At 72.0% G+C, this 55,917-nt stretch carries 56 protein-coding genes (2 of these 56 running past the window's edge); 35 read left to right on the top strand and 21 right to left on the bottom strand.

Translation table 11 applies throughout. The features are described 5' to 3' along the window. Positions 1-1,359 carry the 3' portion of a flavin-containing monooxygenase gene (locus ACFQGL_RS17285; protein WP_377512930.1) on the top strand. Its footprint begins 129 nt before the window's first position, so 1,359 of the gene's 1,488 nt are visible here — the last part of the coding sequence; its start codon lies beyond the left edge, outside the window; its stop codon occupies positions 1,357-1,359. Beyond that, positions 1,346-2,221 (top strand): SDR family NAD(P)-dependent oxidoreductase, encoded by an 876-nt coding sequence (locus tag ACFQGL_RS17280; protein ID WP_377512928.1) that lies wholly within the window; start codon positions 1,346-1,348, stop codon positions 2,219-2,221. Before ACFQGL_RS17285 ends, ACFQGL_RS17280 begins: the two co-directional genes overlap by 14 nt. A 10-nt stretch (positions 2,222-2,231) precedes the next feature. Here the strand turns inward: ACFQGL_RS17280 and ACFQGL_RS17275 are convergent, their stop codons facing one another. Together ACFQGL_RS17275 and ACFQGL_RS17270 are read right to left on the bottom strand one after the other, a co-directional pair. After that, positions 2,232-3,419: a low temperature requirement protein A gene (locus tag ACFQGL_RS17275; protein ID WP_377512926.1), complete on the bottom strand. Its 1,188-nt coding sequence runs from the start codon at positions 3,417-3,419 to the stop codon at positions 2,232-2,234. 71 nt (positions 3,420-3,490) lie between these two features. Then, positions 3,491-3,907, bottom strand: coding sequence for a hypothetical protein (locus ACFQGL_RS17270; RefSeq protein WP_377512924.1), 417 nt, complete (start codon positions 3,905-3,907; stop codon positions 3,491-3,493). Positions 3,908-4,053: 146 nt separating this feature from the next. On the opposite strand from ACFQGL_RS17270, the gene ACFQGL_RS17265 reads away from it, so the two are divergent. The 4 genes from ACFQGL_RS17265 to ACFQGL_RS17250 all read left to right on the top strand — a co-directional run bounded on the left by ACFQGL_RS17265 (position 4,054) and on the right by ACFQGL_RS17250 (position 7,867). Further along, positions 4,054-5,142, top strand: a complete 1,089-nt coding sequence (locus tag ACFQGL_RS17265; RefSeq protein ID WP_377512922.1) for an S-(hydroxymethyl)mycothiol dehydrogenase — start codon at positions 4,054-4,056, stop codon at positions 5,140-5,142. After that, positions 5,139-5,768, top strand: coding sequence for an MBL fold metallo-hydrolase (locus tag ACFQGL_RS17260; protein WP_377512920.1), 630 nt, complete (start codon positions 5,139-5,141; stop codon positions 5,766-5,768). The genes ACFQGL_RS17265 and ACFQGL_RS17260 overlap by 4 nt, the downstream gene beginning before the upstream one ends. Before the next feature lie 50 nt (positions 5,769-5,818). Then, positions 5,819-6,970, top strand: a complete 1,152-nt coding sequence (locus ACFQGL_RS17255; RefSeq protein ID WP_377512918.1) for a DUF3626 domain-containing protein — start codon at positions 5,819-5,821, stop codon at positions 6,968-6,970. A 177-nt stretch (positions 6,971-7,147) separates the two neighbouring features. Next, positions 7,148-7,867: a hypothetical protein gene (locus ACFQGL_RS17250; RefSeq protein ID WP_377512916.1), complete on the top strand. Its 720-nt coding sequence runs from the start codon at positions 7,148-7,150 to the stop codon at positions 7,865-7,867. Positions 7,868-7,927: 60 nt separating this feature from the next. On the opposite strand, the gene ACFQGL_RS17245 is transcribed toward ACFQGL_RS17250, so the two are convergent. Continuing rightward, the gene (locus ACFQGL_RS17245; protein WP_377512914.1) at positions 7,928-9,556 is read right to left on the bottom strand and encodes an alkaline phosphatase D family protein; all 1,629 of its coding nucleotides are present in this window, start codon (positions 9,554-9,556) and stop codon (positions 7,928-7,930) included. A gap of 96 nt (positions 9,557-9,652) precedes the next feature. After that, positions 9,653-11,026 carry a hypothetical protein gene (locus ACFQGL_RS17240; protein WP_377512912.1) on the bottom strand — a complete coding sequence of 458 codons (1,374 nt, stop codon included), beginning with the start codon at positions 11,024-11,026 and terminating at the stop codon, positions 9,653-9,655. Positions 11,027-11,356: 330 nt separating this feature from the next. Between ACFQGL_RS17240 and ACFQGL_RS17235 the strand changes: the two genes are divergently transcribed. The 5 genes from ACFQGL_RS17235 to ACFQGL_RS17215 all read left to right on the top strand — a co-directional run bounded on the left by ACFQGL_RS17235 (position 11,357) and on the right by ACFQGL_RS17215 (position 16,432). Further along, the gene (locus ACFQGL_RS17235; RefSeq protein WP_377512910.1) at positions 11,357-11,668 is read left to right on the top strand and encodes a MazG-like family protein; all 312 of its coding nucleotides are present in this window, start codon (positions 11,357-11,359) and stop codon (positions 11,666-11,668) included. Between the two features lie 837 nt (positions 11,669-12,505). Then, positions 12,506-13,093 carry a hypothetical protein gene (locus ACFQGL_RS17230; protein WP_377512908.1) on the top strand — a complete coding sequence of 196 codons (588 nt, stop codon included), beginning with the start codon at positions 12,506-12,508 and terminating at the stop codon, positions 13,091-13,093. A gap of 438 nt (positions 13,094-13,531) precedes the next feature. Continuing rightward, a complete protein-coding gene (locus ACFQGL_RS17225) occupies positions 13,532-14,353 on the top strand; it encodes a hypothetical protein (protein WP_377512906.1) in 822 nt (273 codons plus the stop codon). Between the two features lie 247 nt (positions 14,354-14,600). Continuing rightward, a complete protein-coding gene (locus ACFQGL_RS17220; RefSeq protein ID WP_377512904.1) occupies positions 14,601-15,572 on the top strand; it encodes a pirin family protein in 972 nt (323 codons plus the stop codon). 203 nt (positions 15,573-15,775) lie between these two features. After that, positions 15,776-16,432, top strand: a complete 657-nt coding sequence (locus ACFQGL_RS17215) for a hypothetical protein (RefSeq protein ID WP_377512902.1) — start codon at positions 15,776-15,778, stop codon at positions 16,430-16,432. 248 nt (positions 16,433-16,680) lie between these two features. On the opposite strand, the gene ACFQGL_RS17210 is transcribed toward ACFQGL_RS17215, so the two are convergent. Next, on the bottom strand, positions 16,681-17,349 hold the full coding sequence (locus tag ACFQGL_RS17210) for a DUF1345 domain-containing protein (protein WP_377512900.1): 669 nt from the start codon (positions 17,347-17,349) through the stop codon (positions 16,681-16,683). A gap of 7 nt (positions 17,350-17,356) precedes the next feature. Beyond that, positions 17,357-17,629, bottom strand: a complete 273-nt coding sequence (locus ACFQGL_RS17205; protein WP_377512898.1) for a DUF2795 domain-containing protein — start codon at positions 17,627-17,629, stop codon at positions 17,357-17,359. Positions 17,630-17,786: 157 nt separating this feature from the next. On the opposite strand from ACFQGL_RS17205, the gene ACFQGL_RS17200 reads away from it, so the two are divergent. From ACFQGL_RS17200 to ACFQGL_RS17160, 9 genes are all read left to right on the top strand, one after another. Beyond that, positions 17,787-18,197, top strand: coding sequence for a DUF2267 domain-containing protein (locus ACFQGL_RS17200; RefSeq protein WP_377512896.1), 411 nt, complete (start codon positions 17,787-17,789; stop codon positions 18,195-18,197). A gap of 220 nt (positions 18,198-18,417) precedes the next feature. Further along, positions 18,418-19,440, top strand: a complete 1,023-nt coding sequence (locus tag ACFQGL_RS17195) for a TerC/Alx family metal homeostasis membrane protein (RefSeq protein ID WP_377512894.1) — start codon at positions 18,418-18,420, stop codon at positions 19,438-19,440. A 76-nt stretch (positions 19,441-19,516) separates the two neighbouring features. Beyond that, a complete protein-coding gene (locus ACFQGL_RS17190) occupies positions 19,517-20,116 on the top strand; it encodes a sulfite oxidase-like oxidoreductase (protein WP_377512892.1) in 600 nt (199 codons plus the stop codon). Between the two features lie 7 nt (positions 20,117-20,123). Continuing rightward, the gene (locus ACFQGL_RS17185; protein ID WP_377513160.1) at positions 20,124-20,888 is read left to right on the top strand and encodes a ferredoxin reductase; all 765 of its coding nucleotides are present in this window, start codon (positions 20,124-20,126) and stop codon (positions 20,886-20,888) included. Positions 20,889-20,951: 63 nt separating this feature from the next. Then, entirely contained in the window at positions 20,952-21,245 is a 294-nt protein-coding gene (locus ACFQGL_RS17180; RefSeq protein WP_377512890.1) for a DUF6510 family protein, read from the top strand. Positions 21,246-21,287: 42 nt separating this feature from the next. Continuing rightward, positions 21,288-21,743 (top strand): hypothetical protein, encoded by a 456-nt coding sequence (locus ACFQGL_RS17175; RefSeq protein WP_377512888.1) that lies wholly within the window; start codon positions 21,288-21,290, stop codon positions 21,741-21,743. A gap of 224 nt (positions 21,744-21,967) precedes the next feature. Further along, complete coding sequence (locus ACFQGL_RS17170; RefSeq protein ID WP_377512886.1) at positions 21,968-23,296, top strand: toll/interleukin-1 receptor domain-containing protein; 1,329 nt, start codon at positions 21,968-21,970, stop codon at positions 23,294-23,296. Beyond that, positions 23,293-24,354, top strand: a complete 1,062-nt coding sequence (locus ACFQGL_RS17165) for a hypothetical protein (RefSeq protein ID WP_377512884.1) — start codon at positions 23,293-23,295, stop codon at positions 24,352-24,354. The genes ACFQGL_RS17170 and ACFQGL_RS17165 overlap by 4 nt, the downstream gene beginning before the upstream one ends. 90 nt (positions 24,355-24,444) lie before the next feature. Next, positions 24,445-25,002 carry a GNAT family N-acetyltransferase gene (locus ACFQGL_RS17160; protein WP_377512882.1) on the top strand — a complete coding sequence of 186 codons (558 nt, stop codon included), beginning with the start codon at positions 24,445-24,447 and terminating at the stop codon, positions 25,000-25,002. A 27-nt stretch (positions 25,003-25,029) separates the two neighbouring features. Here the strand turns inward: ACFQGL_RS17160 and ACFQGL_RS17155 are convergent, their stop codons facing one another. The 3 genes from ACFQGL_RS17155 to ACFQGL_RS17145 form a co-directional block, all read right to left on the bottom strand. After that, positions 25,030-26,115 carry a hypothetical protein gene (locus tag ACFQGL_RS17155; protein WP_377512880.1) on the bottom strand — a complete coding sequence of 362 codons (1,086 nt, stop codon included), beginning with the start codon at positions 26,113-26,115 and terminating at the stop codon, positions 25,030-25,032. Between the two features lie 113 nt (positions 26,116-26,228). After that, positions 26,229-27,695 (bottom strand): M1 family metallopeptidase, encoded by a 1,467-nt coding sequence (locus ACFQGL_RS17150; protein ID WP_377512878.1) that lies wholly within the window; start codon positions 27,693-27,695, stop codon positions 26,229-26,231. Between the two features lie 145 nt (positions 27,696-27,840). Further along, positions 27,841-29,289 carry a M20/M25/M40 family metallo-hydrolase gene (locus tag ACFQGL_RS17145; RefSeq protein ID WP_377512876.1) on the bottom strand — a complete coding sequence of 483 codons (1,449 nt, stop codon included), beginning with the start codon at positions 29,287-29,289 and terminating at the stop codon, positions 27,841-27,843. Positions 29,290-29,448: 159 nt separating this feature from the next. On the opposite strand from ACFQGL_RS17145, the gene ACFQGL_RS17140 reads away from it, so the two are divergent. Then, on the top strand, positions 29,449-30,750 hold the full coding sequence (locus tag ACFQGL_RS17140; RefSeq protein ID WP_377512874.1) for an NAD(P)/FAD-dependent oxidoreductase: 1,302 nt from the start codon (positions 29,449-29,451) through the stop codon (positions 30,748-30,750). Between the two features lie 7 nt (positions 30,751-30,757). Here the strand turns inward: ACFQGL_RS17140 and ACFQGL_RS17135 are convergent, their stop codons facing one another. The 3 genes from ACFQGL_RS17135 to ACFQGL_RS17125 all read right to left on the bottom strand — a co-directional run bounded on the left by ACFQGL_RS17135 (position 30,758) and on the right by ACFQGL_RS17125 (position 33,820). Next, positions 30,758-31,852, bottom strand: coding sequence for an AI-2E family transporter (locus tag ACFQGL_RS17135; RefSeq protein WP_377512872.1), 1,095 nt, complete (start codon positions 31,850-31,852; stop codon positions 30,758-30,760). Positions 31,853-31,870: 18 nt separating this feature from the next. Continuing rightward, positions 31,871-32,656 (bottom strand): spermidine synthase, encoded by a 786-nt coding sequence (locus ACFQGL_RS17130; RefSeq protein WP_377512870.1) that lies wholly within the window; start codon positions 32,654-32,656, stop codon positions 31,871-31,873. A 186-nt stretch (positions 32,657-32,842) separates the two neighbouring features. Then, positions 32,843-33,820: a DUF2267 domain-containing protein gene (locus tag ACFQGL_RS17125; protein ID WP_377512868.1), complete on the bottom strand. Its 978-nt coding sequence runs from the start codon at positions 33,818-33,820 to the stop codon at positions 32,843-32,845. A gap of 198 nt (positions 33,821-34,018) precedes the next feature. On the opposite strand from ACFQGL_RS17125, the gene ACFQGL_RS17120 reads away from it, so the two are divergent. From ACFQGL_RS17120 to ACFQGL_RS17105, 4 genes are all read left to right on the top strand, one after another. Next, the gene (locus ACFQGL_RS17120; protein WP_377512866.1) at positions 34,019-34,333 is read left to right on the top strand and encodes a hypothetical protein; all 315 of its coding nucleotides are present in this window, start codon (positions 34,019-34,021) and stop codon (positions 34,331-34,333) included. A 171-nt stretch (positions 34,334-34,504) separates the two neighbouring features. Then, positions 34,505-34,852 carry an STAS domain-containing protein gene (locus ACFQGL_RS17115; RefSeq protein ID WP_377512864.1) on the top strand — a complete coding sequence of 116 codons (348 nt, stop codon included), beginning with the start codon at positions 34,505-34,507 and terminating at the stop codon, positions 34,850-34,852. A gap of 71 nt (positions 34,853-34,923) precedes the next feature. Further along, positions 34,924-35,370 carry a response regulator gene (locus ACFQGL_RS17110; protein ID WP_377512862.1) on the top strand — a complete coding sequence of 149 codons (447 nt, stop codon included), beginning with the start codon at positions 34,924-34,926 and terminating at the stop codon, positions 35,368-35,370. Between the two features lie 147 nt (positions 35,371-35,517). Then, positions 35,518-36,060: an ATPase gene (locus tag ACFQGL_RS17105; protein ID WP_377512860.1), complete on the top strand. Its 543-nt coding sequence runs from the start codon at positions 35,518-35,520 to the stop codon at positions 36,058-36,060. Between the two features lie 7 nt (positions 36,061-36,067). On the opposite strand, the gene ACFQGL_RS17100 is transcribed toward ACFQGL_RS17105, so the two are convergent. The 3 genes from ACFQGL_RS17100 to ACFQGL_RS17090 form a co-directional block, all read right to left on the bottom strand. Next, positions 36,068-36,913 carry a hypothetical protein gene (locus ACFQGL_RS17100; RefSeq protein ID WP_377512858.1) on the bottom strand — a complete coding sequence of 282 codons (846 nt, stop codon included), beginning with the start codon at positions 36,911-36,913 and terminating at the stop codon, positions 36,068-36,070. Positions 36,914-37,190: 277 nt separating this feature from the next. Next, on the bottom strand, positions 37,191-37,616 hold the full coding sequence (locus ACFQGL_RS17095) for an OsmC family protein (protein ID WP_377512856.1): 426 nt from the start codon (positions 37,614-37,616) through the stop codon (positions 37,191-37,193). A gap of 68 nt (positions 37,617-37,684) precedes the next feature. Further along, complete coding sequence (locus ACFQGL_RS17090) at positions 37,685-38,632, bottom strand: serine/threonine-protein kinase (protein ID WP_377512854.1); 948 nt, start codon at positions 38,630-38,632, stop codon at positions 37,685-37,687. A 198-nt stretch (positions 38,633-38,830) separates the two neighbouring features. Here ACFQGL_RS17090 and ACFQGL_RS17085 point away from each other — a divergent pair, with 198 nt between their 5' ends. The 3 genes from ACFQGL_RS17085 (at position 38,831) to ACFQGL_RS17075 (ending at position 41,407) form a co-directional block, all read left to right on the top strand. Next, positions 38,831-39,061 carry a hypothetical protein gene (locus ACFQGL_RS17085; RefSeq protein ID WP_377512852.1) on the top strand — a complete coding sequence of 77 codons (231 nt, stop codon included), beginning with the start codon at positions 38,831-38,833 and terminating at the stop codon, positions 39,059-39,061. Positions 39,062-39,165: 104 nt separating this feature from the next. After that, positions 39,166-39,912 (top strand): response regulator transcription factor, encoded by a 747-nt coding sequence (locus tag ACFQGL_RS17080; protein ID WP_377513158.1) that lies wholly within the window; start codon positions 39,166-39,168, stop codon positions 39,910-39,912. A 40-nt stretch (positions 39,913-39,952) separates the two neighbouring features. Beyond that, the gene (locus ACFQGL_RS17075) at positions 39,953-41,407 is read left to right on the top strand and encodes a sensor histidine kinase (RefSeq protein WP_377513156.1); all 1,455 of its coding nucleotides are present in this window, start codon (positions 39,953-39,955) and stop codon (positions 41,405-41,407) included. A gap of 196 nt (positions 41,408-41,603) precedes the next feature. Here the strand turns inward: ACFQGL_RS17075 and ACFQGL_RS17070 are convergent, their stop codons facing one another. The 4 genes from ACFQGL_RS17070 to ACFQGL_RS17055 form a co-directional block, all read right to left on the bottom strand. Further along, positions 41,604-42,026, bottom strand: coding sequence for an SHOCT-like domain-containing protein (locus ACFQGL_RS17070; protein WP_377512850.1), 423 nt, complete (start codon positions 42,024-42,026; stop codon positions 41,604-41,606). A gap of 11 nt (positions 42,027-42,037) precedes the next feature. Beyond that, on the bottom strand, positions 42,038-42,295 hold the full coding sequence (locus ACFQGL_RS17065; protein WP_377512848.1) for a hypothetical protein: 258 nt from the start codon (positions 42,293-42,295) through the stop codon (positions 42,038-42,040). After that, a complete protein-coding gene (locus tag ACFQGL_RS17060; protein WP_377512846.1) occupies positions 42,295-42,672 on the bottom strand; it encodes a DUF2089 domain-containing protein in 378 nt (125 codons plus the stop codon). The genes ACFQGL_RS17065 and ACFQGL_RS17060 overlap by 1 nt, the downstream gene beginning before the upstream one ends. 76 nt (positions 42,673-42,748) lie before the next feature. Beyond that, complete coding sequence (locus tag ACFQGL_RS17055; protein ID WP_377512844.1) at positions 42,749-43,615, bottom strand: arginase family protein; 867 nt, start codon at positions 43,613-43,615, stop codon at positions 42,749-42,751. Positions 43,616-43,816: 201 nt separating this feature from the next. Between ACFQGL_RS17055 and ACFQGL_RS17050 the strand changes: the two genes are divergently transcribed. The 4 genes from ACFQGL_RS17050 (at position 43,817) to ACFQGL_RS17035 (ending at position 48,831) form a co-directional block, all read left to right on the top strand. After that, positions 43,817-43,966, top strand: a complete 150-nt coding sequence (locus ACFQGL_RS17050; RefSeq protein WP_167517342.1) for a hypothetical protein — start codon at positions 43,817-43,819, stop codon at positions 43,964-43,966. A gap of 17 nt (positions 43,967-43,983) precedes the next feature. After that, positions 43,984-45,414, top strand: a complete 1,431-nt coding sequence (locus ACFQGL_RS17045; protein WP_377512842.1) for a methyltransferase domain-containing protein — start codon at positions 43,984-43,986, stop codon at positions 45,412-45,414. Further along, entirely contained in the window at positions 45,407-47,419 is a 2,013-nt protein-coding gene (locus tag ACFQGL_RS17040) for a sulfatase-like hydrolase/transferase (protein WP_377512840.1), read from the top strand. Before ACFQGL_RS17045 ends, ACFQGL_RS17040 begins: the two co-directional genes overlap by 8 nt. Before the next feature lie 128 nt (positions 47,420-47,547). Next, positions 47,548-48,831 (top strand): citrate synthase, encoded by a 1,284-nt coding sequence (locus ACFQGL_RS17035; protein WP_377512838.1) that lies wholly within the window; start codon positions 47,548-47,550, stop codon positions 48,829-48,831. Between the two features lie 199 nt (positions 48,832-49,030). Here ACFQGL_RS17035 and ACFQGL_RS17030 read toward each other — a convergent pair whose 3' ends face one another. Together ACFQGL_RS17030 and ACFQGL_RS17025 are read right to left on the bottom strand one after the other, a co-directional pair. Further along, positions 49,031-49,675 carry a maleylpyruvate isomerase N-terminal domain-containing protein gene (locus ACFQGL_RS17030; protein WP_377512836.1) on the bottom strand — a complete coding sequence of 215 codons (645 nt, stop codon included), beginning with the start codon at positions 49,673-49,675 and terminating at the stop codon, positions 49,031-49,033. A 129-nt stretch (positions 49,676-49,804) separates the two neighbouring features. Continuing rightward, a complete protein-coding gene (locus ACFQGL_RS17025; protein WP_377512834.1) occupies positions 49,805-51,208 on the bottom strand; it encodes a glycosyltransferase family 4 protein in 1,404 nt (467 codons plus the stop codon). Positions 51,209-51,498: 290 nt separating this feature from the next. Between ACFQGL_RS17025 and glgX the strand changes: the two genes are divergently transcribed. The 3 genes in view from glgX to treZ are tightly spaced (at most 1 nt apart) and all read left to right on the top strand, a layout consistent with a single transcriptional unit that may run on beyond the window. Next, on the top strand, positions 51,499-53,616 hold the full coding sequence (gene glgX / locus ACFQGL_RS17020; RefSeq protein ID WP_377512832.1) for a glycogen debranching protein GlgX: 2,118 nt from the start codon (positions 51,499-51,501) through the stop codon (positions 53,614-53,616). Position 53,617: 1 nt separating this feature from the next. Continuing rightward, positions 53,618-55,915, top strand: a complete 2,298-nt coding sequence (gene treY, locus ACFQGL_RS17015; RefSeq protein WP_377512830.1) for a malto-oligosyltrehalose synthase — start codon at positions 53,618-53,620, stop codon at positions 55,913-55,915. Then, positions 55,912-55,917 carry the 5' end (the start) of a malto-oligosyltrehalose trehalohydrolase gene (gene treZ, locus ACFQGL_RS17010; protein ID WP_377512828.1) on the top strand. It continues 1,725 nt past the right edge of the window, so 6 of the gene's 1,731 nt are visible here — the first part of the coding sequence; the start codon lies at positions 55,912-55,914; its stop codon lies off the right edge, out of view. Before treY ends, treZ begins: the two co-directional genes overlap by 4 nt.

Genomic DNA, 55,917 nt, shown 5'->3' with positions numbered 1-55,917 from the left:
GGCACCTGGGACCTGTTCCGTTATCCGGGCATTCGGTCCGACTCGGACATGTTCACCCTGGGCTACTCCTTCAAACCGTGGACCGACCCGAGGGCCATCGCCGACGGCACGGCCATCCGGGAGTACGTCCAGCAGACCGCCCGGGAGTACGACGTGCCACGGCACATCCGCTTCGGGCACCGGGTGCTGCGTGCCGAGTGGGACAGCGGCACCGCCCACTGGACGGTGTACGCGCAGCGCGTCGACACCGCCGAGACCGTCGAGCTGACCTGCTCGTTCCTCTTTGTCTGCTCGGGCTACTACCGCTACGACGAGGGCTACACCCCGCCGCTGCCCGGCGTCGAGGCGTACGCCGGGCGGCTGGTGCACCCGCAGCACTGGCCGGACGACCTCGACCACACCGGCAAACGGGTGGTGGTGATCGGCAGCGGTGCCACCGCGGTCACCCTGGTGCCGGCGATGGCTCAGCGCGCCGCGCACGTGACCATGCTGCAGCGCTCACCCACGTACGTCATCGCGCTGCCCTCGCGTGACCGGCTGGCCGGCGCGTTGCGGCGCTGGCTGCCGGCGAAGGCCGCGTATCCGGTGGTGCGCTGGAAGAACGTCCTGCTCTCCACCGTCAACTTCCAGCTCAGCCGGCGCGCGCCCGGGCTGGTGAAACGACTGCTGAGCCGGGCCGCGAAGCGTCAACTGCCGATCGGGTACGACCTCGACCGGCATTTCTCGCCCCGCTACGACCCGTGGGACCAACGGCTCTGCGTGGCGCCCGACGGGGACCTGTTCACCGCCGTGCGGCAGGGCGTCGCGTCGGTGGTCACCGACACCGTCGACACCTTCACCACGCACGGCATCCGGCTGACCACCGGCGACGAACTGCCGGCCGACATCGTGGTCACCGCCACCGGGCTCAACCTGCTCGCCCTCGGTGGCATGACGCTCAGCGTGGACGGCGTCGAGGTCGACCTGGCGAGCACCGTCGCCTACAAGGGCATGATGCTCTCCGGCGTGCCGAACTTCGCGCTGACCATCGGCTACACCAACGCCTCGTGGACGCTCAAGGCCGACCTGGTCGCCGGTTACGTCTGCCGGCTGCTGCGCCACCTCGACCGCACCGGCCAGCAGATCGTCACCCCGCTGTCGCCGCCCGGCGGCGGGCGGGTCCCGCTGATCGACCTGCGCTCGGGGTACGTGCTGCGCAGCGTCGACGCTCTGCCCAAGCAGGGTGCGACCGCGCCGTGGCGGTTGTACCAGAACTACCCCCGCGACGTGCTGCTGATGCGGCACGGCCGGCTCACCGACGAGGGCGTCCGGTTCGCCGTCGCCCGCCAGGAGAGGAGCACCGATCGTGCAGAGGTTTGACTTCGCCGGTGCGACGGCCGTGGTCACCGGCGCGGCCAGCGGCATCGGTGCGGCGCTGGCGCACGCGCTGGCCGGCCGCGGCAGCGACCTGGTGCTGCTGGACCGGGACGCCGAGCGGTTGGACGCGGTCGCCGCCGAGATCCGCGCCGAATACCCGGACCGCCACCTGCACACCTACCTGGTGGACCTCGCCGACGCGGCGGCCACCGCCCGGGTGGCCGCCGAGATCGGCCAGCGGCACCCGCGCATCCGCCTGCTGGTGAACAACGCCGGCGTCGGTCTCGGCGGCCGGTTCGACCAGGTGACGTACGACGAGTTCAGTTGGGTCATCGACATCAACTTCCGGGCCGTGGTGCAGTTGACCCACGCGCTGCTGCCCATGCTCAAGGCGGAGCCGGGCGCGCACCTGGTCAACGTCTCCAGCCTGTTCGGGCTGATCGCGCCGGCCGGGCAGACCGCCTACTCGGCGAGCAAGTTCGCCGTCCGCGGCTTCACCGAGGCGCTGCGCCACGAGCTGGTCGACGACGGCATCGGGGTGACCTCGGTGCATCCCGGCGGGATCCGCACCCGGATCACCGAGAATGCCCGGATCGGCAGCGGCGTCTCGCACGAGGAGTACGCGGCCGGTCGGGCGCAGTTCGAGAAGCTGCTCACCATCGCGCCGGCGCGGGCCGCCGAGGTGATCCTGCGAGGCGTGCAGCGGCGAAGGGGCCGGGTCCTGATCGGCTGGTCGGCGAAGCTGCCCGACCTGCTGGCCCGGGTCCTGCCGGCCTCGTACAACCGGCTGCTGGTCACCGGTCTGAACCGGGGCGTCGCCCGCCCGGCGCCACCCGCCTCGGTGCCGAGCACCACGAGCACCTGAGTCGACCGGGTCAGGTCGGGTCGGGGCCGGACGCCTCCGGGGCCGACCGGAGGTCACGTTGGCGCAGCAGCACGGTCAGCACCACCAGGGCGGTCAGCAGCAGCGCGAGCAGGTGCACCGGCATCGGGCCCAGCGGCGCGAGCAACGCCAGCAGCGCGACGACCGGGAAGGCCACGACCAGTGCGCCGCGCTGCTGCGGGCGGACGTGCAGCACCCAGACGGTGAGCAGGAAGACGGCGACCGGTACGGCCACCGCGTACCCGGCCGTCGTCCCGGAGATGTGCGCGAGGTGCCGCTCGTGGTCGGACGCCGCGACCAGGCCCGCGCCGACCGCGGCGATCGCCGCGAAGATGAAGTAGTGGCCGTAGCCCCAGATCAACGAGTAGGGCAGTCGGTCCGGGGCCTCGACCGGGCGGTCGAAGTAGAGCCACCAGAGCGCGAACACGATCACCGCGCCGGCCGCCGCGAGCGACCAGAGCCCGTGGTCGCCGGCGTCCAGCCCGGTCTGGATCGCCACCGAGATGGACAGCACCGCCTCGCCGAGCACGATGAGGGTGAACAGCGAGTACCGCTCGGTGATGTGTCGGGGGTGCCACGGGGTCATGCCGGGGCGCTCGGCCACCGCCGGCACCAGCAGGTCGGCCAGCCCCAGCACCACGAACGACGCGATGCCCCACTCGGCGGGCAGCGCCAGCCGCAGCAGCCAGCCGATCTGCACCACGGTCACGCCGATCGCGTACCGGCGGGCCGCCGCGCGGTGCGCCGGGTCGCCGGCCGCCGCCCGAACCCACTGCGCGACGGCGGCCAGCCGCATCACCACGTACCCGTAGGTGATGACCGTGAAGTCGCCGTCGGTGAAGGCGCGCGGCACGCCGGCCGCGAGGATCAGCGCACCGGCGATCTGCACCAGTGTGGTGATCCGGTAGACGTCGTCGTCGGTGTCGTACGCCGAGGCGAACCAGGTGAAGTTCATCCACGACCACCAGATCGCGAAGAACACCATCAGGTAACTGACCGCCGCGTGACGCAGGTGGCCCTCGGACACGTCGTGGTGCAGGCTGCCGGCCGCCTGCGCCACCGCCACCACGAAACACAGGTCGAAGAAGAGCTCCAGCGGGGTGGCCGCACGGTTCGGCTCGTCCCGGCGACGGGGCCTCATCGGGCGGTAGAACGGCCGCACCGAACGGGAATGGGTCAACGCAGCTCCTCAGGCCGACCGGGTCGCCCCCAAGATAACGGCCGTCGGGGTGCTCCTCGCCCCGGCGTCGGTCAACCGCGCCGACGGCCGTGGGTCAACCCCTCCAGCACCAGGGTCAGCCCGGCGCCGAGCAGCCAGGAGTCCTTGGCCAGCGGGGTGCCCGCCAGGGTCGGTCGCAGGCTGCCCGCCTCCCGCATCCCCGGCGTCTTCAGGTAGAGCTGCACCAGGCCCGCGCCGAGCGCGGTCAGACCGAGCCCGGCCAGCGTGGCCGGGACGAACGGCGCGAGCAACGCGGCGCCCAGGGAGATTTCGGCGTACGACAGCAGCTTGGCGAACCGCGCCGGCTCCAACTGGCTTAGCTGCGGTACGGCGCCGACCGCCATGGCGTGCATGCCCTCCGCCTCGCCCTCCAGGGTCCGCTTGCTGAGGCCGGAGTTGAGGACGAACGCGCCGATGGTGACCCGCAGTGGCAGGTGCGCGAGCTTCATGATCACTCCTGGTTGGCTGTGGTCCCGAATGCGGCCCGCGTACCCGAAGCGACCGGCGATAACCCGCCGCCCGGCCGACTGGGCCGGCTGCGGTGATCGCGGTAGGTTCGCCAGGTGCCCGCCGCACACCACCAGCAGGAGGCGAAGTGAGCCAGGAAGTCCGGGGAGTCATCTCCCGCAGTAAGGGCGCACCGGTCGAGGTCACCACCATCGTGGTGTCCGACCCCGGCCCCGGTGAGGCGATCGTCCGGATCCAGTCCTGCGGCGTCTGCCACACCGACCTGCACTACCGCGAGGGCGGCATCAACGACGACTACCCGTTCCTGCTCGGCCACGAGGCGGCGGGCATCGTCGAGCAGGTGGGCGACGGCGTCACCGACGTCGCCCCCGGCGACTTCGTGGTGCTCAACTGGCGGGCGGTCTGCGGAGTCTGCCGCGCCTGCCGGCGGGGCCGCCCCTGGTACTGCTTCAACAAGCACAACGCCAAGCAGCGGATGACGCTCACCGACGGCACCGAGCTGGCACCGGCGCTGGGCATCGGCGCGTTCGCCGAGAAGACCCTGGTGCACGCCGGTCAGTGCACCAAGGTGGACCCGGCCGCCCGGCCCGCCGCGGTGGGGTTGCTCGGCTGCGGGGTGATGGCCGGGCTGGGTGCGGCCATGAACACCGGCAACGTCACCCGTGGCGACTCGGTCGCGGTGATCGGCTGCGGTGGTGTCGGGGACGCCGCGGTCGCCGGGGCGACGCTGGCCGGCGCGACGACGATCGTGGCGGTGGACACCGACTCCCGCAAGCTGGAGTGGGCCCGCCGGTTCGGGGCCACGCACACCGTGAACGCGTCCGAGACCGACCCGGTCGAGGCGATCCGGGCCGCCACCGGCGGCTTCGGCGCCGACGTGGTGATCGACGCGGTGGGTCGACCGGAGACGTGGAAGCAGGCGTTCTACGCCCGCGACCTGGCCGGCACCGTGGTGCTGGTGGGCGTACCGACCCCGCAGATGACCGTCGAGCTGCCGCTGCTGGACGTCTTCGGCCGGGGCGGCGCCCTCAAGTCCAGCTGGTACGGCGACTGCCTGCCCAGCCGGGACTTCCCGCTGCTCACCGAGCTGTACCTGCAGGGCCGGCTCGACCTGGACGCGTTCGTGACCGAGGAGATCGCGCTGGACCAGGTCGAGGAGGCGTTCGACCGGATGCACCGTGGCGACGTGCTCCGTTCGGTGGTGGTGTTCCCGTGACCGCCCGGGTCGACCACGTGGTCACCGCCGGCACGTTCTCGCTGGACGGGCAGACGTTCGACGTGGACAACAACGTCTGGGTGCTCGGCGACGACACCGAGTGCGTCGTCCTGGACGCGCCGCACGACGTGGACGCGATCCTCGCGCTGGTGGGAGACCGCCAGGTCCGGGCGATCCTGGCCACCCACGCGCACGACGACCACGTCCGGGTGGCGCCCGAGCTGGCCGAGGCCACCGGCGCTCCGGTGCTCCTGCACGCCGCCGACCGGGTGCTCTGGGATCTGGTGCACCCCCAACTGCCGCCGCACGGCGAGCTGCACGACGGGCAGCTCATCGAGATCGCCGGCGGCACGCTGCGGGTGCTGCACACCCCGGGCCACAGCCCCGGCGCGTGCGGCTTCCACGCGCCGGAGCTGGGTGCGGTGTTCACCGGCGACACGCTCTTCGCCGGCGGGCCCGGTGCCACCGGTCGCTCGTACAGCGATTTCGACACCATCATCCGGTCGATCCGCACCCGTCTGCTCACCCTGCCGGCGGAGACGGTGGTGCACACCGGGCACGGTGACGACACGACCATCGGCGCGGAGGCCCCGCACTTGCAGGAGTGGCTGGCCCGGGGTCACTGAGGACGGTTAACCGGTCGCCGGGCCGGCCGCACGACGCTACGCTCCCGCGCATGCCAGCCGTCGCCGTCCTCACCCCGGCCCAGACGGCGGCGCTGGCGTACGTGCGGTCGGTGGCGCTCGTGGAGCGTCCCGCCGCGGTCGAAACCGTCGCCCGCGTCCTCGTCGAGGCTGACGTCGACAGCCGGCCGGAACAGCTGCTCGCCGCGATCTCCACGCACGGGCGGCTGACCGTCAACTTCCACCCCGACCGGGCGTGCGTCGATGGGCGGGCCGTTGCCGCGGCCCTGGCCGAGGACGGCGTCTACCGCAGCCAGTTCGTCACGGGGATCTCCAACGGTGGGCTCACCGCGTACCCCGGTGGAGACCGGGACCGCTGGGAGAGCCTGATGTTCGGTGACGCGTACCAGCGTGCCGGGGTGGCCCTCGCGGATCGGCCCACGTACGGCGGCTTGAACCTGCTCGACCATCCGGACGGCGCCTGTCCCCGGTTCGGTTCGTGTCACCTGCGGCTGCGCCCGTCGGTGCTGGCTCGTGCGACCTTCCTGCACGGCGACAGCCACCTCAGCCCCCGTGCCACCGCCACCGCCGACGTCTTCGAACCGGTGCTCGCCGAACTCCTGACCAGCACCGTCGCCACCAGCGAGTGCCTGGGACGGGCCGGAACGGACATTCGCACCGTGGTGCGGACGCTGCTGGACGGGCCGGTCGTCCCACCCATGCCACCCGTGGCCGGTCGAGCACTGGACGACTATGTCGAGGCCCAGGTGCACGGCACACTCGACCTCGCTCGGGACGTCGAGGCGTTGGTGGTGGACCCGTCCTTCGCCGGCACCCCGGTCGGCGCGACGCTGGAGCTGATCGCGCGGCGGTACGGCTTCCCGCTGCTCTGGCACCCCGGTTTCGTGCTACCGGTCGACCAGGTAGACCCGGAATTTCGCGGCCCGGCGATCCCGGTGCTGGCGGCCCGGGTGCACCGCGAGTTCGCCCGGCCCGGCGAGCCGGTGGACGCCGCGTTGATCGGTCGCGCCGCTGCCTCCGTGGTCGCCGAGCCGGACCGGTGGGCCGACCGGGGGCCGGTCGCGGTCACCCTGCAGCATCTCAAGCAGCTCTGGCACGTCCTGGTCCGGTACGGCGTACCGCACGCGCCGACGGATGCTCCCGAGCCTGAGGTTTTCGACGTTTCGGCCGGTGCCGTCCGGTGAGTCCGATTCCCGGGGTGACCGGGGCCGCAACCCGACGGCGTACCGGCATTTCCGGAATGACCGACACGTGAACCTGGTTGTGTCCCCCGTACCGCCGGAGCCCAAACCCTTTCCGCGGTTCATCTCCCGAGGAGCGTTCACCCCGGAGCGCTCCGCACGATCGAGAGGGCCACCATCGTGAAGGTTGACTTCACTCGATGGCTCCCCGCCATCGCTAAGGATTCGCACCGCAAGGCCGCGCTGAGTGTGCTGGGTGTTGCCGCCATCGGCGGCCTGGCATTCGGGCCGACCGCGGTCGCCGCCCCGGTCACCTCCGGACCGCACGAGGGCGCCGTCGCCGCCATCGACCTCGCCACCGGCAAGGCCACCGCCGCGCCGCAGAAGCAGGACCACGACCAGCCCGTCGAGTCCGGGCTCACCACCGGCTCGGCCACCGGCAAGCCGCCGGCCGGCAAGCCGGGCCGCGACGAACTCATCCCGCACGGCATCGAGGGCGCCCAGTCGCGCATCCCGCTCGACAACGCGCAACTCGACAACGCGCGGGCGATCGTCGACGCGGCCAAGAAGACCGGCGTCGGCGACCGGGGTGCGGTTATCGGCGTCGCCACCTCGTTGCAGGAGTCGAAGCTGTACAACCTCGGCCACCTCGGCGACGCCAACGACCACGACTCGCAGGGCCTGTTCCAGCAGCGTCCGTCGTCCGGGTGGGGCACCCCCGACGAGATCACCGACCCGGATTACGCCGCCACGGCCTTTTTCAGCGCACTCAAGAACGTGGGCGGTTGGCAGGACCTTCCGCTGACCGCCGCCGCGCAGACCGTTCAGGTCTCCGCCTTCCCGTACGCGTACGCGCAGTGGGAGGAGCAGGCGGCGGACATCGTCCAGCAGCTCTGGTGACATCGCACGCACGCCGGCCGGCTCCCGCTTCGGGGGCCGGCCGGCGTCGTCGTACCGTGGTCAGGTCAGCGGCGCGGACTCCTTGCGCAGCTTCGCCGAGCCGGCACCCACCGACCACCCCGCCACCCAGCGGCTGGCACTGGCCGCGCGGGTCCGGTCGGCCAGGTGGTACCAGTCCATCCGGCAGCGCTGCCGGGTCACCTCCAGCACGCCGTACCCGTGCCCGTCCAGCTCCGTCCAACGCACGTGCGGGTTCGTCGTGCGGAGCAGCCCCGCACCCAAGGCGCTGAGCGGGTTGCCGGCCGGGAGGCCGAGGAAGTCGTTGACGTTGTCGCTGGTCACCGAGGGCACCACGAACTCGGCGGCGGCCGGATTGTTCTGCCCGGTGGAGCGGGTGGTCACCTCGTTGGCCCAGGAGGTGTGGATGTCGCCGGTGAGGAAGACGACATCGGTGGTGCCGGTGGCCCGCAGGTGGTCGACCAACTCGTTGCGGTCGGCGTTGTAGCCGTCCCACTGGTCGGCGTTGAGCACCGCGCCGTTCTGCGGAATGCCCAGCAGGGTGCCCAGCGGGCCGAGCAGCCAGGCGGGCAGCGCCCCCACGTCCACCCGGGCGATCATCACCGGGTTGCCGACCAGCTTCCACCGAGCGTTGGACGAGGCCAGCCCGGCCTTGAGCCAGGACATCTGCGCGTCCCCGGTGATGGTGCGCCCCGGGTCGTCCACGGCCGTGCCGGACGCCTGCTGCGAGCGGTACGTCCGCAGGTCCAGCATGGACAGTTCGGCGAGCCGGCCGAAACGGAGCCGCCGGTAGATCGCGCCGTCCACGCCGGTGCGCACCGGCATCCACTCCAGGTACGCCTGCCGGGCCGCGGCGAGCCGGTCGACGAACGCGCCTTCGGTGCCCGGCGTGTGGTTCTCCGCGCCGCCGGACCACTGGTCGTTGGCCACCTCGTGGTCGTCCCAGGTGATCACCCAGGGCAGCGCGGCGTGCAGCGACTGGAGATCCGGGTCGGTCTTGTAGAGCGCGTGCCGAATCCGGTAGTCGGCGAGGGTGAGCACCTCATGCGAGGGCTGCACCGCGCGGACCACCGTGCCGCCCGCGTCGAACTCCCCGCTGCCGTACTCGTAGAGGTAGTCGCCCAGGTGCACCACCAGGTTGAGGTCACCGCGCTCGGCCAGGTGCCGGTACGCAGCGAAGAACCCAGCCTCCCAGTTCGCGCAGGACACCACACCGAGGCGCAGTCGGTCGATCTCCGCGTCCACCGGCGGCGCGGTCATCGTGCGGCCCGCCGGCGACCAGCCGTCAGCGTGGCCGAGCCGGTACCAGTAGGTGGTCGCCGGCGCCAACCCGCTCACCGCCACCTTCACCGTGTGGTCGCGGTCCGGGCCGGTGTGCTGCGTGCCGGCGGCCAGCACCGTCGTGAAGTCCGGGTCGGCGGCGACCTGCCAGGTCACGTCCACCTCGGGGCCGAGGCCGGAGCCGGGCTGCGCCTCGGCGGTCGGGGTCAGTCGGGTCCAGAGCAGGACGCCGTCCGGCAGCGGATCGCCGGAGGCGACCCCGTGTCGGAAGGCGCCGTCGGCCGCGTGGGCCGGCCCGCCGGCGGCGAGGGTGGCGCCGGCCAGCACGGCGGTGCCGGCCGACGCGCCGGCCATGCGCAGGAGGGTACGACGGTCGAGGGTGTTCGTCATGGTCTATGTGTCTACCGCCGACAGTGGTTCGCGCGCTGCCCCCGTCGACGAGTGTTCGCCGACCCGTCGACGGGGGTTCCGCTTACCCGCCGGCGGTCAGCAGGCGGGGTAGAGGCGACGGGTGCCGACCCCCGCGGCATACGCGGCCGGGTCGCTGAACCGGCAGCCGTAGTCGGGACGCGCCACCACCGCCGGATCGGTCACCGTGTCACCTGCCGGACGCTTGTCGGTGCGTACCCAGGAGACCAGGTCGTCCCACGCGGCGCCGGCCTCGGCCGGGCTGAACTCGCAGTGCTGCGTGGTCCGAATGGCCCGCTGCACCAGCAGCCGGCTGCGACCCTGCCGGGCCACGTCGGTGGCGTACGCCTGCTCCATGCTGAACGGCACGAACAGGTCGCCGAGGCCGTGCAGGCTGAGCACCGGCACGGTGGGCCGGCCGGCGACCCGCGGCACCTGGGTCAGTGTCGGGAGCAGCCGTTGCCAGACGTTCTCCGGTGCGATCCGCGGCACCGAGGCGTTGACGTTGACCGGGCTGTTCGGCGAGTAACGGGTGAGCAGGTTGGTGGCGAGCTGACCAGGCCGCTCGGCAGGGGAGTCGCCGCCGTCGGTGACGCTGATCGAGAAGAGGAAGTCCTTCCAGACCGCGAACGCTGCGTCCGCGCCGGGCCGGGAACCGCCCGAGCGGTTCACCGTGATCGCGCGCAACTGCTTACCCCGGTCCGTGGTGGTGTCCGGGCCGGTCGGGGTCAGCCCGGCCAGGCCGAGGCCCACCTGGATCCGGGGTACCGCGTTGGTCAGGTAGTCGGCCGGCGTGGGGTAGGCGGGCACCCCGGCGAGGGTCTGCGCGACCAGGTTGTAGTCCAGGAAGTAGTCCATCAACGTCTGGTCGCCGAGCACCCCGCACATCGGCAGCGCCCCGTCGTAGAAGCCGGGATACTGCTCCAACGAGCGGCCGATGATGTAGCCGCCCATCGACACGCCGGTCAGGTAGGTGTGCTGCGGTCGGCGGACCGTCCGTCCAAAGTAGTCGGCGAGGTCCTTCGTGCTCAGCACCCCGGAGCGGATGTCGAAGCCGTTCCGGTCGTACGAGGACGACGCCCAGGCATACCCCTGGTCCAGCAGCCGCTGGCGCAGCCCGAGGCCCGGCGGCTCCGGAGAGAGCACGGTGCCCTGGCCACGGTAGCCGTGCGCCCACAGCACCAGGTCGCCGTTCCACCGGGCGGGAACCTCGATGATGTACGCGGCGTGGCGGCGCACTCCCTGGCGTACCGTCGTCGGTTTTCCGGCCACGACCAGCGGCGCAAGCGGTGGATTCTCGATGGTGTAGCCGGGCAGTGGCTGACTGCCGCCCGGATCGCGGTCGGCGGCGGTCGCGGTCGCGGGTGCGGCGCCGGCGAGCCCGACCGCGAGAGTCAGGGTCGCGGTGGCGGCGAGCAGGCGCCGAAGAGTACGGGTGGGTGCGGACAGCATCGTTGCTCCCCATCGGACGGATGTCGCCCGAGGGCGACCAGGCGGGACGGTTGCCTACCGGCCGGTAGCGTCCTGAACCTAGGACTGCCGTCGACCAGTGTCAATGGCCGCGCTGACCGGCAGGTCAGGTCCAACTGGTCGGCCAGTCAGACCGGCCCGGCCCTGTCTCGGCTGCTCTGGTTTGCCGGCCTGGTCCTTCCCGCGCTGCTCTGGTTGGCCGGCCCGGTCCTTCCCGCGCTGCTCTGGTTTGCCGGCCCGGTCCTTCCCGCGCTGCTCTGGTTGGCCGGCCCGGGTGCATGGCGGGGTGGGCCCGTCGGGTTGACTGATCGCGTGGACGAGTCGATCTGGGAGGCGGCCCGGGCGTCGCGCGGCTGGCTGGACGCGGCGAACGGCACCGGGCAGACGGAACTGACCTGTCGCATCCTCAAGCTGACCGAGGAGGCGGGAGAAGCCTCCGCGGCCTGGATCGGCTTGCTGGGGCAGAATCCGCGCAAGGGGGTGACCCACACCCGCGAGGATGTGGCAGCCGAGCTGGCGGACGTCGCCTTCACTGCCCTGGTGGCCATCGAAAGCCTGGGGCTGGACGCGCAGTCGGTGCTGGACGAGTGCGCTGCCAAGGTCCGCTCCCGCCTTGCAGAGTGAGGCGTCTCCCCGCGCGCTGCGTTGCCCTTCTAGGCGTTACACCTGCGAGTCATGGATATACCTGTGCGGTATATCCCCGGCTGCCCGCCAGACGCCGTGCCGCGTCGTCCCCCCGCCCGCCCCGCCGGCGCGCCCGCCCCCCGGCGCGCCCGCGCCCGCCAGTGGCCCCGTCGATCTAGGGCATATCGTCGCTAGTTGATCTACCAAAGCAGCGATATGCCCTAGATCGACGCGGCTGTGGGGGCGGGGAAGGGGCGGGGAAGGGAGGGGTCGCCGGGTCCTGGGGTTTCCGGGGGGCGTTGTGCGTGCTTTGTGCCGATCTTTGCCGGGCGCTTGTCTTCTGCGCGCCGGTCGCGGTCGCATGATCGACACGGGATTGGCGATGTCGGGGGGTGTCCCGCTTGCCCGGGTACAGCGCCGTCAGCGACCTCGTGTGGATCGTCGGCATGCCGTCCGGTCTGGCCCGGAACGGTGGGCGGTCTGGCCGCCGGATGCTCGGTATGGGGTGGTGCGTCCTGTGATCGGGTGCACTCGTGGGCTGGAATCGGGGCTGGCCGGGCGGCGTTACATACCCTGACGATCGCAGCACCACCAGCCGCCCCCGAGCGACCCGCCCCCGGCCTCGACCGACAGGCTGCTAGCGGAGCGGATGGGCCGGCCCCCGGAATGATCCCCGGCCCGCGGTCGTTACACCTGGACCCGGCGCCACGAGCCCCCGCTCGCAGGCCGCCGACCCCAAGACTTCCCCCTTTGATGCGCCGGACGAGGTGCTCACACCCGCAGGTGCCGTCCCCCGGAACGGTTGCGGGTGTCTCTACTCCCGAAGGAGCTACCCCCATGACCACGATCATCCGTAAGAGCATGCTGTCCGTTGCTGGTCTCGCGTTCGCCGGTGGCATCTTCGCCGGTCCGATCGCCGCGCACGCCGCCGCCCCGACGATCGACGCCAAGCCCGTCGCCGTGGTGCAGGCCGACAAGCCCGACATGGCCAAGCTGATCCCGCACGGTACGCAGGGTGAGCAGTCCCGGATCGCCCTGAACGGTGAGCAGACCGATGACGCCAAGGCCATCATCGCGGCCACGAAGAAGGCGGGTCTGCCTGAGCGGGCGGCGGTCATCTCGATCGCCACGAGCCTGCAGGAGTCGAAGTTGGAGAACCTGGGTCACCTGGGCGACGCCAACGATCATGATTCGCTGGGCCTGTTCCAGCAGCGCCCCAGCTCGGGTTGGGGTACGCCGGAGCAGATCACCGACCCCGCGTACGCGACCTCCGCGTTCCTCAAGGGCCTCAAGCAGGTCGACGGCTGGCAGGACATGCCGCTGACCCAGGCCGCGCAGACCGTGCAGGTCTCGGCCTACCCCGACGCCTACGCCCAGTGGGAGCAGCAGGCCGCCGACCTGGTCGCCCAGCACTGGAACAGCTGACCCACCCAGCACCGAACGCTGGCCGGCACCCCCAGGGGTGCCGGCCAGCGGCGTACCCAGGCACCGTACGAGGAGATCTTGGACAGTTACCGTTCCGCGTCAACTCCAGGCGGAACGGTAACTGTCCAAGATCTCTGGTTTGGCGACGCAGGGGAGTGGTGTGGTCGGCACGGAGTGATCCACTCGGCCGGTGGGTACGTACTCCCCGTTGCGGGCCGGCGGAGGGACGAGGGCATGGCGGTAGTGGGACACAGCACGGATCGCGGGCCGGAGCCGGGACCGGGAACCAAGCCGAGCTCGGCCGAGCCTGGACCGGGAGTCGAGTCGGGACCGGGAGCCGGGCCGGGACCCACACCGGGAGTCGGGCCGGGACCGGGAGTCGAGTTGGGATCGGGTGCAGGCGGCGGGCCGGCTGCGGAGTCGGGGCCGACGAGTGCCGTGGACGCGCCCCGGGGCTGGTCCGTCGGGGCTCGACTGCTGCTGGCGGCGGCCGTTGTCGTACTGCTCCTCGGCACCGCCGCGGTCGTCGTGATCGTCGCCGACCCAGACCGCCTGGGTACGGCCTACTCCGGCGCTCCGGCAAACCCGGGCGACCCTGCCGTGAGCGACGTCCGGCCCGGTGACGAGGGTGCGGTGGCCGCCGGGGAGCAGATGTTGACGGCACCGCTGGCCGGTCGGCGGCAGGCTACTTTCGTGCTCGCGGATGGGCTGTCCTCGTTCGAGTTGCGGGTGGCCGATCTGGGGGAGGACCTCTACCGGATCAGCAGCCCGGCCGGTTCGGGCCTGGTCGCTCGGCCGGAGTTGCTGGGCGAGACCGTACGGCTCGGCCTGGCGCCGACCGGGGCATCCGGGGCGCGGGCGGTACGGGTGCTGCTCAGCGAGCGGGTGGGCTGGCGTCTTCAGTTGGCTGGCGGGGTGAGCAGTCAGGTGCTGGACCTGACCCGGGCCCGGCTGCTGGGGGTGGACCTGGCCGGCGGGTCGGCCCGCACCGAGCTTTTGCTGCCGCCGGTGAGCGGCACCATGATCGTGCGGTTGACCGGCGGGGCCAGCCAGCTCGACGTGCGGGTGTCCGGCGAGCCGCCGGTACGGGTACGCGCGGGAGCCGGCGCCGGCTCGGTCATCGTCGGCGACGAGCGCTGGAGCGGGGTGGCCGCTGGCGCACTGCTCGGTACGCCGGGGTGGGACCGCTCGGCGGACCGGCTCTACCTCGACCTGGTCGCGGGTGCCGGCACCGTGACGGTGGCCCCCGGCGCCAGGTAGACCACGACGTAACCACCACGCAAACCGCGACGCAGCCGCCGCGCAAACCGCGACGCAGCCGCCGCGCAAACCGCGACGCAGCCGCCGCGCGAACCGCGACGTAACCACCACGCGAACCGCGACGCAGCCGCCGCGCGAACCGCGACGTAACCACCACGCAAACCGCGACGCAAACCACCAGGTGAAGGACCCTGAGCCGTACGGGAAGCGGCGGAACGCCGGGTGGGCGCGGGCGTACAGTCGGGCGGTGGAGCGTACCGAAGCAATGCTGGCGCAGACCCGACCACCTGGCGTGGCCGACGTCGATCCCGGCAGCGTGCTGCTGCCGGGCCACGACGTGCCGTTGGGGCGATACACGACGGTCCGGCGGCTGCTGCCGCAGCGTCCCCGTCGAATGGTCGGCGCGTGGTGTTTCGTGGACCATTTCGGCCCGGACGACGTGGCGCAACGGCCCGGCATGGAGGTGCCGCCGCACCCGCACACGGGGCTACAGACGGTGACCTGGCTGCTGGACGGTGAGATCCTGCACCGCGACAGCCTGGGCAACGTCCAGCCGATCCGGCCCGGCCAGCTGAACGTGATGACGTCCGGGCAGGGCATCGCCCACTCGGAGCGGTCGCCGGCCATCCACCCGCCGGTGATGCACGGCGTGCAGCTCTGGGTGGCGCTGCCGGACCCGGCGCGGGCCGGAGCGGCGGACTTCGCCCACCACGCCGACCTGCCGCGCTGGCGTGACGGCGAGCTGGACCTGACGTTGCTGGTCGGTGAGTTCGCCGGCCAGCGCTCGCCAGCGGTGGTGCACACCCCGTTGGTGGGCGTGCAGCTGGAGCTGCGCGGTTCGGCGCCGACCACGCTGCCGCTACGACCCGATTTCGAGTACGCCATCCTGGCGATGTCCGGTTCGGCCGAGGCCGCCGAGGTCGGGTTCGAGCCGGGGGCGCTGCTCTATCTGGGCTCGGGCCGCCGCGAGTTGACCGTGCGTGGTGGGGCCGGGGCTCGGCTGTTGCTGCTGGGTGGGACGCCATTCGACGAGCCGCTGGTGATGTGGTGGAACTTCGTCGGCCGCTCCCACGAGGAGGTCGTCGCGGCCCGGGAGGACTGGATGGCCGGACGGCGCTTCGGCGTGGTCACCGACGACCCGGCGCCGCCACTGCCGGCGCCCGCCCTGCCCACCACCCGCCTCAAGGCCCGCGACCGCACCGGCGACCTGCACGGCTGACCGTGCGTCCGCCCGCGACCGCACCGCGACCGGCACGGCTGACCGCGCGACCCGCGAGGACCGCACGGCCGGACGAGAACCGCACGGCCGGACGAGGACCGCACGGCCGCACGGCCGCACGAGGAGCGCACGGCCGGACGAGGAGCGACGACCCGGTGCCGAAAGCCGGCGTATGACCATCGGCGGCATGGGTAGTCGCCGGCATGCCGACCAGTCTGATCACCCCGATCGAGGACCGGAAGCGCCTGGCCCGCCGGCTCGCCGGGAGCGGGCGGGGCTTCGCCGAGCAGTACGGCTTCCGGGTCACCAACAACCCGTCGAGCCTGTTCCAGGTGCTCTACCTCGCGGTGCTGCTGGCCCGCCGTGGCGACTTCCGGCGGGCGCTGGACGGCGCGCGGGCGCTGCGCGACGAGGGGTGGGACAGCCCCGCTCGGCTGGCCCGGTCGCTGGATCAGGACCGGGTACGGGTGTTGCGCGACAGCGGCCAGCGCGGTGACGTGAACGCGTTGGCCGATCTGTTGGGCGATCTGGCCCGCACGATCGTCGAGCGGTACCGGGGTGACCTGCGCCGGTTGCGCGCGGTGGCGCACCGTGACCCGGCCCGGGAACGGGCACTCCTCGATGACCTGCCCGGGGTCGACGATCAGGTCGTCGACCTGTTCCTGCGCGAGACGCAGGCGCTGTGGCGGGAGGTGGCCCCGGTGGCCGACCGGCGGGCGTTGACCGCGGCCCGCCGGCTCGGGCTGGGTCGCTCGGCGGACGATCTGGCCGGCCTGGCCAACGAGTCCGAGCAGCTGGCCTGGCTGGTGGGGGCCCTGGCGCGGGTCGACCTGGAGCACCGGTACGCCGAGCTGAGCTGACGTGCGTTGGCCCACAGTATGACGAAAACTGACCGTACGGAGGATGGCCTGTCATATGATTAGGCCCGGCAGTGCTGGCCGCCCGGTTCGGGCGGACATCCACCGCCTGGTGGCCGCGACCCGGTTCGGGCGCGGCTTACCGCCAGGACAGGTCTGCGTGGCGCCCCGGTCGCGGTTCGTGACCAGGGGCGCCCGCCTGTCCCGGCGGCCGCTCGCAGCCGGCTGTCCCGGTGCCGCGGCACGGGCCCTCAGCGCGCCATGCCAGCCAGCAGGTTCACCGTCACGGCGATGATGAACGCGCCGAACAGGTACGACACCATCGAGTGCCGCAGCACCGTACGGCGCATCTCGTTGCTGGTCAGGTTGGTGTCGGAGATCTGGAACGTGGTCCCGATGGTGAACGCCATGTACGCGAAGTCCGAGTAGCACGGCGGCTCGGTCTGGTTGAAGTTCACTCCGCCGTTCGGGCCGGTGTAGAAGATCCGGGCGTATCGGGCGGCGAACACCGTGTGCACCACCAGCCACGAGAGCACCACGCTGAGCACGCCCAGCCCTCCGTACGCGTCGCGCAGCGCCCCGGGTGGCGCGGCGTGCGCGCTGCCCACCACCAGCCCGACCGCGAGCAGGCTGGCCAGGCACGCGATCAGCAGCACCACGTCGCGGATCGCCCGGTTCGGGTCCTCGTACGAGGCGAGCCGTTCGGTGCCGGCGGCGTCCAGCCGCCACAACTTGTGCCACACGAGCACCAACCAGCTCAGCGCGGCGGCGTCCCAGCCGGCCAGCGGGGCGAGCCGCGGCGACACCAGGAAGCCGAACAGGCCGCCGACGACGGCGCCGACCACTCCCACGATGGCGAGCTGCACCGCCGCCGGGGTGCGCCCGTCCGGCCGTCGGGACAGCCGCTCCGCACCCCGCACCGGCGGGTCAGATGCCGCGTAGGTGCTGCGAGACCCGACTGTGCTGCTTGTCCCGGGCCTGCGCGGCGCGCTGTGCCGGGCCCACCTCGGGTGCCGCCTCGATGCCGGCGGACCGGGCGACCTCGGTGCCGTTGGCGTAGTCCACCGGAGGCAGGGCCCGCAACGCCTTCAGCACGTCCGGCGGCGCACCCTCCCGTTCGGCCTCGCGGACCACGTCGTTCTTCCCGGCCGGGTAGTCCAGGCTCGACAGGTACTGCAGGACTTCGGCGTAGCTCGCCATGGCAGCGGCTCCTCGGGGCATCGATGTGGTCACGACCGGCGGCGGTTACCCGCCCGCCGCCCGGTCACGCCCGGCACGACCGAGGAAATCCGGCGCCGTTTCCACCCGGCCACCGCGGGTACCCGCAGGCCCCGACGCGAGCCCGAGGGAGTACGCGATGAACTACGACACCTTCATCGACCAGGTTGCCCAGCGCACCCGGACTCCGTCCGAACAGGCGGTCGAGTTGACCAGGGCCGTGCTGGAGACGTTCGCCGAGCGGCTGACCGGGGGCGAGGTTCTGGACCTGGCGGCCCAGCTTCCCCGGCCGCTGCAGCTGGTGCTCAAGCCGCATCCGGGCATCGAGCAGGCGGATCGGTTCGGGGCGGCGGAGTTCGTCGCCCGGGTCGCGTTGCGCGCCGATGTGCAGGAGCCCGCGGCGCGGGACGCCGTACGGGCCGTCTTCACCACCCTGCGCGAGGCGATCAGCGGAGGCGAGTTCGACGACGTGGCCACCCAGCTACCGCGCGACTTCCGGGGCCTGGTGGAGCAGTCGATGGCCCCGGGAGCGACGTTGCGCCGCGGCTGATCGAGGCATTTCGGCAGGTCGCACACAGTGGTTGGTCAGGGCAACCATCGATGACCCGCTTGGCGTGGCGAATGGGCCTGGCCTAACCTTGCGGGTACGAGGGGAGTACTTCCCACGAACCATTCCGGTCAGTACGGCACGCCCGGCGTGCCTCGGGTGGTTGCCCATCTTCGATGGGTGAAGGAGACCTCGAACATGACACGGTGTTCGAGGAGGCCCCATGACCGCAGTGTCGTACCTGTCCGCAACCAGTGAGCTGTCGTCGGTCGGCACGCCCACCCTGTGGGCGTTGACCATCGTCGGCGTGATCCTCCTGCTGGTCCTGGACTTCCTGGTGACCCGCCGTCCGCACGAGGTGTCCATGCGGGAGGCGATCGGCTGGTCGGCGTTCTACATCGCCCTGCCGCTGGCGTTCGGCGCCTGGATATGGTCCCGCTACGGCTCCGAGCAGGGCGTGCAGTACCTCACCGGTTACCTGGTGGAAAAGTCGCTCTCGGTCGACAACCTCTTCGTCTTCATGCTGCTGCTGGCCGCGTTCGCGGTGCCGGCCGTACTCGCCCAGCGGGTGCTGCTCTACGGCATCGCCGGCGCGTTGGTGCTGCGCGCGGTCTTCATCGCGCTCGGTGCGGCGGCGTTGCAGACTCTCGACTTCGCGTTCCTGCTCTTTGCGATCATCCTCATCGCCACCGCGGTGAAGCTGCTGCGCGACGCCCTCTCCGGGCACCAGCAGGAAGTCGACATCAACAAGATGCGTTCGGTGCGGCTGCTGCGCAAGGTCATGCCGGTGGTCGACGAGTACCACAGCACCCGGATGACCGTGCGGCAGGGCGCGAAGCGGGCACTCACCCCGTTCGCCCTGGTGGTGGTCGCGGTGCTGGCCACCGATGTGGTCTTCGCCGTCGACTCGGTGCCGGCGGTCTACGGCATCACCGAGGACCCGTACCTGGTTTTCGCCACCAACGCGTTCGCCCTGCTCGGCCTGCGGGCGCTCTACTTCGTCCTGCACGCGGCGCTGAGCCGGCTGGTGCACCTCAGCTACGGCCTGGCCATCATCCTGGCGTTCATCGGGCTCAAGCTGGGCCTGCACTGGGCGCACGGGATCTGGAGCAGCGTGCCGCAGATCCCCACCCTCGCCTCGCTCGGCGTGATCATCGGGGTGCTGGTGGTGGTCACCCTGACCAGCCTGCGCGCCACCCGTGACGATCAGACCGAGCAGCGCGAGGTGGTGACCGAGCGGCACTGACCGCGCCGCGCCGGGGCAACAAGGGGGTACGCCGGAAAGGTCCCGCCCCGGCCGGCGCGGGTGGTACGACTGTGCAATGGGAATCGTGTCACCGGGCTTTCAAGGTCGGCCCCGTTCGCAGGAGACGGCCCTGCCGCCTGGGCAGTACCTGACCGAGGACTTTCCGGTGCTCTCGGCCGGCCCGACGCCCCGGGTGTCGCTGGACACCTGGGAGTTCGTCCTCGCCGCCGAGAACGGCGCCGAGTACCGGTGGTCGTGGCAGGAGCTGATGGCGCTGCCACAGGAGACGCCGACGGTGGACATCCACTGCGTCACCCGCTGGTCCAAGTTCGGCACCACCTGGCAGGGCGTCTCGCTGGACACCCTGCTCGACGGCGTGGACACCGGCGCGCACTTCGCACTCGCGCAGTCCTACGGCGGGTACACCACGAACCTGCCGCTGGACGACCTGCGCGGCGGCCAGGCTTGGGTGGTGCACACCTTCGAGGGGGCGCCGCTGGCCCCCGAGCACGGCGGGCCGGCCCGGCTGCTGGTGCCGCACCTGTACTTCTGGAAGTCCGCCAAGTGGGTGCGCGGCATCCAGCTCAAGACGATGGACGAGCCGGGGTTCTGGGAGACCGCCGGCTACCACGACTACGGCGACCCGTGGCGCGAACAGCGGTACCAGGGTGACTGAGCGCGCGGTGGCGACCGGCACCCCGGCGCGTACGCCGATCCGGTGGCAGGTCGGCCGGCTGGTGCAGCGCCGGGTGGAGACGCCGAGCGCGCAGACCCTGGTGCTGGAGGTGCCGGACTGGTCGGGGCACCTGCCCGGGCAACACGTCGACCTGCGGCTGACCTCGTCGGACGGCTACCAGGCGGCCCGGTCGTACTCGGTGGCCGGGCCGGTGGTCGACGGTCCGGGTGGCCCGCGGATCGAGGTGACCGTGCAGCGGGTGCCCGACGGCGAGGTGTCGCCGTACCTGACCGACACCTACCGCGAGGGTGACCCGGTGGAGGTACGCGGCCCGCTCGGCGGCTGGTTCATCTGGCGGCCGGAGGAGACCGCGCCGGTGCAGTTGCTCGCCGGCGGCTCCGGCATCGTGCCGCTGATGGCGATGATCCGCGCGCGTCGGTTGGTCGGCAACCGGGTGCCGTTCCGGCTGCTCTACTCGGTGCGCACCCCGACCGACGTGATCTACGCCGACGAGCTGCGCCGCCGGGTCCGCGACGACTTCGGGCTGGACGTGGCGTACGTCTACACCCGCGAGGTGCCCGAGGGATGGCGCGGCGAGCCGCACCGGATCGGGCTGGCCGACGTGAACACCCACGGCTGGCCGCCGGACCTGGAACCCCTGACCTACGTCTGCGGCCCGACCGGGTTCGTGGAGACCGTGGCCGACCTGCTGGTGGGGCTGGGCCACCCGTCGCGGCGGGTGAAGACCGAGCGTTTCGGCCCCACCGGCTGACCGCACCCACCCGGACCACACCCACCCGGACCGCACCCGCCCGCGCTACGTCGAGGAGACCCGATGACCGAGATGTCGTACCTGGACGGCAACATGCTCGACGGCCCGCTGCGCGAGCTGTTCGCCGTCGACCTGAGCACCGCGATGGGTCGCTGCGAGAACTGCGGGATGGTCGGCTCGATGGCCAGCCTGCACGTCTTCTCGCACGCCCCGGGCCTGATCGCGCGTTGCCCGTCCTGCGAAGAGGTGATGCTGCGCCTGGTGCGGGGCCCGGACCAGGCCTGGCTGGACCTGCGCGGCACCACCTTCCTCCAGGTCCCGATGCCGATGGAACAGGCACACCCGAGCCCGCTGTAACGGCTCGGGCCGTGCTCGCGCGGCTGGGGCAGACTGGGCCGGGTGAGCACCGGTCGGTGGCGTGGCGTACCACGCGCGGTACGACTCGTCGTGTCGGTCGCCGTGCTGGTCTTCTGCTACGGCACCGTGGTCCACGTACTCCAGTTGCTCGTGCCGGAGCTCGCGCCGCAGCTCACCATGCCGGGGTGGCTCACGTTCTACTTCACGTCCCTGACACTGTGCGATCCACTGGCGGCGCTCCTGCTGGCGGCTCGCCGGGTGCAGGGGCTGACGCTGGGCTGTGTCGTGCTGGCGACCGACGCGGCGGCCAACGGGTACGCCAACTACGTGCTGGACCCGGCGGTCGGCGTCACCCCGGGCCGCGTCGGGCAGGCCGTCATCACCGCCCTCGCCGTAGCCCTCGTCTCGCTCACCCCGTGGCTGGCCCCCTGGCTGTACCGGGGACGTGATCCGCGCCCGCGTCAGTCGGGTGGGTCCGGGCGGCGCTACGCCGCCTGATCGTGCCCGATCATGGATCTGGTGGTATCTGGCGACGTGCGAGGCCACTAGATCCCTGATCGAGCACGAGTGCGACGGGCCGTGGGGCGCGCTGTGCCTGTCCCCGGGGTATCGGCCGACGGGACGGGTACGACTTCCATCGGCGAGCACCACCCTCTGATCGGAGGTGGTCGCTGGGCCGGGTGGTTGTTGACGCCCGTGGGCGCCCTTGCGATGGTCACCGGGTGACCGCTGCCAGCGATCGTCCCAACCTCAAGGTGTTCCTCAGCCACCGATACCGCTCCTCCGCGGTGAACCTGCGGCTCTTCGACCTGATCGACGAGGTCGCCGACGTGCAGTTCGAGGTGGATCGCGGGTTGCGGGCGACCAGCACCACCCGGTTGGAACGCATGATCCGTGACGTGGACATGTTCATCGGGATGTACTCGTTGAGCGACGATCCGTTCGAGCGGCCACCGGCAAAGGACCTGGCGCGAGCCACCCGATACTTCAAACTCGAACTCGACATGGCGGTACGGAGTCGCAAGCCGGCGATCATGTTCGTTGACCGGAGGTTCGGGCAGACGCTGCACGAGCAGTCGGGGGTACTCAGCCGTCGCTACTCGGTGCAGGAGCTGCTCAGCTCGGGGATGGGGACGGCCCGGCGACGCCTCAGTGACGAGTTCGCGGCCTTCTGCCGGTCGACAGGCAACCTCGCCGCCAGCCGGGTGGCGCGTGACGCCGACGCGGTGGGGCTGCTCGGGCCGCCCGGGAGCAAGGTGGCGTCGGCCGCGGAGGCCGCTGCCGAGACGTTCGGCTATGCCGTGGAGCGCCTGCCGTGGCCGGTCGCCATCGGCGGCGCCTTCGTCGAGCAGTTGCGCCGGTGCGACTGGGTGCTCGCCGACATGAGTGACCTGTCGGTGGCGACCGCGGTGGCGTTCCTGCGCGGCCAGGCGATCCCCGTCCTGCGTATCGGGCGGGTGGACGGGCCACCGGACGGCGTGGTCGACGAGATGGTCTACGGCGAACTCGCCGCGCACTACTCCAAGGACGTCGTTCGGTGGAGCGATGCCGACCAACTGCGGATCGACCTGGAGGAGCGCATCGGGCAGGTCCTCAGTGAACCGCAGCTCATCGACGACCGGGCCAACGCCCAGGCCTACTTCCGGTCCGCAGCCAAGCTCAACCACCTGGTGTTCCTCAGCTACGCCCAGGAGGACCATGAGTACGCCGACCAGATCGGCGCCGAGCTCGGCGGCGCGTTCCAGGAGGTGTTCGACTATCGCAAGCCGGCCGCCCTGCCGCACGGGACACAGTGGCTCGAACACATGCTGGCGAGTCTGGCCACCGCGGCGGTCGGGGTGCCGCTGCTGTCCAAGAGCTATGTGGCGAGCTCGTACTGCATGGAGGAGGGACGACGGATGATGGACGCCTCCCTCGCCGGGCGTATGCGGGTGTTCCCGGTGGTGCTGGAAGATCACACGACGGACCTGTTCAGCCAGCTCGAGTACCGCCGCGCCCGTCGCATGTCGCCCGCCGAGATCGTCGCGGGCATCGTGCGGGAGCTGGCGTGAGCGCGCCGACGATCGCCGTGGTCGGCAGCGTGGTGGTGGGGCGGACCTACGATCCGCCGTTGCGCGACGGGACCGTCGGCCTCGCCGCGGCCGAGGAGATCGGGCGCGAGCTGGCCGAGCGCGGATGCCGACTGGTGGTGTTCAGCAGCGACGAGGACTTCATCGAGGCCGCCGCGGTGCGCGGCTACGCCGGCTCGGACCAGGCGCGACCGGGTTCCATCGAGGTCCGTGGTCCGTACCGGACCGACCACGCGGGCTTTCCCGAGGCCCAGCACCGGCCGGAACTCTTCGACGCCCGGCCCGAACCCACGGCCGACTGGGAGGTGTCGTTCTACCGGGCGCTGCTGCACGTCGACGGGATCCTGCTCGTCGGTGGCGGCCGCTCGACGTTCATCGCCGGGCTCATCGCGCTGTCCCGGCGGATAGCGGTGGCACCGGTCGGTACGTTCGGTGGCGCTGCGGAGAAGACCTGGCAACGTCTGCACGGTGAGCCGGACGCGGCGACGGAGGAGGACCTCTCCGCGCTGGTTGGCCCATGGCGTTCCGGCTCGGCCAGGACGGTCGTCGCGTCGTTGCTGCGGCAGCACGAGCGACGGCTGACCGAGCGGGAACGGTTGCGCCGGCAGACGGACACTGAGGCCCGTCGCCGTGCGCGGAGTCTGGTCGCCGCGCTGGTCTTCCTGCTGGCCGGCCTCGCCACGCTCCCCGCGAACGTCGCCTGGCGGCCCGGTACGTGGGCGGCGGTGGCGCTGCTCGTCGCCGGACCGTTGTCCGCGGCGATGTGTGGGGCACTGATCCGCAACGCCTTCGACGAGGCCGGCGAGTGGCTGCGGGCGGCGGTGTTCGGCGCGGCCGCCGGCGCGCTGTCCGCGGTGCTGTTCATCGCGGCGCAGCTCGCCACAAATCCGGACCTGCTCAAGGGGGACAGCGCCGCCCGGCTCGGTTATTTCGTGGTGCCCGTCGGGTTCGCGGCCGGGCTCGCCTTCGACGGCGTACTGGCGAAACTGCGTGGCACCGACGTGGTGCAGACGACGCCGATCGACGCCGGGACGCGGTGACCGGTCCGCGCCCGCAGGATCATGGCGTGCGCACCGCGGCCCGCGAGCCGGTTGGACAGGGGCCGGGTCGGTCGGTCAGAGTGTTCCGCCGTGAGATACCTGCGTACCGGCGGGCCCGCCGCCATCCGTCGACCCCGGCCCAGCGACGCCGAGGAGTTCCTCGCGGCGGCGCGGCGGAGTCGGGACCTGCACCACCCGTGGTTGGCCGCGCCGGAGACCCCGGAGGAGTACGAGCGCTACCTGAGCCGGATCCGCCGCCGGGACAGCGCCGGCTACCTGATCTGCGACCGGGCCAGCGGTGAGATCGCCGGCTACGTGAACATCAGCGGGATCGTGCTGGGCGCGCTGCGCGGGGGCTTCCTGGGGTACGCGGCGTTCCTGCCGTACAGCGGCACCGGGCACGCCTCGGCGGGGGTCGCCCTGGTCATCGACCACGCGTTCAACTCGGCCGGGCTGCACCGGCTGGAGGCGAACATCCAGCCGGGCAACGAGCCGTCCCGGCGGGTGGCCCGCAAGCTGGGCTTCCGTTTGGAGGGCTTCTCCCCGGACTACCTGTTCATCGACGGCGCGTGGCGGGACCACGAGCGCTGGGCCATCACCGCGCCAGCACCCACCGAGACGGCCAACACCGCGACGGCGGCGACCTGAGAAGGCCGCCGCCGGCGCGGCTCGGCGCTACAGCCGGGAGGTGAAGGTGGCCAGGAACCGGTGCGGGGTGACCACCCCGGCGTTGTCGAAGCAGATGACGTCGACGTCCGCGTTGGTGGTGTACGTCCAGGGCTGGGTGAGGTGGCAGTAGTTGCTGCCCGGGCCCTGCGCCACCACCTGGGCGTGCGTCTCCTTGATCCCGATCTGCGGGAAGGTCGCCAGGTAGCGGCCGGCGGGCACCAGCGGCGCCACCGTGTTCGCGCCCACGCCGAGGATCGAGTTGTCGTTGGTCGGCCCGCCGACGGCGGTGCCCAGGTAGCCGAAGTACGACGGCGGGGCGAGCGAGCCGATCACCGGGCGCCGGCGGTGGTACGAGAGGGCGAAGTCGGAGTTGATCAGCGCGCCGGCCTGGTCGTAGCAGAAGACGTACACCTGCACGTCGGTGCCGACGGCGTTCCACGAGTAGACCTTGCACCGGCGCGGTCCGGCGTTCGGCTGCACGGCGGTGACCTGCACGTCACCGGCGAGCAGCCCGGCCAGCCCCACCCCGGGCAGGCGTACCAGGTACTGCCCGACGCCGAGCGGCCCGACCGTGTTCACCACACCCGTGGAGTTGTACGACTGCACCAGGACGCCGCCACCCCACTGCACGTAGGCGTGCGTGCTGGTGGCCGGCACCACCCCTGAGCTGGTCGTCCAGAGGACGGTGAACGGGGTGTCCTCACGCGTACCGCCGGGCTTGTGGCACTGCACGTCGACGATCTCGTCGGTGCCGGACTGGAACCAGCGGACCACCTCGCAGTAGTGCCCGGTCCGGTTCACCGGGGTCACGTGCGGCACGCCGCGCGAACTGGTACCCACCTGCGGGAATCGCACCTGGAACCGGCCGGGCGCGAGCTTCACGCCGTCGGCCCAGGCGGCCGGGAACGCGGTCTTCCAGCTACCCCACTGCCGGGTGGTGTCCAGCACGGTCCAGACCGGCACGGTGGGGTCCTTGACGTACGCGAAACCCCAGCGGTCGGCGGTGGCCGCCGCGGCCGGGGTCGGTGGGGCCAGCGCGCTGGCCGCCAGGACGGCGGCCAGCGCGGCGGTGACGATTGACCGAAGACGCATCTGTTCCTCCACTCGACGGGAGCATGTCGGGGAGGAGTGTGCGGGCGGTCACGCCTTGGTCACAATGATGTATGTCAATATCCGGCTGTCGGGAGTGAGTCAGCGGCCGACCGTCACTGCGGCAGTGGACCGGTCTCCGCCGGCGTGGTCGGCGAGTCCAGCCACGTGTCGATCAGCGCGGTGAAGTCGTGGCCGGTCTTCTGGTTGACGTACGCGGTGAACGACGCCCGGGTCTGCTGGGTGTGCAGGTTCTCCTGGACCCAACCGCGCGCCAGCGCGAAGAACCGGTCGTCGCCGAGGGCCTGGTGCAGTTGCCGGAGCATGGCCGCCGCGCAGACGTAGACGTTGGTCGAGCCGAACTCGGCCGGGTCGGGTTTGGCCGGCGGTCCGTACTCCTTCCGTAGCTCTGCGTCCCTCTGCCGGCTGCTGCGGACGAGTTCGGCCTTGGTGACCTTGTAGGCGTCCCGCGCGTAGAGCTGCTGTGCGTAGAGGGCCCAGCCCTCGTTGAGCCACATGTCGCGCCAGTCGGTGAGCGTGACGGCGTCGCCGAACCAGTGGTGCGCGTACTCGTGCAGGGTGTTCAGGTCGAAGGTCCGATCGCCGCGCAGCGGCTGCGCCTCGCCCAGGGTGACCATCTGCTGGGTCTCCATCGCCGAGGCCGACTCGACCATCACGAGCCCGGCCGACTCGAACGGGTACGGGCCGAAGTGCTCCTCCAGCCAGGTCAGGAACGTCGGCGACCGCTTGAACATCGGCAGGAATCTCGCGTCCTTGTCCCGGTACCAGGTGGTGACCGGGATACCACGCGGGCCGGTGGCCTTGAGCGTGCGGTACCTGCCGACGGCGAGGGTCGTCAGGTAGGACGCCACCGGTACCGTGCTGCGGTACCGGAACGTGGTGCCGTCCTGGCCCACCGGAGTGCCGCTGGCGATCCCCGACCAGCCCTTGGGCGCCGTCACCGCGATGTCGTAGAGCGCCTCGTCGGACGGGTGGTCGTTGACCGGGTACCAGGTGAACGCCCCGAACGGCTCCTGCATCGTCCAGAGGCCGCCGTCGCTGTCGATGGTCAACCCGAGCGGGTGGGCGTCGCCGCGCTTGGTCGGCCACGCGGTGGTCGAGGGCTTGCCGTGATAGCCGACCACCAGCGTGATCGGGACGTCCGCACGGACCGGGGTCTCGACCACGAGCTTCTCGCGGACGACCGCGCCGGTGGCCGCCTTGCCGTCCACGGTCACCGTGTCGTTGGCGTACGGCATGAAGTCCAAGCTCACCGAGGGCGCGTCGCGGGTCGGGCGGATCTGCACGGTGGCAGTGCCGGTGAGCGTGCGCTTGCTGGGGGACCAGCTCAGCTCCAGCCCGTAGTGCAGCACGTCGACGGCGTCGGTGCCGCGCTCCGGGTAGAGCGGGTCGACGACCGGCGTGGAGCGGCCCGCCGCCCACGCCGCGTACGGTCCCGACGTCAGGCCCGGGCTGCTGGCGGACGGGGACGCTCCGGCCGCCGGTGGAGCCGGAGGGTCGGCCGTGCAGCCGCCGAGCAGTGCGATGGTCGCGAGCATGGCGATGGAGGTTCGGTGACGCACGTGTCTGCTCCGAGGGTCGGGGACCGGTACCCGCGTTCAACGCGGTGGGCCCGACCGGACGTTGTCGGCACCAGATTTCGAGCTTGTGAATTCGCTGAACACGCGGCCGGGGCGGTCGGAGGGACCGCCGCCGGCCGCTCGTCGCTCAGCTGCCGGGACGGGGGAACGCGACCGGGCTGCGCAGGCCGTCGCGGCTCACCGCCCGGATGCCGAAGAAGACGTTGTCCTTGGACAGGTCGATGCTGACCTCGGTGACGTCGCCGACCCCGATCACCCGCTGCCACTCGGCGGCCGTGGTCTCCCGCCACACCACCTCGTAGCCGGCCAGGTCCGGTTCGTCGCCGCGCTGCCAGCGCAACGTGGTGTTGTTGGTCAGGTCGGTGGTCACGATGATGGCGGCCTTGGGTGTGCCGGGCGCCTGGGCCAGCGACCAGAGCGCCGCCGCGTTGACCCGCGCCACCCGTGCGATGTACCCGAAGTCGCAGAACTCCGGCAGGTCACCGAACTGCTGCCCGTCCTGCACCCGGACGTCCTGGTGTTGGTGGGCGAAGTCCTCGTTCGGCTCGGTGAACCTCGCCGCCGGCCAGCCCTCGCGCAGGAACGAGATGTGGTCGCTGCCGCGCAGGTAGCGGTCCCGCCGGTAGATCACCCGTACCCGCATCCCGGTGCTGTCGTTCTCCGCCACGTCCCGCACGAATCGGGCGAGCTGTCGCGACGACGAGTCGTTCTCGCCGCCGACGGACTGCCGGGTGCTCGCCTCGGCCGGGGTCTCCGCCGTCGGCACGCCCTCGGCGAACAGCCGCACCGCGTACGGGTCCCGGGTGCCGTCGTCGGCCGTGCTGCTGCCCACGATGTCGTCGCTGAACATGCCCTGCACGTCCGCTCCGGCCGCCTTGAGCTGCTGGGCCAGGTACGCCGAGCCGTACAGCCCCTGCTCCTCGGCGGCGACCGCGGCGAACACGATGGTGGCGGCGGTGGGCCGGCTCGCCATCAACCGGGCCAGCTCCAGGACCACGGCCACCCCGGAGGCGTCGTCGTCGGCGCCGGGCGCGTCGCTGACCGCGTCCATCACGTCGGTGACCCGGGAGTCGTAGTGTCCGGTCACCACGTAGGTGCGGTTCGGCGACGTCTGCCCACGCAGGGTGGCCACCACATTGGTGATCCGGGTCGCGGTGGGGATCCGCGACGCCGGCTCCTGGATGTACGACTGGAGTTCGACCGTCATCCGGCCGCCGGAGGTGGCCGCGTACTCCTGGAGGCGGGCGAAGATCCAGTCCCGGGCGGCGCCGATGCCCCGCTGCGGGTCGTCCTGGCTGGAAAGGGTGTGCCGGGTGCCGAACGCGGCCAGCCGACGCACGATGGCCTCGATCCGCCGGGGGTCGACCTGGCGCAGCAGGTCGCGCAGCTCACGATCGGGTCGCTGGGCTCGGGTCGCGCGGCCGGGGCCGGCGGGCGGTGCGTCGGCGGTGGCCGGCGCGGCGAGCGCGGGCACCGCCACGGTGGCGGCAGTCGCCGCGGTGGCGGCGGCCGAGGCGGACAGGAAGGTGCGGCGAGTGGACCTCGTGGGCCGGTCGCCGATGTCGTCAGATCCCATTCCGGCATCCTGCCCATCGATGGTGGTGGCTGTCCATATCGTCGGGCGTGGATGCTGTGCGCCTCCTGGTGGCGCGTCACGCCGGTCAGGATCGGGCGTCTCGCCTGAAGTGCCGGTTGTTCGACGTTTGTCCGGGGCTTGGGTGGGAAACGGCCGGCAATGACGAAACCTCGTGTGGTGATCGTGGGGGCCGGGTTCGCGGGTTACCACGCGGCGAAGACGTTGAGTCGGATCGCCCGGGACAAGGCCGAGATCGTGGTGCTGAACTCCACCGACTACTTCCTCTATCTGCCGCTGCTGCCCGAGGTGGCGGCCGGGGTGGTCGAGCCCAAACGGATCGCGGTGCCGCTGACCGGGACGCTCAAGGGCGTACGGGTGGTGATCGGCGAGGCGGACCACGTCGACCTGCAGAACCGTTGGGTCGGCTTCACCCAGGCCGAGGGGGACAAGAACCGTCTGGCGTACGACCGGCTGGTGCTCGCCGTGGGCAGCGTCAACAAGCTGCTGCCGATCCCCGGGGTGACCGAGTACGCGCACGGCTTCCGCGGCCTGCCCGAGGCCGTCTACCTGCACGACCACATCGTGCGCCAGATCGAACTGGCCGAGCAGGCCGAGGACCCGGCCGAGCAGCAGGCCCGCGCCACGTTCGTGGTGGTCGGCGCGGGCTACACCGGCACCGAGGTGGCCGCGCACGGGCAGCTCTTCACCGACGCGCTGCACGCCCAACGCCCCCGGCTCACCGTGCGCCCCCGCTGGCTGCTGCTCGACGTCGCCGCCCGGGTGCTGCCCGAGTTGGACAAGCGGATGTCGGACACGTCGCACAAGGTGCTCAACCGGCGTGGGGTGGACGTACGGATGGGCACCTCGGTGGCCGAGGCGACCGCCGACGGGGTGAAGCTCACCGACGGCGAGTACGTGCCGACCTGCACGCTGGTCTGGTGCGTGGGGGTACGCCCCGACCCGTTCGTCAACGAGCTGGGCCTGCGTACCGAGAAGGGCCGGCTGGTGGTCGACGAGTTCCTGAACGTCCCCGGCTACCCCGAGGTGTACGCCTGCGGCGACGCCTCCGCGGTGCCCGACCTGACCCACCCGGGGGAGGTCTGCGCGATGACCGCCCAGCACGCCCAGCGGCAGGGCAAGCTCGCCGCGCACAACATCGCCGCGTCGTACGGCTTCGGACGGCGCAAGCCGTACCGGCACCACGACCTGGGCTGGGTGGTCGATCTGGGTGGCAAGGACGCGGCGGCGAACCCGTTGCACGTCAACCTGGCCGGGCTGCCGGCCAAGGCGGTCACCCGGGCGTACCACCTGATGGCGATGCCGGGCAACCGCACGCGGGTCGGCGCGGACTGGGCGCTGGACGCCGCGCTACGCCGGCCGGCCGTCCAGCTCGGCCTGGTCCCGGCGAACGCGGTCCCGTTGGAGAGCACCTCGCCCGAGGTGGCGTTCCGGGGCCGCTGAGCGCCGGTCAGCGTTGGTCGGCGGGTGGGGTCGGCGAGGTCGGGTGCAGGCGGTTCGGACCGTACTCGCGCAGCAGGGTCTGGATGATGCCGGCGGCGGGGATGGCCAGCAAGGCGCCGAGCAGGCCGGCCAGCTCCGCCGCCAGCAACACGCTGACCAGCACGGTCAGCGGGTTGAGCTGGACCGCGCGGGCCAGGATGACCGGTTGCAGCAGGTGGTTCTCCACCTGCTGGTAGACCACGAAGAAGACCAGCACCACCACCCCGGCGACGGGCGAGTGCAGGAAACCGGCCCCGGCGGCGATCACCGCGCCGAGCGTCGCGCCGACCAGCGGGATCAGGTCGGCCACCGCGACCAGCAGGGCGATCACGGCGGCGAACGGTACTCCGGTCAGGGCCAGCACGAGATAGGTCAACAGCCCACAGATCACGCTGATCAGCAGGTTGCCCGTGAGATAGCCGGTGACGCTGCGGGACACCTCGCGCCCCACCCGGCGCAGCCGCTGGCCGTGCCCGTCCCCGGCCGCCGCGAGCAGGCCGCGGGTGATCCGCGGCGCCTCCAACACCATGAGGTACGCCAGCACGATGACCGTGACCAGCCCGGCGACCGTCTCCAGGACGCCACGCAGTACGCCGACCGCGGGTTGGCGCAGCCGCGTACCGAAGGCGCGGAGCTGGTCGGAGTGTTCGGCGAGGTACCGCCGGGCGCCGGTGCGCTCCAGGGTCTGCCCGATCGGGCCGCGACCGGCGCGCGCGTCGCGGAGCAACTCCGGTGCCCGATCGGCGAACCGGCCCAGCTCGTCGATCAGCGGCACCACGATGAGGGCACCCAGGATCGCCAGCACCGCGAACGTGGCGAGGAACACCAGCAGCGTGGCCAGCGACCGCCGCCGCACGAACCGGCGTTGCAGTCGATCCACCAGCGGCTTGAGCGCGACGGCGAAGAACGCGGCGACCACCACCCAGACCAGTACTCGGCGGGTCGCGTACACGAAGGCCAGCGCGAGTGCGGTCGCCAGCACCAGACCGATCACGATCAGGGTCCGGCGGGCGGTCACCCGATCGTCGGCGGCGCTCACCCGCCGCGCCTTCCCCTTGCTCACCTCGGGAAACCCGAAGAATCAGTGCTGGTCGGCGTCCGTCAGGGGTTGGGCGCCGGCGACGAAGGTGTCGAGTGCGGCGGCGTGCAGCAGCCCGCCCGGCACCGGGTCGCGCAGCGCGGCCACCGCCATCCGGGCCACCGGCAGCCCACCGGGCCGGGACGTCGCGGCGAGCACGACGTTGCCGTACCGCCGGCCGCGCAGCATCCGCCGGTCGCCGAGCACGCACACGTCGGCGAAGACCGCCCGCAGCGTCGCCACCTGCACCCTGGTGCCGACCAGGGGCGGCAGGTCGGTGACGTTGACCAGGTACAGCCCGTCCGGGCGCAGCGTACGGGCCACCTCGGCGGCGAACTCCACGGTGCGTACGTGTCGCGGCATCCTCGCCGCCCGGTAGATATCGGCGATCACCAGGTCGTACCGGTCGGCCGGGGTGGCGGTGACCGCGTCCCGGGCATCGGCGACCTCCACCCGTACCTCCGGCGGCAGCGGCGGCAGCTCGCGGGCCACCAGCTCGACCACCGCCGCGTCCCGCTCGACGACCCGCTGCCGGGAGCCGGGCCGGGTGGCGGCCAGCCAGCGCGGCACCGTCAACGCCCCGCCGCCCAGGTGCAGCACGCTCAGTGGGACGCCTGCCGGTGCCGCCAGGTTCGCCGCCGAGGCGATCCGCCGCACGTACTCGAAGTGCAGGTGTCGGGGATCCTCGACGTCCACGTATGACTGTTCGACGCCGGCGGAGAGCAGTGTGCGCCCGGTCCGGCGGACCGGATCGACGACCAGTTCGAGCCGGTCGGCGGCCTGGTTCATGATCGGCACGCTAGCCGAGCCGCCGGGGCATCCGTGTGGTGGCCCGGCCGGGTACGGCTGGCGGGCGGGGGGGGGGGGGGGGGGCGCCCCCCCCCCCCCCCCGGCCCCCGGCCGGGGCCCGGCGGCCGCCCCGGCGGAGCGGGGAGTGCCCCGCGTCCGCCGGCCCGCGCACGCTGGTGTCGCCGGTCAGCCGCCGGCCATCCCGGCTCCCACCTCGTCGATCGCGTCGTCGATCTGGTGGGCGAGGTCCACGTCGAGCGCGGTCACGCCGTCGGCGTGGTTGGTCCGTACCGACAGCACGGCGGCCGTGTCGCCCGGTCGCCCGATGCTCGGGCCGCGCCCGTTCTCCACACGCAACTGGTCCAGCCGGTCGAGCACCCGGTCCAGGTTGTCCGGCGGCAGCGCGACTACCCGGTACAGGGCCTCGCTGTCACCGGTCCAGTACGGCAGGTCGTCCAGGGCCGCCTGGATCTCGGCGTCGTCCAGGGTGGGTGTGGTGGTGGAGGCGCCGACGATGCCGCCGCCGGCCTCGGGCGGGTTCAGCAGGTCCCGCAGGCCGTCGGGCACGTGCAGCGACTCGACCAGGTCACCGTCGTGGTCGGCGAGCGCGGCGAGCGTCGCCTCCGCCTGGTAGCGGGCCTGCTCCGGCGTACGGCCGCTGATCCGGCCCACCTCGGCCAGGAAGCCGGGCAGGTCCCGGTGCCGCTCGATGCCGTCGACGGGCAGCACGTCGTGCAGTGATGTCGGCACCGCGTTGAGCAGGCGCTGCCGCTCGGCCGCCTCCAGGGCGAAGGCCAGGACCAGCACCGTCGCCTCGGTACCCACCTTGGCGGTCTTGAAGTCGACGCCGGATCGGCGTCGGACGTCGTCGACCAGATCGTGGTAGCCGAGGCCGCTCAGCCCCGCCGCGCCGACGTCCGGCGACGGTTGTGGTCGGGGATTGTCCGCAACCCCGACCGCTGGCGGTGCCGGTCCGCCGCGCGTGCTGTCCGGCTTGTGCCGTCCGGCCGGTGGCGGGCCGGCCCGCTTGCCCTGATCGAGGCTGGTGAGCTGCTTGGAGGCGCTCAGGCTGGCGCCGAACTCGCTGGGCTGGCGGCCCTGTTCGCGGGCCTGCCGGGCGAGCGCCCGACGCCGCTGGTTGTCGCCCTCCATCTGCTTGCGCATGGTGACACCCCTTCCGCTGGGGATCGTTCCTGCGCCCGTCGCGTTCCCGTCGCCCCGGGAGCCGAAACGGACGCCGTCGGCCGGGTCGCCGAGGTGTCGGCGGGCTTCATCCGGGGCGGGTGAGGGGCGCTCACCCGTGTGGCCCGCAGGATGGGTCAGGACCGGAGTTCTTCCGAGGTACGCGGAAGGAAGGTCGTCATGAAACGGATCGTCGAGATCGTCCCCGCCCGACCCGGCTGGTACGCCCGCTGGCAGCTCACGCCCGAGGCCACCCGGTGCTACCCGGTGAGCCTGTGGGCGCTGCTGGAGGAGGCCGACGGCACGGGCCGTGAGGTCATCGGAATGGACTGCATCGGCCAGTGGCCGGGGGCGGACGACAACGAGGCGGGTGGGGAGTTCGTCCGCTATCTGTATCAGACGCCCGATTCGGGGTCGCCCGAGGACATCGACCCCTCGCCGATCGGCGAGCTGCGCGACAGCGGCCCCCGGCTTCAGCCGATGACCGCACCCTAGACATTTCTCCGGCCCCCGACCCCAGGTCCCAGGGTCGGGGGCCACCCCTGCCGACAGCACTCCGGGTAGCCGCAGTCGATCACCGTGCCGTATGGCCGGCGGGGTCCTCCTGCGTATACTTGCCGGACTGCAAACGTCCCACCGTCGGCGGTGGAGCGAGGGGGAGGCACGGTGTCGTTCAGCGTCAGGCACGCCGGGCGCGACGGCGGTGGTGCCTGCCTGCGGCTCGCCGGTGAGCTGGATCTGAGCACCGCCGGGGAGCTGACCGCCGCAATCGACCGGTTGTGGGCCGACGGCGAGCACCGGGTGCTGCTGGACCTCACCGACCTCGCGTTCTGCGACTCCACCGGGATGGCCGTGTTCGTCCGGGGCGACAACCGGGCCTCGGCCAAGGGCGGCTGGTTACGGGTCACCGGCGCCACCGGCCGGGTCGAGCGGGTTCTGCGGGTCACCGGCCTGGCCGAGGTGCTGCGCTACGAACCAGACACGGTCGACCCGGCGTCCCGCAGCGCCCCCTGATGGGCTAGATTTCCCCGCCAAGCCTTCGGTGACCGTCCGGTCCCGTCCCCGCCGACCCGAGGTAGGTAGTGATGGGCGCAGACAGCCCGCATCCGGTACGCATCCTGGTGGTGGATGACGACCCGGGCGACGTGCTCATGATCGAGGAGGCGCTGGCGGACTCCGACGTGGACAAGGTCATCGACGTGGTCAGCGACGGCGAGGAGGCCATGGAGTTCCTCCGCGCCGAGGGCCGCCACCTGGAGGCCCGCCGACCGGACGTCATCCTGCTGGACCTGAACATGCCCCGGATGGACGGGCGGCAGGTGCTCGGCGCGGTGAAGCAGGACGAGGATCTGCGGACCATCCCGATCGTGGTGCTGACCACCTCCAACGCGGACACCGACATCGTCGGCAGCTACACCCTGCAGGCCAACGCGTACGTCACCAAGCCGATCGACCTGGACGACTTCAACGACGTCGTACGCCGGATCGACGAGTTCTTCGGCCGGGTGGTCGTGCTGCCCAAGCGCCCCTGACCCGCCCCTGGCCCGCACCCGACCTGTTCCTCACCCGCTCTCCACGTGCGCGGATGCTGAACATTTTTCCCGAACGCCCTCGGCCGCTCCCGCCGCGACCGAGGATCCAGGAGGGGAAGTAACAGCAGCTGCCTGGGGGGCGACAGTATGAGGTTTTCCGTCGTTGAGACCGGCTACGACCGGCGGCAGGTGGACTCCTGCCTGGATGAGCTGGGGATCCGGTTGTCCCGGCTCGCGGCGCGGGCGCAGGGCGCCGCCGGGTCGGCTCGGGAGTGGGACGAGATCCGCGAGGAGGCGACCTGGCTCAGCGGGCTGCTCCAGCGGCTCGACCTGGGCGACGCCACGGCCACCCGGTACGCCGCCGGCGCGGTCGAGCACGACGCGGCCGAGATCCTGGCCCAGGCCCGAATGGAGCTGGACGAGGCCCGCGAGGAGGCTCGGCAGGTGCGCGAGCGGGCGTACGCGGAGGCCGTGCAGGCTCGACGTGACTTCGAGGCGGCGCTGAACGCCCGCCGGGTACGCGAGGCGCGGGTGGACGAGATCCTGACCGGGGTGACCGTCGAGCCGGTACCCGCCGACACCCCGACCGCGGCGGCCGGCACCGGCGTACCCGCGACCCGGGTTGCCGCCGGCGGTCCGGACGCGGCCGTGGAGCCCCCGACGGGGCGGGACGGCGCGCACAGCCGCTGACGCCGACTCAGGCGAGCAGCGCCGCCACGACGGTGGTCGCGCGGTCCTCGTGCTGGGCGTACGCGTCGGGGAAGGCGGAGACCTGTACGGCCTGGGCGGCGGCGGTGACGCTCATGTCCTGCCAGCCCGGGATCTCGTTGAGCGCCTCGTAGAAGGCGCGGGCGGCGTACGACGGGCGCATCAGCTCCGCCACGGTGCCCCAACCGCTGCTGGGGCGCTGCTGGAACAGCCCGACCGAGTCGTGGTCGAAGCCGCTGCCCTGGTGCGGGTACTCCAGCGACTCCGGCAGCACGTCGCTGGCCAGGTTGTAGAGGTTGCTCTCCTGCATGGCGGTCGACAGCGCCACCACGAGGGCGCGACGCGGCATCTTCATGTCCCGACCGACGTCGACGATGATCTTCGCGTTGTCCATCTGGAGCTGGTCGAGGCCGGCGACCGGCCGGGGCCGGCGAGGCTTGGTCGGCTTCTTGGGCGCCTTGCGCTTGGCGGTGGGGGCGGGCGTGGGCTTCGCCGTGGGGCTGGGGATGACGCGTGGGGGTGCGGCGTCGCGCTCCAGCGACCGGGAGGCGCGTTCGTCGGCGATGGCGGCGCGGTCGGACACCGCCTCGGCGAGCGGCTCCGGGAGGCTCTCGCGGTGCTCGCCCCGGGTGCCGGCGAACGCGACGAGGCCGAGGCAGCAGGTGACGCCGGTGGCCAGGGCGACCCGGACCGGGGTCGAGCCCAGACGGGCGCGGCGGGGCGGTTCGGGGAGCCGGTGACGGCCGATCGTCCGTTCGGTTGAGGCGGCGTTGCCTGAACAGGTGGTCGGGCGAGCGTCGGTCAGGTTCTGGTCAGAGGGGTCGTCGGGATGCACTCGCCGAGGCTAGAGACCCAGCCGACCGATGTCGTTGGCCCGAAGGGTGGCATGCGCCACAATTTGCCCGGATCTTGGGGGCAGCTGAGGGCAAAAGACCGGGAATCTGCCTCAACCTCGCCAATCAGGCCAGACGGTTATTCCCGAATTGCTCGGCCAAACCGGGCGTGGAGACGATCATCGGCGCCGATGTCGCCCGTACGCCGAGGGTCATCCGTTCGTTCGAGACGCGATCCGCCGAACGGCCGACGCCGGGGCGCGGCCGTTCGGCGGATGGTCAGTGCCGGCCGTTCTCCGCCGGGGTGACGGTGAGTCGATGCCGGCTGTTGTCTCCGCTGGAGAACGGCCACAGTCGGTCGGCGTACTCGACCAGGTCGGCCAGTTGCTCTCGGCTCAGCCCGGCGGACGAGATCGAGGCGTGCACGTCGGCCCGGTACAGGCCGTCGTCGTCGCGCCCCAGCTTCGCCTCCGCACGCACCTGGACCGTGTGCGCCTCATCGGTGATCTCCCCGGCCGCCTCCACCGCCGCGTGGTGCAGGCACGACGCGAAGGCGGCGGCCAGCAGCTGCTCGGGCCTCAGCCCGGTGCAGTGCGCCGCCAGCGGTGACGCCAGCGCGGTGGAGAGCCCGCCATCGTCGGTGCGTACGTGGCCGCCCTCGGCGGTCGCGGTGGCCTCGTGCAGCCAGGAACTCGGATCCGGCATCGCGTTCCTCCTGTCGCTCACCCAGGGCTACCCGACCGTAGCCGAGCGAAACGCCGCAGGCCGTACGGTCAGCGCCCGGAGGGTCCGTCCGCCCGGTCGGTCACCGGCACCGCCTCGGTGGCCTCCCGCGCGGCACGTTCGGACCACGGCGACGTGCGGGCCGGCTCGCGCGCCGCGGGCACCCCCATCGGCACGTACACGCGGGCGTCCACGGCCTCGGCCAGCAGCAGCGCGGCGACCAGGCTGGTCGGACGTCGGGTCGGGTCGGTGGCCAGGCAGGAACGGCACAGCTCGACCACCTCCGGCGGAAGCCCGTCGATCTCGGGCAGTGGGTCCGGCGGCCGGCTGCGGCGCGCGCCCAACAGTTCGGCGGTGCTTCCCGCCCGGTACGGCAGTCGGCCGGTGAGGCAGTAGTAGAGCAGCACGCCGAGGGCGTACATGTCGGCCGCCGGGGTGGCCGGGGCGCCGTCCAACTGCTCGGGCGCCAGGTACGCGGGCGTGCCCACCAGCATCCCGTCCGGCATCGGGTCCGTCGCGCCAGAGGGTGTGGCGATGCCGAAGTCGAGCACCTTCACCCCGAGTGGAGTGAGCATGACGTTGGCCGGCTTCACGTCGCGGTGCACGATGTCGTGCGCGTGCGCGGCGGCCAGCGCGGCGCCGACCTCCGCGCACACCCGGACCGCGATCCGCCAGTCCAGCGGCCCGGCCCGCAGGTGCGCGGCGAGCGTCTCGCCCTCGGCCAACTCCATGACGATGTACGGGACCCGGTGGCCGGGCAACGTCGAGGCGGTGCCGAAGTCGTGCACGCTCGCCACGTTCGGGTGCACCAGGCACGCCGCCGAGCGGGCCTCCGCCTGAATCCGTTCCACCGGGCCGTGCTGACCGTCCGGGCCGGGCGAGATGAGCTTCACCGCGACCGGCCGGTCCAGCACCCGATCGTGCGCCCGCCACACCTCGGACATCCCGCCAACGCCGATGCGCTGTTCGAGCCGGTACCGCCCGTCCAGCGTGTGCATCGACCGCTCCTCGCCCTCGCCCCGCCGGCGGCGGGTGATCCGAACGCGGTACCCCGGCTCCGAGCTGGGCAAACCGCGAAGGATCGCGATCCGCCGATGCCGAGCACCGCGCTGCGGCGCGGCGGTGGGGTGCGGTAGCTTGCGAGCCAGAGCCGGTGTCACCGAACGTGCCGGCGTGCTCACTCTGAGAGGGTCGCGATGAGCGAGGTCACCGTACGCTTCGTCGGCGGGCCCGCCAACGGTCTGGTCCGGCAGTTGCCGGCCGGCCCGGACGGCGCCCCGCCACAGCGTTGGATCATGCGGCACCCGGACGGGACCGGGCCGGTGCAGGCCGGCCCCGACCACCTCTACGAGCGCGATCAGCCGGACGACGCGGGCGGGTGGAGCATGCGGTTCGTCCGCACCGACCCGTTCGGGGTGTCCGAGTGATCCCCGGGCGGGGCTGACCGGCGGTGCGCTCGGGGCCCGGCCGCACAGCTGGCGCACAGGTGTCGCAGAGGCGCGGTACAGGTGCCGCGCCCACGATGGGGGACATGGTCATGGACGGGCAGACCGCTCCGGGCCGGATCGAGCTGCGCCGCCCCGACGGCGAGCCGGTCCGGGTGCTGGTGGTCGACGACGAACCGACGCTCACCGACCTGCTGTCGATGGCACTGCGCTACGAGGGCTGGCAGGTCCGCAGCGCCGGCAACGGCATGACGGCCGTGAGCGCCGCGCGACAGTTCCAGCCGGACGCCGTGGTGCTCGACGTGATGCTGCCCGACCTGGACGGCTTCCAGGTGCTGCGCCGGCTCCGCGAGCACGCCCCCACCGTGCCGGTGCTCTTCCTGACCGCCCGGGACGCCGTCGAGGAGCGCATCGCCGGTTTGACCGTCGGCGGCGACGACTACGTCACCAAGCCGTTCAGCCTGGAGGAGGTGATCGCCCGGCTGCGCGCGCTGCTGCGCCGCTCCGGCTTCGCGGTCGCCGCCCGGGAGGACGCGGTGCTGACCGTCGGCGACCTGAGCCTCGACGAGGACAGCCACGAGGTACGCCGCGACGGCCACCTGATCACGCTCACCGCCACCGAGTTCGAGCTGTTGCGCTACCTGATGCGCAACCCGCGCCGGGTGCTCAGCAAGGCGCAGATCCTCGACCGGGTGTGGAACTACGACTTCGGTGGTCAGGCCAACGTGGTGGAGCTCTACATCTCGTACCTGCGCAAGAAGATCGACGCCGGCCGGGCGCCGATGATCCACACGTTGCGCGGCGCGGGTTATGTCCTCAAGCCGGCCGAGTGACCGCACCCGCCGCCGACCGGTCCGTGCCGCACATCGGTGGCTGGCCGGCCGATCGCTGCGTACCCGGCTGGTGTTCGCCCTGGTCGCGCTGCTCGCGCTGGTCAGCATCGCCATCGGCGGGCTCACCACGGTGGCGCTGCGGCAATTCCTGATCGACCGGCTCGACAACCAGCTCGCCCCCGCGGCCGTGCCGTGGGGAGATCGCCCCGGTCGACCGGCCTACTCGAACGCCCGTCCCGGCATCCCGCCCGGCTCGCCCTCGGGCACCGTGGTCGCCGACGTCGTCGACGGCCGGGTGACGGCCGCCTCGACGCTGACCCGCAGCCCGTCCAGTCAGGACCGTTTTCCGGACGAGGAGCCGGTCCCGGTCGGCGAGGTCGCCGCGCTGGCCGACCTGCCGGTCGACGCCGCGCCGCGCACCGTCGACCTCGGCGCCCGCGGTGACTACCGGGCCGTGGCCCGGCAGCAGTTCCGGGACGGCACGGTACGGGTCGTCGCACTGCCGCTGTCCGGGGTGCAGGAGACCGTCTGGTGGATGGTCGCCGCACAGGCCGGGGTGGCCGCCCTCGGGCTGCTCATCGCCGGTGGCGCCGGCGCGCTGATCGTCCGGGCCACGCTGCGACCGCTGAACCGGGTCGCCGCCACCGCCACCCGCGTCACCGAACTGCCGCTGGACCGTGGCGAGGTGGCGCTCGCCGTCCGCGTACCGGCCGCCGACACCGATCCGCGTACCGAGGTCGGTCAGGTCGGCGCGGCGCTGAACCGGATGCTCGGCCACGTCGCCGACGCGCTCGCCGCCCGGCAGGCCAGCGAGACGCGGGTACGCCAGTTCGTCGCCGACGCCAGCCACGAGCTGCGTACGCCGCTGGCCGCGATCCGCGGGTACGCCGAGGTGGCCCGGCGTGGCCGCGACGAGGTCCCCGCCGACGTGGCGCACGCGCTGCGCCGGGTGGAGTCCGAGAGCACCCGGATGACCAGCCTCGTCGACGACCTGCTGCTGCTGGCCCGGCTGGACTCCGGTCGTCCGCTCGCGGTCGAGCCGGTCGACCTGTCCGCCCTCGTGGTGGACGCCGTCAGCGACGCGCACGTGGCCGGCCCCGAACACCGCTGGCACCTCGACCTGCCCGAGGTGGTGATCCGGGTGCCCGGCGACGCCGCCCGACTGCATCAGGTGGTGGCGAACCTGCTGGCCAACGCCCGGGTGCACACCCCGCCCGGCACGGCGGTGACCACCACCCTGACCGTCGACGGCGGCACCGCCCTGCTCACCGTCGCCGACGACGGGCCCGGGGTGCCGGCGGACCTGCAACCCGAGTTGTTCGAGCGGTTCGCTCGCGGCGACAGCTCCCGGTCCCGGGCGCACGGCAGCACCGGCCTGGGCCTGGCCATCGTGGCGGCGGTGGTGGAGGCGCACCACGGCACGGTCACGGTGGACAGCCGGCCGGGCCGAACGGTGTTCTCCGTCCGGCTGCCCAACCCCACAGCTGACGCATAGCCCGCGCTTCGTCCGGAGTACGCGGCAGGGGCAGGCCACGCGTGGCGAGGGGCCACCCGTCCGGGTGGCCCCTCGCTGTGCGCCGAGAAATGGCTAGACTTCAGATTCGCAGTTCAACCGCGCTCTGCGGTTTCGGGCGCGACCTCGGGAGGGTGTTCCAGCACCCTCTCGGGGGTCCGTCCATCTGGACGGCGCCCTACTCGCAGAAGACCCGCACCTTGGCATCGGGTGAGTCGACCTCCACGGTCATCTCGTCGAGGTGCTCCACGAGCGCCTCGAGCTGTTCGGGCTTGAGCTGGGTCAGGTCGAACGGCACGCCCGACTTGTTCATCTCGTCGGTGGCCTTGCCCAGTGCCTGCGGCGGGATCAGGGCGGTGAGCCGCACACCGGCCCGCAGCAGTTGCAGCGGCACCCGTACGTTGACCCGCGACGGCTCGCCGTTGTCGACGGCGTCCACCAGCACCCGCAGGTACTTCACCTTGCCCTTCGGTCGGGCGTCGAGGCTCGACGCCGCCGTCGGCTGGTCCCGTTCGAGCGCGGCGATCAGCTGCTCCGCCTCCTCCGCGGTGATCTTGCCCTCGGCCAGCATGTCGAGGATGTCCTTGCGCTGTTCGGTCATTGCAACCTCTCCTATCGAACACTGACGAGCACGGCCGTGCGGCCCTGCTCGATGTCGAACCGGGCGCCGGGTAGCGCCGAGATGACACGCCAGGTGGTGCCGAGCGCCCGCGCCACTCCGATGTGGAACACGAGGCAGGCCACGATCGCGGCCAGCACGACCAGGACGACGATCGGTGCGAGCAGCAGCACCACGGGCAGGACCGGGACCCAGACCCGGATGGGACGACGGTCTGGGCGCTTGACCCGTACGGTCACCAACTGCGGCATCACCCTCGACCGTCCAATTCGGCCAGCGCCTGCTGCGCGGTGATCTCGCCACGGCGCAACCGACCGATCGTGTCGGCGCGGGGCGGTGCCGGATCGGTCTCGACGAAGTCGAGCATCTGCGTGATCCGGTTGAGCCGTGACTTGATCGTCGGGTAGCTCACCCCGAAGATCCGCTCCATCTCCTTGATGGAGCCGTGGCACCGCACGAACGCCGTGACGAAGACCTGGTCCTCGACGTTGAGCTGAGCCAGTTGCGGTAGCTCGAACTCACCCTCGATCGCGACGCCGCTGCCGGCGAGACGCACCCGCTCGACGACGAACGGCTGGCCCCGGGTCAGGTTCGTGAGTTCCTGCCAGTCCATCGCCTGCTCTGTCATGTCTAAATTTGTACGCGCCGGAACCTTAACTTTCAAGAGGTAGATCTTAACTTTCTTAATTTCACCTCGTGGTGGCCTATCTTCCGGTCGGGTCCAGCACCTCCGCGAGGACCTCGACGACCCGTCGCGCGTGGCGTCCGTCCGGGTCCTCGTCGGCGTTCAGGTCGGTGACGCTCATGCCGAGCAGTCGGTCGGCGCGGGCCAGCGGGCCGATCAGGGCGATCAGGTCGGGCCAGCGCAGACCGTCGGGCTCGGGATAGGTCACCGCCGGCAGGTCGCGGGGGTCCACCGCGTCCAGGTCGAGGTGCAGCCAGGCCGGCCCGTCGCCAGCGGCGGCCAGGCCTGCCCCGACCGTCGCGGCGCCCCGGCGCAGCAACTCGGCGGCGGGCAGTTGCTGGACCGCCGGGTCGATCCGGGCCACCTCGATCCGGCCACTCTCATCGTCCGACGGGCGGTGCCCGAGCAGATGGACCCGGCCGGGGTCGAGCAGTGCGCCGTCCTGCCCGATCGCGGCGGCCGGGCCGTGCCCGGTGACCACCGAGAGGTCCATGTCGGCGGCCTCGCCGGTCGGTGAGGTCGCGCCGTCGAGGAAGTCCGGGTGAGCGTCGACGAACCACAGCTCCGTTGTCGGCGGCAGCGCGCGGCAGATGCCGGGCAGGATGGCGCAGTCCCCGCCGAGCATCAGCGGCCGACGGCCACCGGTGACCAGCGCGGCGGTCCGGGCGGTGATGGCGGCACCGGCCCGGCGCAGGCCGGCGGGGTCGATCACTCCGCTCTGCGCGGCCCGTGCCGGGTCGCGCAACAGTGCCTCGTCCACCCGGCCGCCGTCGTCGGCGGGCAGCGCGGTCAGCAGGCCGGCACGACGCAGCGCGGCGGGCGCCCGCTCCTCGCCGCGGGCCGCCCCGGAGGAGTCCAGCGGTACGTCGACCACCACCCAGCGCACGTGCGCAGCGTACCGACGTGGTGACGCTGGTGGCGGTGCCTTGCGGTTCGTTCCGGTCGCTCGGGCCGATGCGTCGATGTGCCCCGTGCGGGACGGGCGATCGGCGTACGGTGGCAGACAAGTCCGGCTTTCTGGGTCAAAAGCCTCATCGCTACGCACCCGGGACGCCGGCGTCGAGACGGCGAGGGGAAGGAGCGATCGGTGATCCATCTGGCCTACCTGGACGCGGGATCGGGCAGCCTGATCGTGCAGGCGGTCGTCGGCGGGGTGGCCGGCGTCGCGGTCGCCGCCAAGCTCTACTGGCGGCGTCTGGTCGACCGGTTCCGCCGCCAGCCCACCGACCAGCGGTGAACCGGCCGGACCCGGCGATGGCGATCTCACCCCCGGGGGTACGGCCCGAGCCGGCCTCCTTCCGCGACCCCGCCAACCAGGTCTTCCACGTGGGCGACGAGGTGCTGCGCGGGCTGGACGAGCAGGCCGCCGGGCACTGGCGGACGCTGTCGGTCAGCCCGTTCTTCCCGGCGCTGGTCGCCGCGGGCAAGGTCTGCGCCACCGAGGACGCACCGTCGACGCTGGTGCCTGCCGAGGCCGGCGCGCCCTGGGCGGCGGTGCTCCGTCACGAGCGCATCCCCTTCGTGTCCCACCCGTACGAGTGGTCCTTCACCATGCTGCGCGACGCCGCGCTGCTGCACCTGGAGATCCTGCGTACCGCGCTGGCCGACGGCTTCACCACCAAGGACGGCTCGGCCTACAACCTGCAGTGGCGCGGGGCCGACCCGGTCTTCATCGACATCGGGTCGTTCGAGCCGGTACGCGACGGTGAACCGTGGGCCGGCTACCAGCAGTTCTGCCAGACCGTGCTCTACCCGCTGCTGCTCACCGCCCACCTGGGCGTGGACTTCCAGCCCTGGCTGCGCGCCCGGGTGGACGGCATCGAGGCCGACCAGCTCCGCCCGCTCTTCGGCGGCGCCCGCCGGCTGCGCCCCGGCGTCCTCACCCACCTGCACCTGCACGGCGCGATGCAGCAGCGCAACGCTGCCGCCAGCACCACCGACACGCGGGCCCAACTGCGGGCCGCCGGCTTCACCCGGGAGCTGGTGCTGGCCACCGTACGCGGCATCGAGAGGCTGGTCCGCAAGCTGGACCGCCGCCCGCCGGTCAGCCACTGGTCGGACTACCAACGCACCTGCGGCTACTCGGCACAGGACCGGGCGGCCAAGGAGCAGTTCGTCGCCGCCGCACTGACCGCCGGCTCCCGGCCCCGCCTGGTGCTCGACCTCGGCGCCAACGACGGCCGGTACGCGCGGCTGGCCGCCGAGCACGCCGACTACGTGGTGGCCGTCGAGCAGGACCCGGCGGTGGTCGACGAGCTGTACCGGGCGCTCAAGGCTGAGGGGCAACGGCGGATCCTGCCGCTGGTGCTGGACCTGGCCGACCCGTCGCCCGGCGGCGGCTGGCGGGGCGTCGAGCGGGCCAGCTTCGCCGCACGGGCCGACGCCGACGCCGTACTCGCCCTGGCCGTGGTGCACCACCTGGCGATCGGGCGCAACGTACCGCTGCCGGAGGTGATCGACTGGCTGGTCGGGCTGACCGCGCCGGGCGGCACGGTGGTGGTGGAGTTCGTCCACCCCCAGGACCCGATGGCCCGCCGGCTGCTGGCCAACAAGCCGGAGGGCCTCTTTCCGGACTACCGGCGCGACACCTTCGAGCGGCTGCTCGCCGCCCGGGGCCGGATCGCCGAGAGGCTGGAGCTGCCCTCGGGCACCCGCACGCTGTACCGGACGGTCGTGGGTGGCTGAACGGGAGGCCGGTCGGTGGGACCGGGGCTGGCGCGGGGAGGTGGGCCGGCTGCTGGAGGTGGTGGCCCTGATCGGGCTGGTGGTCACCCAGCCGCTGCTGGACGTACTCGGCCGCAGCCCCGACTTCTTCCTCTTCCACCGCGCCGACCCGGGCCAGATTCTGCTGCTGGTCGCCCTGGTGGCGGTGCTGCCCACCGTGCCGGTGGCGCTGCTCGGCCCACTCAGCCGGCTCGCCGGCCGGACCGCCCGCGCGCTCACCCACACCGTGCTGGTCGGGCTGCTGCTGGCCGCGCTGGCCGTGCAGGTGGGCCGGCACGCGACGCCACTTCGGGGCGTACCCCTGCTGGTTGTCGCCCTGCTGGTCGGCGCGGCCGGCGCGGTCGCACACCGGCGGTGGCGGGCGCCGGGCCGCGTGCTGCGGCTGGCCGCCGCCGGGCCGGTGGTCTTCGTCGTGCTCTTCCTGTTCGTCTCGCCCACCTCGGCGGTGGTGCTGCCGCGCGGCGACGGCGGCGCGGCCGGCACCGCGCAGGGTGGGGGCGTGCACCCGCCGGTCGTCATGCTGATCCTCGACGAGCTGCCGCTGGTCAGCCTGCTCGGCACCGACGGCCGGATCGACGCGACCCGGTTCCCGCACTTCGCCGAGCTGGCCGGCGCGTCGACCTGGTACCGCAACGCCACCGGCGTCAGCGGCTGGACCCCCAACGCGCTGCCCGCGATGCTGACCGGCCGCTACCCGGCGCGGTCGGTCGCGCCGCACTACTCGCAGTACCCGGACAACCTGTTCACCGCCTTCGGCGGCCTGTACGAAATCCAGGCCCAGGAGAGCATCACCCGACTCTGCCCGCCCAGCCGCTGCGAGCAGCCGGCCAGCCCGGAACAGGGGCTCGGTGTGCTGGTCCGGGAGACCGGCAAGCTGTTCGGCCAGGTCGCCGGGCCGACACCGACCCGGGTCGACCCGGAGGACTCCTACCGGGAGCAGACCCGGGCCGAGGCCGGCCTGGACGCCGCCGAGCCGGTGCCGGCGGACCCGAAGTTCCGCTGGGACAGCCTGGACGACAACCAGCCGGCCCGGTTCACCAGCTTCCTGGCCGGGCTCAAACCGGCACCCCGGCCCGCCCTGCACTTCCTGCACCTGCTGATGCCGCACTCACCGTGGGCGTACCTGCCGTCCGGCGCCCGCTACGACGCCCCCGAGGACCTGCCCAACGACGGCGCCGGCTGGATCGAGCTGGCCCGCCAGCGGCACCTCGCCCAGCTCGGCTACACCGACCGGCTGATCGGCGAGACGCTGCGCACGCTGCGCGCCAGCGGCCTCTACGACAAGGCGCTCGTGGTGGTGACCGCTGATCACGGGGTGAGCTTCCGAGCGGGCGCCCAGGGCCGGGGGATGGACTCGATCAAGGCAGCCGCCGGTGAGGTGGCGTGGGTGCCGATGTTCGTCAAGGAACCCGGGCAGCAGACCGGCCGGGTGGACGACCGCAACTGGGAGCACGTCGACCTGCTGCCGACGGTCGCCGACGAGGCCGGCGTACGGCTGCCCTGGCGGGTGGACGGCCGCTCGGCGCGGCAGGCCCCGCGTACCGATGGCACCAAGCACTTCTACGACCGGCCCGGCGAACCGGTCACCTTTCCCGGCGGCGTGCCCACGCCGCCACCGCTGCCGTCGCCGCACCCGCTGGTCGGCACCGAGGTCCGCGCCGGCCCGACCGGGGGTACCGTCACCGTGGCGGACCTGGCCGCGTTCCGCTCGATGGATCCGGACACCGGCACCCTTCCGGCCCTCGTCTGGGGTGACGTGCCGTCCCGGATACCGGACGGCACGCTGCTGGCGGTGGCGGTCAACGGACGGATCGGTGCGGTGGTCCCGGTGGTGCCGGCCGACGCCGGTGGGCGTCGCTTCGCCGCCCTGCTCACCGACGACCAACTGTTCCGCGCCGGCAACAACCAGCTGGACGTCTACCAGGTCGCGGCGGACGGTACGCTGCGCCAACTCACGCTCTCCTGAACGTCTGCTTCTCCTCGGCGTGACGCATACCTCACCCCGGAACCACGGCGGGCGGTGTCCCCCGCGCCGCAATTACGGTAGAAGCGAAGGCAATTCAACGTAGATCTGCCGGCGAAGCGAGGAACCACATGACGGAAGTCAAGCTCGATCACCCCGGTGGGCAGCTGTCGATGCCGGTGCACCCCGCGGTCGAGGGCCCCGCCGGTATCGGGGTCAGCAAGCTGCTGAAAGAAACCGGGATGACCACCTACGATCCCGGTTTCGTCAACACCGCTGCGGCGTCGTCCGCGATCACCTACATCGACGGCGACGCGGGGATCCTGCGTTACCGGGGATACCCGATCGAGCAGCTGGCCGAGAAGTCCTCCTTCCTGGAGGTCTCCTACCTGCTCATCTACGGTGAGCTGCCGACCGAGCAGCAGCTGACCGAGTTCACCGAGTGGATCCGGCGGCACTCGCTGCTGCACGAGGAGATGCGCCGCTTCTTCGACGGCTTCCCCCGGGACGCCCACCCGATGGCCGTGCTCTCCTCGGCGGTCAGCGCCCTCTCCACCTTCTACCAGGACAGCCTGGACCCGTTCGACTCCGAGCACGTGGAGATCTCCACGGTCCGGCTGATGGCGAAGGTCCCGACCATCGCGTCGTACGCCTACAAGAAGTCCATCGGGCAGCCGCTGCTGTACCCGGACAACTCGCTGGGGTACGTGGACAACCTGCTGCGGATGACCTTCGGCGTGCCGGCAGAGCCGTACGAGGTCGACCCGGTGATGTCGAAGGTGCTGGACATGCTCTTCGTCCTGCACGCCGACCACGAGCAGAACTGCTCCACCTCGACCGTGCGCCTGGTCGGCTCCAGCAACGCCAACCTGTTCGCCTCGGTCTCCGCCGGTGTGAACGCGCTGTTCGGCCCGCTGCACGGCGGCGCCAACCAGGCGGTGCTGGAGATGCTCCAGCAGATCCACGCCGGTGACGACGACGTCCGCTCCTTCGTCCGCAAGGTCAAGAACAAGGAGGACGGCGTCAAGCTGATGGGCTTCGGCCACCGGGTCTACAAGAACTACGACCCGCGGGCGGCGATCGTCAAGAAGGCCGCGCAGGACGTGCTGGGCCGGATGGCCAAGCCGGACCCGCTGCTGGACATCGCTATGGAGCTGGAGGAGATCGCGCTCGCCGACGACTTCTTCGTCTCCCGTCGGCTCTACCCGAACGTGGACTTCTACACCGGCCTGATCTACAAGGCCATGGGCTTCCCGACGAAGATGTTCACCGTGCTCTTCGCGCTCGGCCGGCTCCCCGGCTGGATCGCCCAGTGGCGCGAGATGATCAGCGACCCGGAGACCAAGATCGGCCGTCCGCGGCAGATCTACGTCGGCTCCGCCGAGCGGGCCTACGTCCCGTTCAACGAGCGCTGAGCCTCCGCTCCCTCGCACCACCCCGCAGGCCGTCGACCCGATCCGGGTCGACGGCCTGCCGGCTTTCCCGCCCGTCCCGTGCGGCGTTTCCCGTCCGTCCGGTGCGGCTTTCCTGCCCGTCCGGTGCGGCGTTTCCTGCCCGTCCGGTGCGGCGTTTCCCGCCCGTCCATGCGGTGGCACCGCGTGCCGGGGTGGTGCCTCAGAAGGCGGAGATGTCCTTCGACCGCTCGCTCCGGCTCAGCACGCTGATCAGCGCGGACTGACCACGGCGGCGGACGGCCAGGCGTACCAGCAGGTCGCGTACGGGGTCGAAGACCTCCGCCGGAAACACCGGAGTGGGTACGCCGAGGCTCACCGCGAGGTCGTCGGTGTGTACGACGATCTCCAGTTGGCGCGTGAGCAGGAAGTCACCGCGTCGCAGCGCCCAGCCCTGCCACGGAATCGGTACGACCTCGCGGGCGGCTCCTCGCGTCAGCAGGTCGGTGACCTGCTGCAGCGCCAGGGCGGAACGGGCGCGCAGGTCCGCTGGTCCGCCTGCCGCGTCGGCCTCGTCCGAGCCCTTGGCGACCTCGTCCTCATCTGGGGTGCCCTCGGTGACCCAGGCGGCCCGCTCGTAGTGGCTGTCCGCCGACTCCAGCGTGGGCAGGTCGGTGGGCGCCGGCAGCAGCTCGGCCGCACGGACCGCCTGGCGTCCGAGGTGGCACGCGAGGCCGCCGATGGACAGGTGCGGCAGGGCGCTCGGGCTCGACCACTGTGCGGCCACCTCGTCGCGCGAGATCAGGTCCAGCGCGATCGAGGCGGCAACCGGAAAGGTGGCGTCCAGGGCGTCGACAGGTTGAGACATCCGCACATTCTGGCAGGGGGTGGGGCAGCGAGACGCGGTCGCGCGGTCGTCAGGTCGCGCGGTCGTTCGGTCGTTAGCAGGGGACCCTTCCTCTACCGCAGGCGTTAACAAGGTGCCCTTCCTTACACCTCAGCGGAGGCCGGCTGCCGCTAGCAGGTTGCCTTCCGGGAGGGCGGGCAGGGTACGGCCCTGGGACATCCGCCGTTCGGCCCGCTCGGCGGTGAACGCGGCGTCGGTGGCGATGGCGGTGGCGTAGCTGGCGGCGGTGCGCTGGGCGATCGCCGACCAGCCGTACTGCTCGTGCACCATCCGGCGGGCCCGACGGGCGAGCGTCCGGGCGCGTGCGGGGTCGGACAGCAGCTCGTGCACGGCCTCGGCCAGCCCGTCCGGGTCGTGCGGGCGGAAGGTCATGCCGGTCACGCCGGGCTCGACGATCTCCGCGAGGCCACCCGTGGCGGCCACCGCGAGGGGTGCGCCCGCCGCGGCACCCTCCAGGGCCACCATGCCGAACGGCTCGTAGATGCTCGGCACCGCGAAGCAGTCCGAGGCGGCCATCAGCGCCGGCAGGTCGTTGCCGCCCAGGAAGCCCGGCATGGTGACCATGCCGCCCAGGCCGCGGCGGTGCACCTCGGCCTCCAACTCGGCGCGGTACGGGCCGTCGCCGGCGATCACCGCGCGCAGCCCGGGGTGCCGCTCCCGCAGCCGGGGGAGCCCGGCGATGAGGTGCTGCACGCCCTTCTCGTACACCAGGCGGCCGGCGAAGGTGACCAGCGGGCCGGTCCCGGCGAACCGGGCCCGGGCGGCGCGCACCGCGCTCGCCGGCACCTGCCAGCGGTGCGGCTCCACGCCGTTGGCCACCACGTCGACGCGGCCGGCCGGTACGTCGAACAGCGCGGTCACCTCGTCACGCATGTAGCCGGAGCAGACGATCACCCGGCCCGACTCGCTGCTGAGCCACTGCTCGACGCCGTGGATGGTGCGGTTCATCTCCTCGGGCAGCCAGCCCTGGTGCCGACCGGCCTCGGTGGCGTGGATGGTGCTCACCAGCGGGATGTCCAGGTGGTCGCGCAACGTCATCGCAGTGTGGGCGACGAGCCAGTCGTGGGCGTGGATGACGTCGTACGAGCCGGCCTGGGTGGCGCGTAGGGCGGTGCGGGTGAGGGTGTGGTTGAAGGCCATGGTCCAGGCCAGCAGGGAGCTGGTGGCCAGGGGGAAGGTGACGGGGTCTTCGGGTGCGCGCAGGATGCGGACGCCGTCGGCGTATTCCTCCAGGGGTGCGCCGTCGGCGTGGCGGGTGACGACGGTGACGTCGTGGCCGGCGGCGGCGAGTGCGACGGAGAGGGCGTGGACGTGTCGGCCGAGGCCGCCGACGAGCACCGGCGGGTACTCCCAGGAGAGCATCAGGATGCGGCGGGTCTGCGGCGGGACGCCCGACCCGGGGTGCGCCGGGAGCTGGGGCCGGGAGGTCAGGGTGGGCCGGTGGGCCCGGTCCGTGGTGGTAGCGATCTGCTCGCCGACCCGCAGGGTCGTCACATCAATCTCCGTCCATGCATGGTGGAACGCGCCGGCGTCAGTGGCGGCAGAACGAGAGTGGAAGGGGTGGCCGAGGGCCGAGTGGAGTCACGCGTGGGCGCGTGTCCCCGAACAAGCAAAAGGCATCGAGCCCGATAACGCATCTCGAAAAGGCGCATCGTGACGGAGGACACCCGATCGGCGTAGCGGGCATCAGACGGGTGGATTCCGGTCACCACCTGAAAGTATGGATTGGCGCGCCGGGGCGGCGGGCACATTCCGGCGCACGTACGGGCGGCTGAAGGAGCGACATGCAGGTCTGGCCGGGTGAGCGGTACCCCCTGGGCGCCACCTACGACGGGATGGGCACCAACTTCGCGATCTTTTCCGAGGTCGCGGAGCGGATCGAGCTGTGCCTCTTCGACGAGTGGGACACCGGCGCCGAGCGGCGGGTCGAGCTGCGCGAGGTGGACGCGTACGTCTGGCACGCGTACCTGCCGGGCATCGAGCCGGGGCAGCGCTACGGCTACCGGGTGTACGGGCCGTACGACCAGGCGAACGGGCTGCGCTGCAACCCGCACAAGCTGCTGATCGACCCGTACGCGAAGGCGATCGACGACGACGTGACGTGGAACCCGGCGGTCTACGACTACGACCTGGAGCACCCGGAGCGGATGTCGGAGACCGACTCGGCGCCGTTCATGCCGAAGTCGGTGGTGGTCAACCCGTACTTCGACTGGGGCAACGACAAGCCACCGCGTACGCCGTACCACCACTCGGTGATCTACGAGGCGCACGTACGCGGGCTGACGATGCGGCACCCGGACATCCCGGAGGAGCTGCGCGGCACGTACGCGGCCATCGCCTCCCCGCCGATGATCGAGTATCTGACCAGGCTCGGGGTGACCGCGATCGAGCTGATGCCGGTGCACCAGTTCATCCACGACAACCGGCTGGTCGATCTGGGGCTGCGCAACTACTGGGGCTACAACACGATCGGCTTCTTCGCACCGCACCACGGCTACTCGGCGCTGGGCCGCCTGGGGCAGCAGGTGCAGGAGTTCCGGGGCATGGTCAAGGCGCTGCACAAGGCCGGCATCGAGGTCATCCTCGACGTGGTCTACAACCACACCGCCGAGGGCAACCACCTCGGCCCGTCGCTGAGCTTCAAGGGCGTGGACGCGCCCAGCTACTACCGGCTCAGCGAGGAGGACCGCCGCTACTTCGTCGACTACACCGGCACCGGTAACAGCCTCAACGTCCGCAGCCCGCACAGCCTGCAACTGATCATGGATTCGCTGCGCTACTGGGTGCAGGAGATGCACGTCGACGGCTTCCGCTTCGACCTGGCCGCCACCCTGGCCCGCGAGTTCTACGAGGTCGACCGGCTCTCCACCTTCTTCGAGGTGGTGCAGCAGGACCCGGTGGTCAGCCAGGTCAAGCTGATCGCCGAGCCGTGGGACGTCGGCCCCGGCGGCTACCAGGTGGGCAACTTCCCGCCGGTGTGGACCGAGTGGAACGGCAAGTACCGGGACACCGTGCGGGACTTCTGGCGCGGCGAGCCGGCCACCCTCGCCGAGTTCGCGTCCCGGATCTCCGGCTCGGCCGACCTCTACCAGGACGACGGCCGCCGGCCGTTCCACAGCATCAACTTCGTCACCTGCCACGACGGGTTCACGCTCAACGACCTGGTGTCGTACAACGACAAGCACAACGAGGCCAACGGCGAGGAGAACCGGGACGGGGAGAGCCACAACCGGTCCTGGAACTCGGGTGTCGAGGGCGACACCACCGACGAGGCGGTGCTCGCCCTGCGCGCCAAGCAGCGGCGTAACTTCCTGGCCACCCTGATGCTGTCGCAGGGCGTACCGATGATCGGCCACGGCGACGAGCTGGGCCGCACCCAGCGGGGCAACAACAACGCCTACTGCCAGGACTCCGAGCTGGCCTGGGTCGACTGGGAGAACGCCGACTCCCAGTTGCTGGAGTTCGTCCGTACGCTGACCGCGTTCCGGGCCCGGCACCAGGTGTTCCGCCGCCGCCGCTTCTTCACCGGCCTGCCGGTCGGCGGGCGCGAGATCGACGCCCCGCTGCCGGACCTGGCCTGGTACACCCCGGACGGGCGGGAGATGACCGGCGACGACTGGGGCAACGACTTCGGCCGCTCGGTGGCGCTCTTCGTCAACGGCGAGGGCATCCCCGAACGCGGCCAGTACGGCCAGCGCCACCACGACGCCTCGTTCCTGCTCTGCTTCAACGCCCACGACGCGCCGCTGGACTTCACCCTGCCCGGCAGCGAGTACGGCCAGAAGTGGGAACGGGTGATCGGCACCGCCGAACCGGAACCGGACGACGTCACGGTGATCAGCGCGGGCGGCACCATCCGGGTGCCGGACCGTTCCCTGGTGGTGTTGGAGAGGACGATCTGACATGGCGGTGCAATCCACCTACCGGGTGCAGGTCCGGCCCGGCTTCGACCTGGACGCCACCGCCGACCTCGCCGACTACCTCGCCGCGCTGGGCGTCAGCCACCTCTACAGCGCCCCGCTGCTGACCGCTACCCCCGGCTCCGCGCACGGCTACGACGTGGTGGACCACCGGAACGTCAACCCGGAGCTGGGCGGCGAGGCGGGCCGGCAACGGCTGCTGCGTGCGCTGCGTACCGCCGGGCTCGGCCTGGTCGTCGACATCGTGCCCAATCACGCCGGAGTCGCCGTGCCGCCGGCCAACCCGGCCTGGTGGGACGTGCTGCGCCGGGGACGCGACTCGTCGTACGCCGACTGGTTCGACATTGACTGGAACCGGGGCCGGTTGCTGCTGCCGGTGCTCTCCGACGCGCCGGACGCCCTCGACGACCTCAAGATCGTCGACGGGGAGTTGCGTTACCACGAGCACCGCTTCCCGATCGCCGACGGCACCGGCGACGGCAACGCACGCGAGGTGCACGACCGGCAGCACTACGAGCTGATCTCCTGGCGGCGCGGCGACGCCGAGCTGACGTACCGCCGGTTCTTCGCGGTCTCCGGCCTGGCCGGGCTGCGGGTGGAGGACCCGGCGGTGTTCGCCGCCACCCATGACCTGATCCTGCGCTGGGCCGCCGCCGGCGAGGTCGACGGCATCCGCGTCGACCACCCCGACGGTCTGCGCGACCCGGCCGGCTACCTGGCCCGGCTGCGGGCCGCCGCGCCGGCGGCCTGGCTCGTGGTGGAGAAGATCCTGGAGTACGGCGAGGAGCTGCCGGACTGGCCGGTCGACGGCACCACCGGCTACGACGCCCTGGCCGCGATCAACGGGCTCTTCGTCAACCCCGACGCCGAGGGCGACTTCACGGCGCTGGACACCCGCCTGGCCGGGCACTTCACCTCGTGGGAGGACCTCACCCACGCCACCAAACTGGCCGCCGCCACGCAGTTGCTCGCCGCCGAGCTGACCCGGCTCGCCGCGCTCGCCCCCGACGTGCCCGCCGAGCAGGCGCGGGCCGCGCTCGCCGAGCTGGCCGCCGCGTTCGCCGTCTATCGCGGCTACCCGCCGCACGGCGCCCGGCACCTCGCCGCCGCCCGCGCCGAGGCCGGCCGCCGCCGCCCCGACCTGGCCACCACCCTGGACGCGGTCACCCGACGACTGCGCGACCCCGAGGACGAGCTGGCCCAACGCTTCCCGCAGCTCACCGGCGCGGTGATGGCCAAGGGCGTCGAGGACACTGCCTTCTACCGCTGGACCCGGTTCGTGGCGCTCAACGAGGTCGGCGGCAGCCCCGCCCACTTCGGGGTGCCGCCCGCGGAGTTCCACCGCTTCGCCACCGCCCGGCAGGTCCGCTGGCCGGCCAGCATGACCACCGTCTCCACCCACGACACCAAACGCGGCGAGGACGTCCGCGCCCGCCTCGCCGTGCTCAGCGAGCTGCCGGGCCGCTGGGGGGAGCAGGTCAAGAGCTGGATGGCGTACGCACCGCTGCCCGACCCGGCGTTCGCCCACCTGCTCTGGCAGACCGCCGTCGGCGCCTGGCCGATCGAACGCGACCGGCTGCACGCGTACGTCGAGAAGGCCGCCCGGGAAGCCGCGGCCTCGACCAGTTGGGCGGACCCCGACCCGGTCTTCGAGCGGGCCATGCACGCCCTCGTCGACGCGATGTACGACGACCCGCGACTGCACGACGAGCTGACCGCCTTCGCCACCGAGATCACCCCCGCCGGCTGGTCCAACTCGCTCGGGCAGAAGCTCGTGCAGCTCGCCATGCCCGGCGTACCGGACACCTACCAGGGCACCGAGCTGTGGGACAACTCCCTCGTCGACCCGGACAATCGCCGCCCGGTCGACTTCGCCGTACGCCGAGAGCTGCTGGCACGCCTCGACGGCGGCTGGCGTCCCTCGGTGGACGCCGACGGCGCCGCGAAGCTGCTCGTGGTCTCGCGGACCCTGCGGCTGCGGCGCGCGCACCCGGAACTGTTCACCGGCTACCGGCCGGTCGCCGCGCACGGGCCGGCCGGACGGCACGCGGTGGCCTTCGACCGGGGCGGCGCGATCGCCGTCGCCACCCGGCTCTCGCTGGCCCTGGCGCGTGCCGGTGGCTGGCGTGACACAGTCCTGTCGCTCCCCGTTCATCAGGTGACGGACCTGTTCACCGGCCGGGTCTACAGTGGCGGGGAGACCTCGTTGGCCGACCTGCTGGCCGACTATCCGGTCGCCCTGCTGGCTCCTCCCACCGATACCGCGGAGGCTGCGTCATGACC

Source organism: Micromonospora vulcania, assembly GCF_042658605.1.
Taxonomy (GTDB): domain Bacteria; phylum Actinomycetota; class Actinomycetes; order Mycobacteriales; family Micromonosporaceae; genus Micromonospora; species Micromonospora vulcania.
This window is presented reverse-complemented; position numbering and strand designations above follow the sequence as displayed.

Bases quoted from the DNA above. Each gene is read 5' to 3' on its own strand.
- ACFQGL_RS17195 (WP_377512894.1), top strand. From the start codon at position 18,418: ATGACCGCAGTGTCGTACCTGTCCGCAACCAGTGAGCTGTCGTCGGTC.
- ACFQGL_RS17035 (WP_377512838.1), top strand. From the start codon at position 47,548: ATGACGGAAGTCAAGCTCGATCACCCCGGTGGGCAGCTGTCGATGCCG.
- ACFQGL_RS17085 (WP_377512852.1), top strand. From the start codon at position 38,831: ATGAGCGAGGTCACCGTACGCTTCGTCGGCGGGCCCGCCAACGGTCTG.
- ACFQGL_RS17120 (WP_377512866.1), top strand. From the start codon at position 34,019: ATGAAACGGATCGTCGAGATCGTCCCCGCCCGACCCGGCTGGTACGCC.
- ACFQGL_RS17270 (WP_377512924.1), bottom strand. From the start codon at position 3,907: ATGAAGCTCGCGCACCTGCCACTGCGGGTCACCATCGGCGCGTTCGTC.
- ACFQGL_RS17045 (WP_377512842.1), top strand. From the start codon at position 43,984: ATGGCGATCTCACCCCCGGGGGTACGGCCCGAGCCGGCCTCCTTCCGC.
- ACFQGL_RS17255 (WP_377512918.1), top strand. From the start codon at position 5,819: ATGCCAGCCGTCGCCGTCCTCACCCCGGCCCAGACGGCGGCGCTGGCG.
- ACFQGL_RS17125 (WP_377512868.1), bottom strand. From the start codon at position 33,820: ATGCGCAAGCAGATGGAGGGCGACAACCAGCGGCGTCGGGCGCTCGCC.
- ACFQGL_RS17205 (WP_377512898.1), bottom strand. From the start codon at position 17,629: ATGGCGAGCTACGCCGAAGTCCTGCAGTACCTGTCGAGCCTGGACTAC.
- ACFQGL_RS17240 (WP_377512912.1), bottom strand. From the start codon at position 11,026: ATGCTGTCCGCACCCACCCGTACTCTTCGGCGCCTGCTCGCCGCCACC.
- ACFQGL_RS17230 (WP_377512908.1), top strand. From the start codon at position 12,506: ATGACCACGATCATCCGTAAGAGCATGCTGTCCGTTGCTGGTCTCGCG.
- ACFQGL_RS17110 (WP_377512862.1), top strand. From the start codon at position 34,924: ATGGGCGCAGACAGCCCGCATCCGGTACGCATCCTGGTGGTGGATGAC.
- ACFQGL_RS17030 (WP_377512836.1), bottom strand. From the start codon at position 49,675: ATGTCTCAACCTGTCGACGCCCTGGACGCCACCTTTCCGGTTGCCGCC.
- ACFQGL_RS17080 (WP_377513158.1), top strand. From the start codon at position 39,166: ATGGTCATGGACGGGCAGACCGCTCCGGGCCGGATCGAGCTGCGCCGC.
- ACFQGL_RS17090 (WP_377512854.1), bottom strand. From the start codon at position 38,632: ATGCACACGCTGGACGGGCGGTACCGGCTCGAACAGCGCATCGGCGTT.
- ACFQGL_RS17200 (WP_377512896.1), top strand. From the start codon at position 17,787: ATGAACTACGACACCTTCATCGACCAGGTTGCCCAGCGCACCCGGACT.
- ACFQGL_RS17245 (WP_377512914.1), bottom strand. From the start codon at position 9,556: ATGACGAACACCCTCGACCGTCGTACCCTCCTGCGCATGGCCGGCGCG.
- ACFQGL_RS17095 (WP_377512856.1), bottom strand. From the start codon at position 37,616: ATGCCGGATCCGAGTTCCTGGCTGCACGAGGCCACCGCGACCGCCGAG.
- ACFQGL_RS17065 (WP_377512848.1), bottom strand. From the start codon at position 42,295: ATGCCGCAGTTGGTGACCGTACGGGTCAAGCGCCCAGACCGTCGTCCC.
- treY (WP_377512830.1), top strand. From the start codon at position 53,618: ATGGCGGTGCAATCCACCTACCGGGTGCAGGTCCGGCCCGGCTTCGAC.
- ACFQGL_RS17180 (WP_377512890.1), top strand. From the start codon at position 20,952: ATGACCGAGATGTCGTACCTGGACGGCAACATGCTCGACGGCCCGCTG.
- ACFQGL_RS17190 (WP_377512892.1), top strand. From the start codon at position 19,517: ATGGGAATCGTGTCACCGGGCTTTCAAGGTCGGCCCCGTTCGCAGGAG.
- ACFQGL_RS17105 (WP_377512860.1), top strand. From the start codon at position 35,518: ATGAGGTTTTCCGTCGTTGAGACCGGCTACGACCGGCGGCAGGTGGAC.
- ACFQGL_RS17215 (WP_377512902.1), top strand. From the start codon at position 15,776: ATGCCGACCAGTCTGATCACCCCGATCGAGGACCGGAAGCGCCTGGCC.
- ACFQGL_RS17145 (WP_377512876.1), bottom strand. From the start codon at position 29,289: ATGGGATCTGACGACATCGGCGACCGGCCCACGAGGTCCACTCGCCGC.
- ACFQGL_RS17155 (WP_377512880.1), bottom strand. From the start codon at position 26,115: ATGCGTCTTCGGTCAATCGTCACCGCCGCGCTGGCCGCCGTCCTGGCG.
- ACFQGL_RS17070 (WP_377512850.1), bottom strand. From the start codon at position 42,026: ATGACCGAACAGCGCAAGGACATCCTCGACATGCTGGCCGAGGGCAAG.
- ACFQGL_RS17140 (WP_377512874.1), top strand. From the start codon at position 29,449: ATGACGAAACCTCGTGTGGTGATCGTGGGGGCCGGGTTCGCGGGTTAC.
- ACFQGL_RS17060 (WP_377512846.1), bottom strand. From the start codon at position 42,672: ATGACAGAGCAGGCGATGGACTGGCAGGAACTCACGAACCTGACCCGG.
- glgX (WP_377512832.1), top strand. From the start codon at position 51,499: ATGCAGGTCTGGCCGGGTGAGCGGTACCCCCTGGGCGCCACCTACGAC.
- ACFQGL_RS17130 (WP_377512870.1), bottom strand. From the start codon at position 32,656: ATGAACCAGGCCGCCGACCGGCTCGAACTGGTCGTCGATCCGGTCCGC.